At 68.3% G+C, this 53,929-nt stretch carries 58 protein-coding genes (2 of these 58 running past the window's edge); 30 read left to right on the top strand and 28 right to left on the bottom strand.

Translation table 11 applies throughout. From position 1 onward, the window contains the following. From rpoC to EIP85_RS13555, 3 genes are all read left to right on the top strand, one after another. Positions 1-1,190 carry the 3' end of a DNA-directed RNA polymerase subunit beta' gene (gene rpoC, locus EIP85_RS13565; RefSeq protein ID WP_127902726.1) on the top strand. The gene continues 3,052 nt to the left of window position 1, outside the view, so 1,190 of the gene's 4,242 nt are visible here — the last part of the coding sequence; its start codon lies off the left edge, out of view; the stop codon is at positions 1,188-1,190. Between the two features lie 198 nt (positions 1,191-1,388). Continuing rightward, on the top strand, positions 1,389-2,213 hold the full coding sequence (locus EIP85_RS13560) for a glycosyltransferase (RefSeq protein ID WP_164871731.1): 825 nt from the start codon (positions 1,389-1,391) through the stop codon (positions 2,211-2,213). A 29-nt stretch (positions 2,214-2,242) separates the two neighbouring features. Then, the gene (locus EIP85_RS13555; protein WP_127902724.1) at positions 2,243-3,112 is read left to right on the top strand and encodes a DMT family transporter; all 870 of its coding nucleotides are present in this window, start codon (positions 2,243-2,245) and stop codon (positions 3,110-3,112) included. Here the strand turns inward: EIP85_RS13555 and hemN are convergent. Continuing rightward, positions 3,109-4,464, bottom strand: coding sequence for an oxygen-independent coproporphyrinogen III oxidase (gene hemN, locus EIP85_RS13550; RefSeq protein ID WP_127902723.1), 1,356 nt, complete (start codon positions 4,462-4,464; stop codon positions 3,109-3,111). The two genes, EIP85_RS13555 and hemN, sit on opposite strands and share 4 nt — an antisense overlap. Before the next feature lie 63 nt (positions 4,465-4,527). Here hemN and fnrL point away from each other — a divergent pair, with 63 nt between their 5' ends. Continuing rightward, on the top strand, positions 4,528-5,274 hold the full coding sequence (gene fnrL, locus EIP85_RS13545; RefSeq protein ID WP_127902722.1) for a transcriptional regulator FnrL: 747 nt from the start codon (positions 4,528-4,530) through the stop codon (positions 5,272-5,274). Positions 5,275-5,323: 49 nt separating this feature from the next. Here the strand turns inward: fnrL and EIP85_RS13540 are convergent, their stop codons facing one another. Next, complete coding sequence (locus EIP85_RS13540) at positions 5,324-6,163, bottom strand: universal stress protein (protein ID WP_127902721.1); 840 nt, start codon at positions 6,161-6,163, stop codon at positions 5,324-5,326. Positions 6,164-6,357: 194 nt separating this feature from the next. Between EIP85_RS13540 and ccoN the strand changes: the two genes are divergently transcribed. The 4 genes from ccoN to ccoP are packed head-to-tail and all read left to right on the top strand — an operon-like array spanning position 6,358 to position 9,775. Then, entirely contained in the window at positions 6,358-7,956 is a 1,599-nt protein-coding gene (gene ccoN, locus EIP85_RS13535; protein WP_127902720.1) for a cytochrome-c oxidase, cbb3-type subunit I, read from the top strand. 13 nt (positions 7,957-7,969) lie between these two features. After that, positions 7,970-8,698 carry a cytochrome-c oxidase, cbb3-type subunit II gene (ccoO, locus tag EIP85_RS13530; RefSeq protein WP_127902719.1) on the top strand — a complete coding sequence of 243 codons (729 nt, stop codon included), beginning with the start codon at positions 7,970-7,972 and terminating at the stop codon, positions 8,696-8,698. A 9-nt stretch (positions 8,699-8,707) separates the two neighbouring features. Beyond that, complete coding sequence (locus EIP85_RS13525) at positions 8,708-8,890, top strand: cbb3-type cytochrome oxidase subunit 3 (protein ID WP_127902718.1); 183 nt, start codon at positions 8,708-8,710, stop codon at positions 8,888-8,890. Between the two features lie 12 nt (positions 8,891-8,902). Beyond that, positions 8,903-9,775: a cytochrome-c oxidase, cbb3-type subunit III gene (gene ccoP / locus EIP85_RS13520; protein ID WP_127902717.1), complete on the top strand. Its 873-nt coding sequence runs from the start codon at positions 8,903-8,905 to the stop codon at positions 9,773-9,775. 133 nt (positions 9,776-9,908) lie between these two features. Here the strand turns inward: ccoP and moaB are convergent, their stop codons facing one another. After that, positions 9,909-10,448, bottom strand: coding sequence for a molybdenum cofactor biosynthesis protein B (moaB, locus tag EIP85_RS13515; protein WP_127902716.1), 540 nt, complete (start codon positions 10,446-10,448; stop codon positions 9,909-9,911). After that, on the bottom strand, positions 10,445-11,284 hold the full coding sequence (locus tag EIP85_RS13510) for a uracil-DNA glycosylase (RefSeq protein WP_127902744.1): 840 nt from the start codon (positions 11,282-11,284) through the stop codon (positions 10,445-10,447). Before EIP85_RS13510 ends, moaB begins: the two co-directional genes overlap by 4 nt. Before the next feature lie 119 nt (positions 11,285-11,403). Between EIP85_RS13510 and EIP85_RS13505 the strand changes: the two genes are divergently transcribed. Genes EIP85_RS13505 through EIP85_RS13485 form a run of 5 tightly spaced genes read left to right on the top strand, consistent with a single transcriptional unit; the run spans position 11,404 to position 15,258 of the window. Further along, positions 11,404-12,366 (top strand): aspartate carbamoyltransferase catalytic subunit, encoded by a 963-nt coding sequence (locus tag EIP85_RS13505; RefSeq protein WP_127902715.1) that lies wholly within the window; start codon positions 11,404-11,406, stop codon positions 12,364-12,366. Further along, a complete protein-coding gene (locus EIP85_RS13500) occupies positions 12,363-12,887 on the top strand; it encodes a hypothetical protein (protein WP_127902714.1) in 525 nt (174 codons plus the stop codon). The genes EIP85_RS13505 and EIP85_RS13500 overlap by 4 nt, the downstream gene beginning before the upstream one ends. Next, positions 12,884-14,182, top strand: coding sequence for a dihydroorotase (pyrC, locus tag EIP85_RS13495; RefSeq protein ID WP_127902713.1), 1,299 nt, complete (start codon positions 12,884-12,886; stop codon positions 14,180-14,182). The genes EIP85_RS13500 and pyrC overlap by 4 nt, the downstream gene beginning before the upstream one ends. Next, entirely contained in the window at positions 14,175-14,786 is a 612-nt protein-coding gene (plsY, locus tag EIP85_RS13490) for a glycerol-3-phosphate 1-O-acyltransferase PlsY (RefSeq protein ID WP_127902712.1), read from the top strand. The genes pyrC and plsY overlap by 8 nt, the downstream gene beginning before the upstream one ends. 10 nt (positions 14,787-14,796) lie before the next feature. Next, entirely contained in the window at positions 14,797-15,258 is a 462-nt protein-coding gene (locus tag EIP85_RS13485) for a DUF805 domain-containing protein (protein WP_127902711.1), read from the top strand. Between the two features lie 5 nt (positions 15,259-15,263). Here EIP85_RS13485 and EIP85_RS13480 read toward each other — a convergent pair whose 3' ends face one another. The 3 genes from EIP85_RS13480 to EIP85_RS13470 form a co-directional block, all read right to left on the bottom strand. Further along, entirely contained in the window at positions 15,264-16,637 is a 1,374-nt protein-coding gene (locus tag EIP85_RS13480; protein WP_127902710.1) for a glutamate--cysteine ligase, read from the bottom strand. 123 nt (positions 16,638-16,760) lie between these two features. Further along, the gene (locus EIP85_RS13475; RefSeq protein ID WP_127902709.1) at positions 16,761-17,303 is read right to left on the bottom strand and encodes a hypothetical protein; all 543 of its coding nucleotides are present in this window, start codon (positions 17,301-17,303) and stop codon (positions 16,761-16,763) included. Between the two features lie 5 nt (positions 17,304-17,308). Beyond that, entirely contained in the window at positions 17,309-18,037 is a 729-nt protein-coding gene (locus EIP85_RS13470) for a 16S rRNA (uracil(1498)-N(3))-methyltransferase (protein WP_127902708.1), read from the bottom strand. 12 nt (positions 18,038-18,049) lie between these two features. Here EIP85_RS13470 and ubiA point away from each other — a divergent pair, with 12 nt between their 5' ends. The 3 genes from ubiA (at position 18,050) to EIP85_RS13455 (ending at position 21,552) form a co-directional block, all read left to right on the top strand. Next, positions 18,050-19,030: a 4-hydroxybenzoate octaprenyltransferase gene (gene ubiA, locus EIP85_RS13465; RefSeq protein ID WP_241560015.1), complete on the top strand. Its 981-nt coding sequence runs from the start codon at positions 18,050-18,052 to the stop codon at positions 19,028-19,030. Between the two features lie 157 nt (positions 19,031-19,187). Then, a complete protein-coding gene (locus EIP85_RS13460; RefSeq protein ID WP_127902706.1) occupies positions 19,188-21,212 on the top strand; it encodes an OmpA family protein in 2,025 nt (674 codons plus the stop codon). 13 nt (positions 21,213-21,225) lie between these two features. Next, on the top strand, positions 21,226-21,552 hold the full coding sequence (locus tag EIP85_RS13455; protein ID WP_127902705.1) for a hypothetical protein: 327 nt from the start codon (positions 21,226-21,228) through the stop codon (positions 21,550-21,552). Positions 21,553-21,676: 124 nt separating this feature from the next. Here EIP85_RS13455 and EIP85_RS13450 read toward each other — a convergent pair whose 3' ends face one another. The 12 genes from EIP85_RS13450 to EIP85_RS13400 form a co-directional block, all read right to left on the bottom strand. Continuing rightward, positions 21,677-22,084: a c-type cytochrome gene (locus EIP85_RS13450; protein ID WP_127902704.1), complete on the bottom strand. Its 408-nt coding sequence runs from the start codon at positions 22,082-22,084 to the stop codon at positions 21,677-21,679. Between the two features lie 121 nt (positions 22,085-22,205). Continuing rightward, positions 22,206-22,544 carry a cupredoxin domain-containing protein gene (locus EIP85_RS13445; RefSeq protein ID WP_127902703.1) on the bottom strand — a complete coding sequence of 113 codons (339 nt, stop codon included), beginning with the start codon at positions 22,542-22,544 and terminating at the stop codon, positions 22,206-22,208. 82 nt (positions 22,545-22,626) lie between these two features. Further along, positions 22,627-23,064, bottom strand: coding sequence for a molybdenum cofactor biosynthesis protein MoaE (locus EIP85_RS13440; RefSeq protein WP_127902702.1), 438 nt, complete (start codon positions 23,062-23,064; stop codon positions 22,627-22,629). Position 23,065: 1 nt separating this feature from the next. After that, positions 23,066-23,314 (bottom strand): molybdopterin converting factor subunit 1, encoded by a 249-nt coding sequence (gene moaD / locus EIP85_RS13435; RefSeq protein ID WP_127902701.1) that lies wholly within the window; start codon positions 23,312-23,314, stop codon positions 23,066-23,068. Then, positions 23,311-23,916: a CDP-diacylglycerol--glycerol-3-phosphate 3-phosphatidyltransferase gene (gene pgsA, locus EIP85_RS13430; RefSeq protein ID WP_127902700.1), complete on the bottom strand. Its 606-nt coding sequence runs from the start codon at positions 23,914-23,916 to the stop codon at positions 23,311-23,313. Before pgsA ends, moaD begins: the two co-directional genes overlap by 4 nt. A gap of 88 nt (positions 23,917-24,004) precedes the next feature. Next, complete coding sequence (locus EIP85_RS13425; RefSeq protein ID WP_127902699.1) at positions 24,005-24,400, bottom strand: hypothetical protein; 396 nt, start codon at positions 24,398-24,400, stop codon at positions 24,005-24,007. A gap of 198 nt (positions 24,401-24,598) precedes the next feature. Beyond that, entirely contained in the window at positions 24,599-24,952 is a 354-nt protein-coding gene (locus EIP85_RS13420) for a hypothetical protein (RefSeq protein ID WP_127902698.1), read from the bottom strand. After that, positions 24,949-26,091 (bottom strand): outer membrane protein assembly factor BamB family protein, encoded by a 1,143-nt coding sequence (locus EIP85_RS13415; protein WP_127902697.1) that lies wholly within the window; start codon positions 26,089-26,091, stop codon positions 24,949-24,951. Before EIP85_RS13415 ends, EIP85_RS13420 begins: the two co-directional genes overlap by 4 nt. A 104-nt stretch (positions 26,092-26,195) precedes the next feature. Further along, complete coding sequence (gene uvrC, locus EIP85_RS13410; RefSeq protein WP_127902696.1) at positions 26,196-28,070, bottom strand: excinuclease ABC subunit UvrC; 1,875 nt, start codon at positions 28,068-28,070, stop codon at positions 26,196-26,198. 302 nt (positions 28,071-28,372) lie between these two features. Continuing rightward, positions 28,373-29,170 carry an SDR family oxidoreductase gene (locus EIP85_RS13405; RefSeq protein WP_127902695.1) on the bottom strand — a complete coding sequence of 266 codons (798 nt, stop codon included), beginning with the start codon at positions 29,168-29,170 and terminating at the stop codon, positions 28,373-28,375. Then, the gene (locus tag EIP85_RS22800; RefSeq protein WP_164871730.1) at positions 29,167-29,337 is read right to left on the bottom strand and encodes a hypothetical protein; all 171 of its coding nucleotides are present in this window, start codon (positions 29,335-29,337) and stop codon (positions 29,167-29,169) included. The genes EIP85_RS13405 and EIP85_RS22800 overlap by 4 nt, the downstream gene beginning before the upstream one ends. 3 nt (positions 29,338-29,340) lie before the next feature. Further along, entirely contained in the window at positions 29,341-30,138 is a 798-nt protein-coding gene (locus EIP85_RS13400) for a S49 family peptidase (protein ID WP_127902694.1), read from the bottom strand. 160 nt (positions 30,139-30,298) lie between these two features. Here EIP85_RS13400 and EIP85_RS13395 point away from each other — a divergent pair, with 160 nt between their 5' ends. From EIP85_RS13395 to EIP85_RS13385, 3 genes are all read left to right on the top strand, one after another. Then, entirely contained in the window at positions 30,299-31,813 is a 1,515-nt protein-coding gene (locus tag EIP85_RS13395; RefSeq protein WP_127902693.1) for a malonate--CoA ligase, read from the top strand. A 223-nt stretch (positions 31,814-32,036) separates the two neighbouring features. Then, positions 32,037-33,302 carry a diaminopimelate decarboxylase gene (gene lysA, locus EIP85_RS13390; protein ID WP_127902692.1) on the top strand — a complete coding sequence of 422 codons (1,266 nt, stop codon included), beginning with the start codon at positions 32,037-32,039 and terminating at the stop codon, positions 33,300-33,302. A gap of 30 nt (positions 33,303-33,332) precedes the next feature. After that, positions 33,333-35,894, top strand: a complete 2,562-nt coding sequence (locus tag EIP85_RS13385) for a TIGR02302 family protein (protein WP_127902691.1) — start codon at positions 33,333-33,335, stop codon at positions 35,892-35,894. Positions 35,895-35,934: 40 nt separating this feature from the next. Here EIP85_RS13385 and EIP85_RS13380 read toward each other — a convergent pair whose 3' ends face one another. Further along, the gene (locus tag EIP85_RS13380; protein WP_127902690.1) at positions 35,935-37,038 is read right to left on the bottom strand and encodes a zinc-ribbon domain-containing protein; all 1,104 of its coding nucleotides are present in this window, start codon (positions 37,036-37,038) and stop codon (positions 35,935-35,937) included. Positions 37,039-37,213: 175 nt separating this feature from the next. Here EIP85_RS13380 and EIP85_RS13375 point away from each other — a divergent pair, with 175 nt between their 5' ends. From EIP85_RS13375 to EIP85_RS13365, 3 genes are read left to right on the top strand one after another with little or no spacing between them, the layout of a single operon-like run. Continuing rightward, positions 37,214-37,885 (top strand): cell division ATP-binding protein FtsE, encoded by a 672-nt coding sequence (locus tag EIP85_RS13375; RefSeq protein WP_127902689.1) that lies wholly within the window; start codon positions 37,214-37,216, stop codon positions 37,883-37,885. Next, complete coding sequence (locus EIP85_RS13370) at positions 37,882-38,784, top strand: cell division protein FtsX (RefSeq protein WP_127902688.1); 903 nt, start codon at positions 37,882-37,884, stop codon at positions 38,782-38,784. The genes EIP85_RS13375 and EIP85_RS13370 overlap by 4 nt, the downstream gene beginning before the upstream one ends. Further along, a complete protein-coding gene (locus EIP85_RS13365; RefSeq protein ID WP_127902687.1) occupies positions 38,784-39,512 on the top strand; it encodes a lysophospholipid acyltransferase family protein in 729 nt (242 codons plus the stop codon). Before EIP85_RS13370 ends, EIP85_RS13365 begins: the two co-directional genes overlap by 1 nt. Positions 39,513-39,591: 79 nt before the next feature. Here the strand turns inward: EIP85_RS13365 and EIP85_RS13360 are convergent, their stop codons facing one another. Beyond that, positions 39,592-40,047, bottom strand: a complete 456-nt coding sequence (locus EIP85_RS13360; RefSeq protein ID WP_127902686.1) for a cupredoxin domain-containing protein — start codon at positions 40,045-40,047, stop codon at positions 39,592-39,594. Between the two features lie 225 nt (positions 40,048-40,272). Here EIP85_RS13360 and EIP85_RS13355 point away from each other — a divergent pair, with 225 nt between their 5' ends. Next, positions 40,273-40,878, top strand: a complete 606-nt coding sequence (locus tag EIP85_RS13355) for a pyridoxamine 5'-phosphate oxidase family protein (RefSeq protein WP_127902685.1) — start codon at positions 40,273-40,275, stop codon at positions 40,876-40,878. Between the two features lie 30 nt (positions 40,879-40,908). On the opposite strand, the gene EIP85_RS13350 is transcribed toward EIP85_RS13355, so the two are convergent. Together EIP85_RS13350 and EIP85_RS13345 are read right to left on the bottom strand one after the other, a co-directional pair. Continuing rightward, entirely contained in the window at positions 40,909-41,868 is a 960-nt protein-coding gene (locus EIP85_RS13350) for an acetyl-CoA carboxylase carboxyltransferase subunit alpha (RefSeq protein ID WP_127902684.1), read from the bottom strand. 386 nt (positions 41,869-42,254) lie between these two features. After that, on the bottom strand, positions 42,255-43,214 hold the full coding sequence (locus EIP85_RS13345; protein WP_127902683.1) for an L-malyl-CoA/beta-methylmalyl-CoA lyase: 960 nt from the start codon (positions 43,212-43,214) through the stop codon (positions 42,255-42,257). Between the two features lie 349 nt (positions 43,215-43,563). Here EIP85_RS13345 and dgcN point away from each other — a divergent pair, with 349 nt between their 5' ends. The 4 genes from dgcN to EIP85_RS13325 all read left to right on the top strand — a co-directional run bounded on the left by dgcN (position 43,564) and on the right by EIP85_RS13325 (position 47,230). Next, on the top strand, positions 43,564-44,565 hold the full coding sequence (gene dgcN / locus EIP85_RS13340) for an N-acetyltransferase DgcN (RefSeq protein ID WP_127902682.1): 1,002 nt from the start codon (positions 43,564-43,566) through the stop codon (positions 44,563-44,565). Between the two features lie 76 nt (positions 44,566-44,641). After that, positions 44,642-45,604 (top strand): N-acetyl-D-Glu racemase DgcA, encoded by a 963-nt coding sequence (dgcA, locus tag EIP85_RS13335; protein WP_127902681.1) that lies wholly within the window; start codon positions 44,642-44,644, stop codon positions 45,602-45,604. 37 nt (positions 45,605-45,641) lie between these two features. Continuing rightward, positions 45,642-46,364, top strand: coding sequence for a hypothetical protein (locus tag EIP85_RS13330; RefSeq protein WP_127902680.1), 723 nt, complete (start codon positions 45,642-45,644; stop codon positions 46,362-46,364). Positions 46,365-46,369: 5 nt separating this feature from the next. Further along, positions 46,370-47,230 carry a D-amino-acid transaminase gene (locus EIP85_RS13325; RefSeq protein ID WP_127902679.1) on the top strand — a complete coding sequence of 287 codons (861 nt, stop codon included), beginning with the start codon at positions 46,370-46,372 and terminating at the stop codon, positions 47,228-47,230. 42 nt (positions 47,231-47,272) lie between these two features. On the opposite strand, the gene EIP85_RS13320 is transcribed toward EIP85_RS13325, so the two are convergent. Further along, positions 47,273-48,124: a class I SAM-dependent methyltransferase gene (locus EIP85_RS13320; RefSeq protein WP_127902678.1), complete on the bottom strand. Its 852-nt coding sequence runs from the start codon at positions 48,122-48,124 to the stop codon at positions 47,273-47,275. 133 nt (positions 48,125-48,257) lie between these two features. Next, positions 48,258-49,469, bottom strand: coding sequence for an MFS transporter (locus tag EIP85_RS13315; protein ID WP_127902677.1), 1,212 nt, complete (start codon positions 49,467-49,469; stop codon positions 48,258-48,260). A gap of 93 nt (positions 49,470-49,562) precedes the next feature. Here EIP85_RS13315 and EIP85_RS13310 point away from each other — a divergent pair, with 93 nt between their 5' ends. Further along, positions 49,563-50,339, top strand: coding sequence for an AraC family transcriptional regulator (locus EIP85_RS13310; protein WP_127902676.1), 777 nt, complete (start codon positions 49,563-49,565; stop codon positions 50,337-50,339). 22 nt (positions 50,340-50,361) lie between these two features. On the opposite strand, the gene trhA is transcribed toward EIP85_RS13310, so the two are convergent. The 3 genes from trhA to EIP85_RS13295 form a co-directional block, all read right to left on the bottom strand. Continuing rightward, positions 50,362-51,024, bottom strand: coding sequence for a PAQR family membrane homeostasis protein TrhA (trhA, locus tag EIP85_RS13305; RefSeq protein ID WP_127902675.1), 663 nt, complete (start codon positions 51,022-51,024; stop codon positions 50,362-50,364). 62 nt (positions 51,025-51,086) lie between these two features. Beyond that, a complete protein-coding gene (locus EIP85_RS13300) occupies positions 51,087-51,707 on the bottom strand; it encodes a class I SAM-dependent methyltransferase (RefSeq protein WP_241560008.1) in 621 nt (206 codons plus the stop codon). Positions 51,708-51,756: 49 nt separating this feature from the next. Then, on the bottom strand, positions 51,757-52,317 hold the full coding sequence (locus EIP85_RS13295; RefSeq protein WP_127902674.1) for a DNA-3-methyladenine glycosylase I: 561 nt from the start codon (positions 52,315-52,317) through the stop codon (positions 51,757-51,759). Positions 52,318-52,454: 137 nt separating this feature from the next. Between EIP85_RS13295 and EIP85_RS13290 the strand changes: the two genes are divergently transcribed. Further along, positions 52,455-53,288 (top strand): EAL domain-containing protein, encoded by an 834-nt coding sequence (locus EIP85_RS13290; RefSeq protein ID WP_241560007.1) that lies wholly within the window; start codon positions 52,455-52,457, stop codon positions 53,286-53,288. A gap of 311 nt (positions 53,289-53,599) precedes the next feature. Next, positions 53,600-53,929: the 5' portion of an acetyl-CoA C-acetyltransferase gene (locus tag EIP85_RS13285; RefSeq protein ID WP_127902673.1), read on the top strand. It continues 846 nt past the right edge of the window; 330 of the gene's 1,176 nt are visible here — the first part of the coding sequence; it begins with the start codon at positions 53,600-53,602; its stop codon lies off the right edge, out of view.

The raw sequence follows: 53,929 nt of genomic DNA, 5'->3' as shown, positions 1-53,929 counted from the left end.
CCTATACCCTGCCGATCATCGCCGAGAAGGCGGGTGTGGCGCGGTTCGTCGACCTCGTCTCGGGCATCTCGGTGCGCGAGGAGACCGACGAAGCCACCGGCATGACGCAGAAGATCGTCTCCGACTGGCGGTCGGCGCCGAAGGGCAACGACCTGAAGCCGGAAGTGATCGTCATGGATCCGGCGACTGGCGAGCCGGTGCGGAACGAGGCCGGTGCGCCGATTTCCTACCCGATGTCGGTCGACGCGATTCTGTCGCTCGAAGACGGGCAGGAGCTGAAGGCGGGCGACGTCGTGGCCCGGATCCCGCGCGAAGGCGCCAAGACGAAGGACATCACCGGCGGTCTGCCGCGGGTGGCGGAACTCTTCGAGGCGCGGCGGCCGAAGGACCACGCGATCATCGCCGAGCACGACGGCTACGTGCGGTTCGGCAAGGACTACAAGAACAAGCGGCGGATCATCATTGAGCCGACCGATGAAACCTTGCAGCCTGTCGAATACATGGTGCCGAAGGGCAAGCATATCCCGGTGGTCGATGGCGACTTCGTCCAGAAGGGCGACTACGTCATGGACGGCAATCCGGCGCCGCACGACATCCTGCGGATCATGGGGGTCGAGGCGCTTGCCAACTACATGATCGACGAGGTGCAGGACGTCTACCGGCTGCAGGGCGTGAAGATCAACGACAAGCATATCGAAGTGATCGTCCGCCAGATGCTGCAGAAGTGGGAGATCCTCGACAGCGGCGAGACCACGCTGCTGAAGGGCGAGCATGTCGACCGGGACGAGCTGGAGGCGGTGAATGCCAAGGCCGAGGCGCAGGGTCTGCGCACGGCGGCGGCTGAGCCGATCCTGCTCGGGATCACCAAGGCGAGCCTGCAGACGCGGTCGTTCATCTCGGCGGCCTCGTTCCAGGAGACGACGCGCGTGCTGACCGAAGCCTCGGTCATGGGCAAGCGCGACAAGCTCGTCGGCCTGAAGGAGAACGTCATCGTCGGCCGGCTGATCCCGGCCGGGACCGGTGGCGCCACCGCCCGGGTGCGTCGCATCGCCAGCGAGCGCGACCAGAAGGTGATCGAGGCGCGCCGCGCCGAGGCCGAGGCCGCCGCCGCTCTGGAAGCGCCGGAGCCGCAGGTCTTCGGAGAGGAGACCGATCTGGGCCTGGTCGATACCCCGGAAAGCCGGGACTGAGACCTTCCTGACTGACAATAAGGGGGCCCTCGCGAAAGCGGGGGCCCTTTTTCGTTGAGGGTGGACCGACGCCCGTTCCCCGGCCCTCTGCCTCGTTGGGTGGTGGGGCAGCGGGAGTATTTTTGCCAGGAAAAAACGGAGGCGGGGTGTGGGCGAGCGTGGTAGCCTGCCCGACGTAACGAGGGAATGCGTGTGTCGATGGCTGAGTATTCAAACCGGATCGTCGGGCTGGTCCGGTTTTCCTATGCCGGCCTCTCGGGCTTCGGCAGCGGGCCGGACGACCCGCAGGCGCGCGCGGCCCAGCTTTTCGATCCTGCGCGGCTTGCCCGGCGGTTCCAGCTTTTCGAGGCGCTGACCCTGCCCTCGCTTCTGGCGCAGGAGGATGCGGGGTTCGAGACCGTTTTCCTGACCTCCGATGCCTTGCCGGCGGAGGCGCGGGCAAGGCTGGAGGCCGGGGCCGCGCAGCTGCCGGGCGCGCGCGTGCTGGCGCTTCCGCCGATGCATCACTACCCGGCGACGCAGGCGGCTTTCGATACGGTCATTGGACGCGGTGAAAGCCATCTGGTGAGCTTCCGGCTGGACGACGACGACGCCATCGACCGCGGCTATGTCGCCCGGCTCAGGCGGCAGGCGGAGGGGCTGCAAAGGGTGGCGGATCCGGGACGGCCTTTCGTCATCGGGTGCAACCGCGGGTTCTTCCTGGAGATCGGGGCAGAGGCGAACCGGCTTTACGACGTGGTGGAGAAGCTGCCACTGGGGATAGGCCTGGCCATGGTGGCGCCGGTGGCGGGGCGCGAGAACATCTTCCGGCGGAACCACCGGCTGCTGCCGCAGTTCTTCACCACCTTCACCGATGCCGAGACCCCGGCCTTCCTGCGCACCGTCCATACCGACAACGACAGCGCACCACATGCCAGCGGGGTGAAGGAGAAGATGGGCCCCGAAGCCATCGCCCGCGCCGTCGCGGCGCATTTTCCCTTCACCGCGGAAGAGCTTCTGGCGCTTCGCCCCGCCTGCTGCTAGCTCTGCCCGGCAGGCGGGAGGGGACGGCCATGGGCGACAATGCGCGCGGCGCAATCTACATGTGCCTATCCATGGCCGCCTTTACGCTGAACGACAGCTTCATGAAGGCCGTGACGGAGCATCTGCCGACCTTCGAGGCGGCGGCACTGCGGGGGCCGCCGGTCATCCTGGCTCTGGCGCTGATCGCCTGGCAGCGCGGCACCCTGAAGCTGACCATGGCGCGCGGCGACGCGGTGACGGTGACGCTGCGCTGCCTGGGCGAGATCCTGAGCACAGCGACCTTCCTTTACGCGCTGAAGCACATGCCGCTTGCCAATATCTCGGCCGTCATGCAGTCGCTGCCGCTTGCGGTGACGCTGGCAGCGGCACTGTTTCTGGGCGAGCCGATCGGCTGGCGCCGGGCTGGCGCGATCCTGGTGGGCTTCGCGGGCGTGATGCTGATCATCCGGCCCGGCACCGCGGGGTTCGACCGCTGGTCGCTGCTGGCGCTTGGTGCCGTGGCCTCGGTCGTGTTGCGCGACATCGCCTCGCGCCGGGTGTCGCGGGCGGTGCCCTCGATCGTCGTCGCGGTCTATTCGGCGACGGCGGTGACGCTTTTCTCGGCGCTGGCCGCGCCCTATGCCGGCGGCTGGCCTCCGGTGAGCGGGGCGGATGTGCTGGCACTTCTGGCCGCCTCCGCCTGCCTCGTGGTGGGCTATATCGCGGCGGTCAGCGCGATGCGGGTGGGCGAAGTCGGCTTCGTGGCGCCGTTCCGCTACACCTCGCTCGTCTGGGCCATCGCGCTCGGCTGGCTCGTCTTCGACCAGTGGCCGGGACCGCTGACGCTGGTGGGCGCGGCGGTGGTGATCGCCACCGGCCTTTTCACGCTGTTCCGCGAACGGCGAGTTCGGCGGGCCTAGATCGCGCTGGAATGGCCGGCCTTCGACAGATCGTAGGCATCGAAGCTGCGCGCGATCATCCGGGTAAGCGGGCGGGCGCGCTGAGGGATGGCGAGGCCGTCGGGGGTGATCTCCAGCATCCCGGGAAAGGCGGCCAGTGCCCGGTCGTACATCGCGGCGAGTGCTTCGGGCGTGGCGCCGTAGTCGCGGATGATTTCGGCACTTGAGACGCGGAAATCGCACATGAGCGCCTCGATGATGCGGCCGCGGATGCGGTCCTCGGCGGTGAAGGCATGGCCGCGCGCGGTGGAGAAGCGGCCCTCGCGGATCGCTTTCACATGGTCCGAGGTGCGTGGCGCGTTCTGGGCATAGCCCTGCGGGAAGCGCGCGATGGCGGAGGCGCCTAGGGCGACCAATACCTCGGCCGTGTCGTCGGTATAGCCCTGGAAATTGCGCCGGAGCCGGCCGGTGGCGTGGGCGATGGCCAGCCCGTCCTCGGGCCGGGCGAAATGGTCGATCCCGATCTCGCGGTAGCCGTCCCAGAGGAAGAGCTTTCGGGCGGTCTCGAAGAGCGCCAGCCGCTCCTCCGGCCGGGGCAGGGTGTCGGACGGGATCATCACCTGCCGCCGCGCGATCCAGGGCACGTGGGCATAGCCGTAGAGCGCCACCCGGTCGGGCGAGAGCGACAAAAGCTTCTGCACCGAATCCGCCAGCCGTTCCGGCGTCTGGTGCGGCAGGCCGTAGAGGATGTCGGCGTTGAGGCTGGTGACGCCGCGGGCGCGGATCTCATCGATCACGTCGCGGGTCAGATCGTAGCTCTGTTCGCGGCCGATGGTCTTCTGGATCTCGGGGTCGAAATCCTGCACGCCGACAGAGGCGCGGTTCATCCCGGCCGCCCGCAGCGCGTCGAGGCGCGGCGCGTCGATCTCGCCGGGGTCGATCTCCACCGAGAACTCGCCGGCGGGGGCGAGGGGAATCGCTTCCAGGGTCGCGCCCGCGATCTCTTCGATCAGGGCGGCGGGCATCAGCGTGGGCGTGCCGCCGCCCCAGTGCAGCCGCGACAAGGTGACGCCGGGGGCGAGGCGGTCCTTCAGCAGCGCGATCTCGGCCTTGAGGGTCTGCGCATAGGCGATCACCGGGTCGTCGGACGCGGTGCCCTGCGTGCGGCAGGCACAGAACCAGCAAAGCCTTCTGCAAAAGGGCACATGCATGTAAAGGGAGATCCGGCTACCCGCGGGGATAGCCGAAATCCACTCCCCGTAAAGCGCGGCATCCACGTTGCCCGCGAAGTGCGGTGCGGTCGGATAGCTCGTGTATCGGGGGACGCGGGCATCGAAGAGCCCGAATTGGACAAGTTGCGGTTCAGTGTTCATTTCCGTAGGTTGTAGGTGCTGGGTTTGGGGCTGCTATGATGCAGATCAAAGTGGATCGTCCGCATGGATCTCAATGATACTCGTTTCAACCCGCAGAATTGCGGGAGCTGCCCGATTCGGCACAGGGCCGTCTGTGCGCGCTGCGACGGGGACGAACTCGATCTGCTCGAAACGATGAAGTTCTACCGGAGCTTCGAGGCCGGGCAGACGGTGATCTGGTCCGGCGACCGGATGGATTTCGTCGCCTCGGTCGTGACTGGCATCGCCACGCTGACGCAGACGATGGAGGATGGGCGTCGCCAGATGGTAGGCCTGCTGCTGCCGTCGGACTTCGTCGGCCGGCCGGGGCGCGATTCGGCCCCCTACGACGTGACCGCGACGACCGACCTGGTCATGTGCTGCTTCCGCCGCAAGCCGTTCGAGGAGATGATGGTGCGGACGCCGCACGTCGGCCAGCGGCTGCTGGAGATGACGCTGGACGAGTTGGACGCGGCGCGGGAATGGATGCTGCTGCTGGGCCGAAAGACCGCGCGCGAGAAGATCGCGAGCCTGATGGCGATCATCGGCCGGCGCGACGCGGCGCTGCGGCTCAAGGGCGGCAAGGCGCCCCTGGTCTTCGACCTACCGCTGACGCGCGAGGCGATGGCCGATTACCTAGGCCTGACGCTTGAGACGGTCAGCCGGCAGATCTCGGCGCTGCGCCGCGACGGGGTGATCGAGTTGGAAGGCAAGCGGCATGTGCTGGTGCCGGATCTCGACCGGCTGCTGGAAGAGGCGGGCGACGATACAGACGGCGGCCTCGTGGTCTGAGGCCTCGCCGCGCCGGCCGGCCCCGGCAGGGGCCGACCAGAGCTTACCATCAATGGGCCATGAACACCGGCACGTCGGTCTGTTCCAGCATCGCACGGGTCGCCCCGCCGAGGATCGCCTCGCGGAAGCGGGAATGGCCGTAGGCGCCCATCACGAGCAGGTCCGCCTCCTGGTCGTGGACGTGACGCAGGAGCACCTCTGAAACCTTGGGCAGGGTCTTGGCCAGAACCGAGACCTCCGTCCGCACGCCGTGACGGGCGAGCATCTGGCTGAGCGGACCGCCGGGGTCGGAGCGTTCCGGGCCGTGGCGCGACGGATCGACCACGGCAATGTTCACGCTGTCGGCGGAGCGGAGCAGCGGCAGCGCCTGGCGCACCGCGTTCAAGGCTTCGCTCGACTCGTTCCAGGCCACGACGACGCGCGAGCCGATCCGGGCGCCGAGGCCCCCCTCCGGCAGCACGAGCACCGGGGTCTGGCCCTCGAAGATCGCCGCCTCGATGATCGCCTCGTCTTCCTGACTGCGGTGTTCGCCGAAGGGCTTGGGCAGGATCACCATGTCGTTGAACCGGGCGCGCACGGCGACGAGGCCGTTCAGCCCGCCGAGCTGCGCCACCGCCGCCTCGGAGGACCAGCGGATGTCCTCGCGCCCCAGCACCTCCTGCACTTTCGCGTCCAGCTTGCGGGCGTCTTCCTCGGCGCGTTCGAGCATCTCCTGCTGCAGCACGATCGCGGCGCCGGCGTAGTAATACCCGGCCTGGGTGCGGTCGATGCCGAGGCATAGCACCTCCAGATGGGCATCCTCGTGGCGGGCCAGCTCGACGGCGGCCGAAAGGGTTGCCTCCATCGCCTCCGCATTCGTGAGCACGGTCATCAGCGATTTGTAGGCCATCAACGCTCTCCCGGTTTGGTGTGACAAACTGACCTTATGTGCTGAAACAAAAGGACGCTTTGACCGAGATCAACCCTCTGTTCACGCGATCTTGACATGGATCAAGGCATGCCGACCGGTCCCTTTGCACAAGCAGGAGGATCACGGGATCGCGAGTGTGGCGATTCATTTCGTGAACAGACGAGGGACACAGAATGTGGGAATACCTGAAACTGATCGCGCTTGGCGTGATCGCGCTCTGCGCCGCGATCGCCGCCAATTTCGCGCGTGACTTCGGCTACGAGGTTCACGCCCTGCTCATCATGGTCGTGGCGGCCGGCGTCTTCGTCTGGCAGATCCGCCGGACGGACGAGCCGAAACCGATCCCGACGAACGAGTACATGGACGACGTCATCCGCGCCGGCGTGATCGCAACCATGTTCTGGGGTATCGTCGGATTTCTCGCGGGCGTGTTCATCGCGAGCCAGCTTGCCTTTCCCTCGCTGAACTTCACATGGGCCGACGGTTACATGAACTTCGGCCGGCTCAGGCCGGTGCATACCTCGGCGGTGATCTTCGCCTTCGGTGGCAACGCGCTGATCGCCACCTCGTTCTATGTCGTGCAGCGCACGTCGGCCGCACGGCTCTGGGGCGGCAATACCGCCTGGTTCGTGTTCTGGGGCTACAACCTCTTCATCGTGCTGGCGGCCTCCGGCTACGTCATGGGCATCACCCAGGCCAAGGAATACGCCGAGCCGGAATGGTACATGGACCTCTGGCTGACGATCGTCTGGCTGGCCTATCTCGCAGTGTTCCTCGGCACGATCATCAAGCGCAAGGAACCCCACATCTACGTCGCGAACTGGTTTTACCTGAGTTTCATCGTGACGATCGCGATGCTGCACGTCTTCAACAACCTGTCGCTGCCGGTCTCCATCTTCGGATCGAAGTCCGTGCAGGTCTTCTCCGGTGTTCAGGACGCGATGGTGCAGTGGTGGTACGGCCATAACGCGGTGGGCTTCTTCCTGACCGCGGGCTTCCTGGGCATGATGTATTACTTCGTGCCGAAGCAGGCGGAACGGCCGGTCTACAGCTACAAGCTGTCGATCATCCACTTCTGGGCGCTGATCTTCCTCTACATCTGGGCCGGTCCGCACCACCTGCATTACACGGCGCTGCCGGACTGGGCTTCGACCCTCGGGATGGTGTTCTCGATCATGCTCTGGATGCCCAGCTGGGGCGGCATGATCAACGGGCTGATGACGCTTTCGGGCGCCTGGGACAAGCTGCGCACCGACCCGATCATGCGGATGATGGTCGTCTCCATCGGATTTTACGGCATGTCGACCTTCGAAGGCCCGATGATGTCGATCAAGACCGTGAACGCGCTGTCGCACTACACCGACTGGACGATCGGCCACGTCCATTCCGGCGCCCTCGGCTGGAACGGGATGATCACCTTCGGCGCTCTCTATTTCCTCACGCCGCGGCTGTGGAACAAGGAACGGCTCTATTCGCTGCGCCTCGTCTCCTGGCACTTCTGGCTCGCCACCATCGGGATCGTGCTCTACGCCGCCTCGATGTGGGTGTCGGGCATCATGGAAGGCCTGATGTGGCGCGAGGTCGATGCCCAGGGCTACCTGGTGAACTCCTTTGCCGACACGGTCGCCGCGCGTTTCCCGATGCTGGTGACCCGTGCCGTGGGCGGGGGGATGTACCTGACCGGCGGGTTCATCATGGCCTACAACCTTTGGAAGACCGTGACGTCGTCGCCTGAGAAGGCGGCGAGCCCCGCGGCCGTTCCGGCCGAGTGAGGGGGCAACGCACATGGCATTCCTGGACAAACACAAGAAGATCGAGACGAACGCCACGCTTCTGCTGATCCTCGCCTTCCTCGTGGTGACGATCGGCGGGCTGGTGGAGATCGTCCCGCTCTTCTACCTCAACAACACGATCGAGAAGGTGACGGGCGTGAGGCCCTACACCCCGCTCGAGCTGACCGGCCGGATGATCTACATCCGCGAGGGCTGCTTCTACTGTCACAGCCAGATGATCCGGCCGATGCGGGACGAGGTGGAGCGTTACGGCCATTACAGCCTCGCCGCGGAATCGATGTACGACCATCCGTTCCAGTGGGGATCCGAGCGGCAGGGGCCGGACCTCGCCCGCGTCGGCGGGCGCTATTCCGACCACTGGCACGTCGACCACCTGACCAACCCGCAATCGGTGGTGCCGGAATCGATCATGCCGAAGTTCGGCTTCCTGTCGAATACGATGATCGACGGCAAGTACGTGGCCGACCTGATGCGCACGAACAAGGAGGTGGGCGTGCCCTACACGGCCGACGAGATCGCCAACGCCCGCGCCGATTTCGAGGCGCAGGACGATCCCGCCGTCGACCCCTCCGGCCTGCAGAAGCGCTATGGCGCGAAGGTCAACGTGCGCAACTTCGACGGCAAGCCCGGGATCTCGGAGATGGACGCGCTGATCGCCTATCTGCAGGTCCTTGGAACCATGGTCGATTTCTCGACCTTCACGCCGGATCAGAGCCGGTAGGAGGCAGCGATGGAAAAGTTCGAAAGCATGCAGGCCTTTGCGCTCAGCTGGGCGCTGGTGTTCCTGTTCACCGTCTTCGTGGCGGCGGTCATCTGGGCCTTCTGGCCAAGCAACAAGCGCGGCCAGGACGAGGCGGCGCGGTCGATCTTCCGCAACGAGGATCGTCCCGCCAGCGACGCCCGCGGATCCTGAGGAGGCCGAAAGATGAGCAACGACAAGCATCACGGCCACGGCGCCGACGAGGTCGGAACCACCGGCCATTCCTGGGACGGGGTGGAGGAGCTGAACAACCCGCTGCCGAAATGGTGGCTTTACACCTTCTACGCCACCATCCTTTTCGCGGTCGTCTACACGATCCTCTACCCGGCATGGCCGCTGGTGCATCGGGCCACACCCGGCGTCCTCGGCTGGTCGAGCCGCGGGGCGGAGGCGCAGCAGATCGCGGCCTGGAACAAGCAGCTTGCACCGCTGCAGACCAAGCTTGACGCCACACCGCTCGACAAGGTCAAGGATGACGCGACACTGATGCAATACGCCAATTCGGCGGGTGCCGCGGTGTTCCGCACCAACTGCGTCCAGTGCCACGGCGCCGGCGCGGCGGGCAATCCGGGCTATCCGAACCTGCTGGATGACGACTGGCTTCATGGAGGCACGATCAACGCGATCTACACCACGATCCTGCACGGTGTCCGCAGCCCGACCGACCCCGACACGCGGCCTGCGCCGGAGATGCCGGCCTGGGGGGCGACGCTGAACCCGGAAGAGATCGCGAACGTCGTGCAATACGTGCTGCAGATCTCCGGCCAGAAGGCAGACGCCGCCAAGGCCACGGCCGGCGCCAAGGTCTTCGCCGCCAACTGCGCCGCCTGCCACGGCGCCGACGGCAAGGGCAACGTCGACATGGGCGCGCCGAACCTGACCGACGCGATCTGGCTTTACGGCGGCGACCAGGCGACGCTGACCAAGACGATTACCTACGGCCGGGCCGGGGTGATGCCCTCCTGGAACCACAAGTTGAGCGAGGCGGATATCCGCGCCGTCGCGCTTTACGTCCACGGTCTGGGAGGCGGCAAGTAAGCGGGATCCGGGAGGGCGACCTCCCGGCGACGGCCCGGCTCCCCCCCGAAAAGCTTGCGCTTCCCCAAACGGGGGGGCCGGTGCCGATCATGCATCCGCCGGGCAGACATCAGCCGGATCAACCGGCGCCGGGCTACTTCCGGCGCTTGTGTTCTTCGAGGCGGGGCAGGATCTCGACGAGGTTGCAGGGCCGGTGGCGGTAGTCGAGCTGGAATTTCAGGATCTCGTCCCAGGCGTCGCGGCAGGCGCCGGGGCTGCCGGGCAGCGCGAAGAGATATGTGCCCCCCGCAACCCCGCCCGTGGCGCGGGACTGCACGGCGGAGGTTCCGATCTTCTGCATCGAGACCAGCGTGAAGACAGTGCCAAAGGCCTCGATCTCCTTCTCGTAGACGTCGCGATGCGCCTCTACCGTCACGTCGCGGCCGGTCAGGCCGGTGCCGCCGGTCGAGATCACCACGTCGATCCCCGGATCGGCAATCCAGGCGCGGAGGCGTGCGGCGATGGCGGCGCGCTCGTCCTTCTCGATGGCGCGGGCGGCGAGGATATGGCCCGCTGCTTCCAGCCTCTCGACCAGTGTCGTGCCAGAGCGGTCGTCCGCCTCGCTCCGCGTGTCGGAGACGGTGAGGACAGCGATGCGGACGGGGATGAAATCCTTGGTTTCGTCGATGCTCATGCGAGTTCCCGAAGCTTGGCCTGAACGGCGAGGAGGTCGGCCCAGGCCTCGCGCTTGGCGGCGGGGTTGCGCAGCAGGTAGGCCGGGTGGGTCATCGGCAGCACGGGGCGGCCCATCACCTCGGCCCAGGTGCCGCGAAGGCGCAGGATTCCGCGCCGGCCCAGAAGCGCGCCGCAGGGGGTGTTGCCCATCAGGATCAGCACGTCGGGGGCCGCGAGCTCGATATGCCTTCTGGTGAAGGGCAGGAGCATCGAGAGTTCCTCCGGCGAGGGGTCACGGTTGCCGGGCGGGCGCCAGAACATGACGTTCGTGATATAGGCGGCGTGTTCGGCATCCGGTGCGTTACGGGACAGGCCGATGGCGCCGAGCATCCGGTCCAGCAACTGCCCGGCCCGGCCGACGAAGGGGCGGCCCTGCAGGTCCTCGTCGCGGCCCGGGGCCTCGCCGATGATCATCAGCCGGGCCTTGGGGTTGCCGTCTGAGACCACGGTGTTGCGCGCGCCGCGCTTCAGCTCGCAGAGGTCGAAGGCCGCGATTGCCTCGGCCAGCGCCTCGAGGGTTCCGGCGGCCCGGGCGGCGGCCTCGGCCACCTCGGCCGGGTCGGGGCCGGCGGCGGGCTGAGCCGGCACGAAGGCGGGGGACGCGGAGGCGGGCGCGGGCTGCGCCGGATCGGGCGCGTTGCGCGGGGCGGCCGGGGCGGCGGCCGCGGGCCGGGGCTCCGCCGCGGGCAGCTCGAAACGGTTGATTGGCGTCTCCGAGATCGCCTCGTCCGCGCCGAGCTCGATCTGCCAGGCGAGGGCGGCAAGGGCGGCGTGAGTCTCGGAATTCGGGTCCATGGCGGCGAAGGTAGTGCGGATCGCGGGCAAAGGGAATTGCGCTGAAGCACGCGCGCCCGCCGCCGCCCTTGCCCCGATCCGCGCCGCTTCCTATAAGCCTGCGAAACGACGGAGGGGCCATGACGTTCCGAGCGCGCCACCTGCTGGGCATCGAGCAGCTTCAGCCGGACGAGATCCGTACCCTTCTCGATCTTGCCGACAGCTATGTCGATCTGAACCGCCGCACCATCAAGCGCACCGATGCGCTGGCGGGGATGACCCAGATCAACATGTTCTTCGAGGCTTCGACGCGGACCCAGTCCTCCTTCGAGATCGCGGGCAAGCGGCTGGGCGCCGATGTGATGAACATGGCAGTCTCGCAGTCGAGCGTGAAGAAGGGCGAGACGCTGATCGACACGGCGCTGACGCTGAACGCGATGCACCCCGACCTGCTGGTGGTGCGCCACCAGAATTCCGGTGCGGTGGCGCTGTTGGCGGAGAAGGTGAACTGCGCCGTGCTGAACGCGGGCGACGGCAGGCACGAGCATCCGACGCAGGCGCTGCTGGACGCGCTGACGATCCGCAGGCGCAAGGGCCGGCTGCAGCGGCTGACCGTGGCGATCTGCGGCGACATCGCCCATTCGCGGGTGGCGCGGTCGAACCTGCTGCTGCTCGGCAAGATGGAGAACCGGATCCGCCTGATCGGCCCGCCGACGCTGATGCCCGCCGGCGTGGGCGAGTTCGGCTGCGAGATCTACGATGACATGAAGGCGGGCCTTGAAGGGGCGGACGTGGTGATGATGCTGCGCCTCCAGAAGGAGCGGATGGACGGCGGCTTCATCCCCTCGGAACGGGAATATTTCTACCGCTACGGCCTCGACGCGGAGAAGCTCGCCCATGCCAAGCCCGATGCGATCGTGATGCATCCCGGCCCGATGAACCGCGGCGTGGAGATCGACGGCACGCTTGCCGACGACATCAACCGCTCGGTCATCCAGGAGCAGGTGGAGATGGGCGTGGCGGTGCGGATGGCCGCGATGGACCTGCTGGCGCGCAACCTCAAAGCCGAGCGGGGGCGGGCAGCGGCGGGGGTGATGGTGTGACGGCGCCCGGCTGGGAAGGGGTTCTGGAGCCCGGCGAGCGGGTGCTCTGGCAGGGCCAGCCGGACGGGGCGCTGCATTTCGATGGTTTCGAGATCGGCCAGACCGTTTTCGGCGTGGCCTTCGCGGGTTTCGCGCTGTTCTTCCTCTGGCAGGGCATGGGGGCCGTCGCGGACGGGCCGCAGGGGATCCTCTTTCCGCTGGTGGCGCTGGTCTTCCTCGTGGTCGGGGCGAACCTGGCCGGGGGGCGCTATTTCCTCGACTGCTGGAAGCGGCGGAACACGCATTACAGCCTGACGACGCGGCGGGCCTTCATCGCCACGAACCTGCTGGGCTGGCGGCGCCTTCGGGAGTGGCGGATCGACGCCTCGACGAAGGTCGACCTCGTGCCCGGGCCCTGGCCGAGCCTCGGCTTCACCGGCTCGCGCACGGCACCGGGGGCGGCGCGGGCGAGCTTCGATTATCTGGAAGACGCGCGGGCGGTGCAGGCGCTGATGCGGAGTGTGCAGGCGGGGACGGCATGACGGCAGAGAACGACACGATCACCTTCATCAACGCCCGGCTGATCGATCCGGAAACGGGCGAGGAGCGGCCGGGCGGTCTGACCATCTCCGGCGGCCTGATCGCCGCGGTGGGCGAGGTGGCCGAGGATGGCCGCGTCATCGACTGCAGCGGCAAATGCCTTGCGCCCGGGATCGTCGATCTGGGCGTGAAAGTCGGCGAGCCGGGCGAGCGGCACAAGGAGAGCTTCCGCTCCGCCGGCCTTGCCGCCGCAGCCGGGGGCGTCACCACGATCATCACGCGCCCCGATACCCTGCCCGCGATCGACAACCCCGAAAGCCTTGAATTCGTCACCCGCAGGGCGGCCGGGGCTTCGCCCGTCAACATCCGCCACATGGCGGCGCTGACCAAGGGTCGCGAGGGGCGGGAGATGACCGAGATCGGCTTCCTTCTCGATGCCGGGGCGGTGGCCTTCACCGACTGCGACCATGTCGTGGCCGATACCAAGGTGCTGTCGCGCTGCCTGAGCTACGCCCGCAGCCTCGGCGCGCTGGTGATCGGGCATGCCCAGGATCCGGGGCTTTCGAAGGGCGCCGCCGTGACCTCGGGCAAGTTCGCCTCGCTCCGCGGCCTGCCGGGCGTCAGCCCGATGGCTGAGCGGATGGGCTTCGACCGCGACATGGCGATGGTCGAGATGACCGGCGCGCGCTACCACTTCGACCAGGTCACCTGTGCGCGGACGCTTCCGGCGCTGGAGCGGGCGAAGGCGAACGGCTTTGACGTGACGGCGGGCGTTTCGATCCACCATGTCACGCTGAACGAGTTCGACGTCGGCGATTACCGCACCTTCTTCAAGCTGACCCCGCCACTGCGGTCCGAGGACGACCGCAAGGCGGTGGCGGAGGCGCTGGCCTCCGGCCTGATCGACATCCTCTGCTCGATGCACACGCCGCAGGACGAGGAATCCAAGCGCCTGCCCTACGAGGAGGCCGCCGCCGGCGCCGTGGCGCTGCAGACGCTGCTGCCGGCCGCGATGCGGCTTTATCACGACGGCACGATGGGGCTGGCGCAGCTGTTCCGGGCGATGAGCCTGAACCCCGCGAAGCGGCTGGGCCTGCCTGGCGGGCGACTGGCCGCGGGCGCGCCGGCGGATCTGGTGCTGTTCGATCCGGATGCGCCCTTCGTGCTGGACCGGTTCACGATGCTGGCGTCGAAGTCCAAGAACACACCGTTTGACGGCGCGCGGATGGAGGGTAAGGTGCTTGCAACCTACGTTGGTGGGCGGCAGGTCTTCGGGGCGGAGGTGCGCGATGCCTGATATCACCCATGGCTGGCAGGTCCTCGCGCTGGTCGCGGTGCTGGCCTACCTGCTGGGCGCGGTGCCCTTCGGGATGCTGATCAGCCGGGCGATGGGTCTTGGCGATCTGCGCAAGGTCGGTTCCGGCAACATCGGGGCGACGAATGTGCTGCGGACCGGCAGCAAGCCGGCGGCCGCGCTGACGCTGATCCTCGACGCAGGCAAGGGTGCGGCGGCGGTGCTGATCGCGCGCTACGCACTGGGCGAGGATGCCGCGCAGGTCGCGGGCCTTGCGGCCTTCGTCGGCCATATCTTCCCGGTCTACCTTGGCTTCAAGGGCGGCAAGGGGGTTGCGACCTTCCTCGGCGTCCTGCTCGCGCTGGCCTTCCCGGTCGGGCTTGCCGCCTGCGCGACCTGGCTGGTGGTGGCGCTGGTCGGGCGCATTTCCTCGCTCGCGGCCTTGATGGCGGCCGCCTTGAGCAGCGCCTGGGTGTTTCTTTTCAGCGACGGGCGGACGCTCACCCTCGTCGTTGTACTGACCGTGCTGATCTACATCCGCCATGCCGGGAACCTGCGCCGCCTGAAGGCGGGGACCGAACCGACGATCGGACAGAAAACCAGCTGAGGGGGACGACATGACCTTTCAGGATGCGATACGCAGCTGCTTCGCGCGCTACGTCGGGTTCCAGGGCCGCGCCGGACGGCCCGAGTTCTGGTGGTTCTTCCTGTTCTGCGTGATCGCGAAGGCGGTGGCTCGATGGATCGACCGTATCCTGTTCGGCGTGCCCTTCGCGGTGATGCGCGAGGGCGCATACCACCATCCCGGCCCGATGGGCTGGGGCGGGCATTACTGGTCGATCTACGCGCCGGGGGGCGGGCTCGCCTGGATCGTCGGGCTGGCGCTTTTCCTGCCGCAGCTCGCGGTGGCGGTGCGACGGCTGCATGACACCGGGCATTCCGGCTGGTGGCTTCTGCTGGCCATCATCCCGTTCCTGGGCTGGCTGGTGCTGTTGATCTTCTTCATCCAGGCCAGCGGGCCGGCCAATGCCCATGGCGCCGGCCCGGACGGCCCGGCATCGCCGGGCGCGTCCGCTTAAGCCGATCAGTAGCTGTAGTCGGCGTAGATCCGGCTCAGGTCGCCGTTCCAGTCGCCGTTATAATGGGCCAGAAGCTCGTCGGCCGGGCTGCGCCCGGTTTCCACGCTGTCCTTCAGCGCGTTGAGGAAATGCGTCTCGTCCGGCAGCAGGCCGCCCGCGCCGGGGCGCGCGCGGGCCTTCAGCCCAGCCTCGGCGATATTCACCACCTCGCGGGCGAGATCGAGCATCTTCACGCCATGCGTTTCCGCCTGCAGCGCATCGACGGAGGCGGCAGTGCGGAGCGCCTCGCGCGTCTCATTGTCCCAGTGCTTGACGAGGTCCCAGGCGGCGTCGAGCGCGGACTGGTCGTAGAGGAGGCCGACCCAGAGCGCCGGCAGCGCGCAGAGCCTGCGCCACGGTCCGCCGTCGGCACCGCGCATCTCCATGTATTTCTTGATCCGCGCCTCGGGGAAGATCGTGGTCAGATGGTCCGCCCAGTCCGAGAGCGTCGGCTTCTCGCCCGGCAGCGCCGGCAGTTCGCCCTTGAGGAAGTCGCGGAAGGACTGGCCGAGCGCGTTGATGTAGGTGCCGTCGCGGTAGACGAAGTACATCGGCACGTCGAGCGCATAGTCGACGTAGCGCTCGAACCCCATGCCGTCCTCGAAGACGAAGGGCAGCATGCCGGTGCGGCTGGCGTCGAGGTCGCGCCAGATCCGCGAGCGCCAGGACTTGTGGCCGTTGGGCTTGCCCTCAAAGAAGGGTGAGTTGGCGAAGAGCGCGGTGGCGACCGGCTGCAGCGACAGCGCGACGCGCAGCTTCTGCACCATGTCCGCCTCGGAGGCGAAATCGAGGTTCACCTGCACGGTGCAGGTTCGCCGCATCATCTGGGTGCCATGGGTGCCGACGGTCGGCATATAGGCATCCATCAGCTTGTAGCGGCCCTTCGGCATGAGCGGCATCTCGTCATGCGTCCAGACCGGCGCCGCACCAAGACCGATGAAGCGCGCGCCGATGCGGTCGGCGATGGTGCGGACCTCGCGCAGATGCTCGTTCACCTCGTCGCAGGTCTGGTGGATCGTCTCCAGCGCCGCGCCAGACAGTTCCAGCTGCCCACCGGGTTCCAGCGAGATGTTGGAGCCGTCGGGATAGGAGAGGCCGATGATGTTGCCGCCCTCGGTCACCGGGGCCCAGTCGAACTCGTCGCGCAGGCCTTCCAGCATGGCCTTGATGGAGCAGGGCCCGTCATAGGGCAGCGGTTCGAGCGTCGCGGCGACATAGCCGAATTTCTCATGCTCGGTGCCGATGCGCCAATCAGCCTTCGGCTTGCAGCCCGAGGCCAGGTATTCGGCCAGCTGGCCGTAATGCTCGATCGGCCCGCCGCCGGATTGGGGAATTGACATCTGGGCTCCGATCTCTGCTGCGCTGTCCGGCGCAAGACCTGTAGCGCGGGGCAGGGCAAGTCAAGAGGCGGGCCTGCGGATGAAGGGCCGCAGGTGTGCCGCGCCGCTGCGTCAGGGCGCGGTTCAGCTGCGGGCGCCGGGCCTGCGATGGCCGATCCGGGAGCCGGCGGGCCTGCGCCAGACGATGCGGGGCATCTCGGCCGGGCCCTCGATCGCGTCGAGGATCCGGGCGCTGTCGAGGCCGGGAAGGCCCGCGAAGGTGTCGAAGAGCGCCTCTGCCCCTTCGGCGGCGGTGGGGATGTAGAGCGTCGGCGCCTCGGACTGCGACAGCCGCCAGACGCGCCGCCCGTTCCGCGTCATCAGCGCGATCTCGGAGATCAGGGAGAGACCGGCGAAGCCGCCCTCGGTCGGGCCCATGTAGGTGATCTGGCCTTCCACCACCCGGACGATGCCGGGGTCGGAGACCTCGCGGCGGAATCGCATCCGGCGCAGGCCCAGCACGCCCAGAAGCGCGCCGAGACCGGCGGTCAGGATCCCGATCCCGGCGAACAGAAAGCCGCCCTGGGTGTAGATCCAGGCGCCGAGCGCGGTGATCCCGGCGGCGATGATCACCTCGCGCCAACGGTGCAGGGTGGCGACGGCCTCCGGGCGCAGGAAGCTGGACATCGGCCTCAGCCCTTCCAGTCGCCAAGCGCGGCCTGCCAGAGGGCAAGGGCGGCGACGGCGGCGGTATCGGCGCGCAGGATGCGCGGGCCAAGGCTGACGGGCGTGACGAAGGGGGCCGCGCGAAGCCGCGTGCGCTCGGCCTCGGAAAACCCGCCCTCGGGGCCGATGAGGATCGCCCAGGGGCCGGGAGCGAGGCCCGCCAGGGTCTCCGCCGGGCCGGCTAGCGCCTCGTCCGCCCAGAGGAGGCGGCGCCCCTCGGGCCAGTCATCGAGAAGGCGGGACAGGGGCGCGAGATCGGCCACCCCGGGCACGAAGGTGCCGCCGCATTGCTCCGCCGCCTCTACCGCATGGGCCTGCAGCCGGTCACGGCGGATGCGCTCGGAATTGGTGAAGTCGGTCTGCACGGGCTGAATCCGGGCGGCGCCGAGTTCGGCCGCCTTCTCGACGATGAAGTCGGTCCTTGCCTTCTTGATCGGCGCGAAGAGAAGCCAGAGGTCGGGCGGCGGCCGCAGGACGCGGGTCTGCTCGCGGCAGGCGAGGCTTCCGTCGCGCTTGCCGGCCTTGGCGACCTCGGCGCGCCACTCGCCGTCTTTCCCGTTGAAAACAAGAAGATCCGCCCCGACGCCGAGCCGCATCACGATGAAGAGATAATGCGCCTGTTCGGGCGTCAGCGGAACCGATTGCCCCGGCCCCAAAGGGTGCTCTACAAAGAGCCTGATTTTCGACCCCGACATGAGGCCGACCCTATGCCCGAGCCCGAGGGAATGCCAGAGCCGGAGAGCCAAGGCGGCGGCGTCGCCGACGCGGTGAGCGGCAACTGGGTGGACCAGCTGGCGCCCGACTGGGCGCGGCCCTATCTGCGGCTTTCGCGGGCCGACCGGCCGATCGGTACATGGCTTCTGCTGCTGCCGTGCTGGTGGGGCGTGATGCTGGCCGCAGCGGCCGATCCGATCGGGTTGCAGGGGCGCGACGTCTGGATCGCCATCGGTTGCGCCGCCGGCGCCTGGCTGATGCGGGGCGCGGGCTGCACCTGGAACGACATCACCGACCGCGACATCGACGCGCAGGTGGCGCGAACGCGATCCCGCCCGATCCCCTCGGGACAGGTGACGACCGCGCAGGCGATGGGCTGGATGGTGGCGCAGGCGCTGGTGGCCTTCCTGATCCTGCTGACCTTCAACCGCGCGGCGGTGCTGATGGGGGTGGCCTCGCTGGTGCTGGTGGCGATCTATCCATTCGCCAAGCGCTTCACCTGGTGGCCGCAGGTCTTCCTGGGCCTGGCCTTCAACTGGGGCGCGCTGCTGGCCTGGACGGCGCATACCGGCCGCATCGGGGGGCCGTCGATCACGCTCTACCTTGCCGGGATCGCCTGGACCTTGTTCTACGACACGATCTACGCCCATCAGGACAAGGAGGACGACGCGCTGATCGGGGTGAAATCCACCGCGCGGCTCTTCGGCTCGGACACGATCTGGTGGCTGCGGGTCTTCGCCGTTCTCGCCGTCCTTCTCATGAGTCTTGCGATGATCGCGGCGCTGACGCCGAAGATCTCGGCGCTGTCGATGACGCTGGCGCTGGTCGGGGCCTGGGGGCTTGGCTGGCACCTCGCCTGGCAGCTGACCCAGCTCGATATCGACAACCCCGTGACCTGCCTGAAGCTGTTCCGGGCCAACCGCGATGCCGGGCTGATCCCGGCGGCGGCGCTGCTGCTGGCGGCGCTGGTCTGACCGGCCGCCCGGCCCCCGGGATCGGCGGTCTGCCGCCTGCGCATGCCGGGGAATGGTAACACCTGCCGGAAGGGGCAGATTTCACGGCTCCTTAGATTGATCCCCGGCGACGGGCCGCTTAAGGAGGGTCAGCCGCCTACGGAGACGACCCCGGCCCATGCGCCACACACAGACCCTGATTGCCATCGCGGCCTTTGCCGCCGCCGGTGCCCTGAGCTATGCCGGCGCGCTCTGGTCGGCGAACGCGGTGGAGCGGCGCAGCCGTCAGATCGTGTCGCACCGGCTGTCGCTCGCCGGGCTGGAATGGGTCCGGGTGAGGACGAACGGGTTGCAGGTGATCCTCTCCGGCACGGCGCCCACCGAGGCCGCGCGGTTCCGCGCGCTGGCGGTGGCGGACGGGATGGTCGATTCGGCGCGGGTGCATGACCTGATGCGCACCCGCCCGGCGAAAAAGATCGCCCCGCCGCGCTTCTCGATCGAGCTTCTGCGCAACGAGGATGGCATTTCGCTGATCGGGCTGATTCCCACGGCCACCGGGCGCGCCACGGTCGCGTCCAAGGTGGCGGCGCTCCACGCCCCCGGTAAGGTCAGCGACCTTCTGGAGACCGCCGAGGCCCCCGTGCCGCCGGGCTGGGACGAGGCGCTGGCCTACGGGCTGGTGGCGCTGAAGGAGGTGCCGCGCTCGAAGATCTCGATCTCGGCGGGGGAGGTCACCGTCACCGGCATCTCGGACAGCGCGGCGCAGCAGAAAGCCTATGAGGCCGATCTGGCGCAGGCGGTGCCCAAGGGGCTGAAGGTCTCTGTCGACATCTCCGCGCCGCGGCCGGTCATCACGCCCTTCACGCTGCGCTTCGTGATCGACGGCGCCGGTGCCCGCTTCGATGCCTGCTCTGCCGATACCGAGAAGGCCCGTCACGAGATCGAGGCGGCGGCGCTGACCGCCGGGGTGAAGGGCAAGATACTCTGCACCGTCGGCATGGGCGTGCCCTCGCCGCATTGGGCCGAGGCCGCCGTACTGGGCATCGACGCGCTGAAGGATCTCGGCCGCGGGTCGATCACCTTCTCGGACGCCGACGTGACGCTGCTGGCCCCCGCCACCGTTCCACAAGCGAAATTCGACCGGGTGGTGGGCGATCTCGGCGCCAAGCTGCCCGATGTCTTCTCGCTCAACGCCAAGCTGGAGAAGCCGCAGAAGGCCACGAAGTCGGAAGGACCTGCCCGCTTCACCGCGACGCTTTTGCCCAGCGGCAAGATCTCGCTCCGCGGGCTGCTGCTGGACGACAGGATGCATGATGCCGTCGACAGCTACGCCAAGGCGCTGTTCGGGGCGAGCGACGTGCTGACGGCGACTCGGAATGACAAGAACCTGCCCGATGGCTGGCCGGAACGGGTGCTTGCCGGGCTTAAGGCGCTGGCGCTGCTGCATGACGGATCCGTTCTGGTCGAACCCAACCAGCTGACTGTCACCGGCACCTCTGGCGACAAGGGTGCGAAGGACGAGATTTCGCGCATCCTGTCGGAGAAGCTCGGGCCGGGGCAGGCCTTCACCATTCAGGTCGGCTACGACAAGCGCCTTGACGCGCAGGCCGCGGCGCCGTCGCAGGAAAGCTGTCTCGCCGCGATCCAGGCGGCTCTGAAGGCGCACAAGATCAACTTCAAGCCGGGATCGGACAGTTTCACCCCGGACGCGGCGCCGACGCTCGACAAGATTGCAGAGCAGATCCGCCGCTGCCCGAAGATGAAGCTGGAGATCGCGGGCTATACCGACAGCCAGGGCAAGCCGGCGATGAACCTGACGCTCAGCCAGTCGCGGGCGCGGGCGGTTCTGCAGGCCCTGGCCTCGCGCCGGGTGCTGATCGGCAACATCGTCGCCCGCGGCTATGGTGAGGCCCATCCGATCGCCGACAACAGTACGGCGGCCGGGCGCGAGGCGAACCGGCGGATCGAGATCACGCTTCAGTCGGACGCGCCCGATGCAAAGGGGGCGGCCGATCAGGCAGGCGGTGCGGCCACAGGCGGGACGCCCGCCACCGCGAACGCCGCCGCGTCCGCATCTGCCAAGTCCGCGCCCCAGGCCGGGTCACAGGCAGCAGCACAATCGGCCGCGCCTGCGAAGGGCGATGGTCTTGCCCCGTCCGATCTGACCGTTACGCCGAAGCCACGCCCCAAAAGCACGAATTGATCCGAGGAAGGCCATGGACAGAACCGAATTCATCGTCGTCACGGCCACGCTCCTGTTCATCGCCTTCGCGCTGGGCTGGTTCGCTTATTGGCTGCTGCACCGCTTCACCCGGGTCAGCCAGGCCGACATGGGCGAGCTTGACCAGATGGCGCGGTCGCTGCACGAGGCAGAGGAGGAGCGCGACCAGGCCGTCCTCTATATCCAGAGCCGCGAGGCGGAGCTGACCAACCAGCTCAGCCAGACCGAGGCGGAGTTGCGCGCCGCGATGGACGGATTGCGCGACGCGCGCCGCGAGGCCGAGGAGATGCGCGCCTATATCGAGCGAATGAACCAGGGCTGAGATCCCCGGTCCGGTCGGCCCCCCGGCGTCCCACGCCCGGGAGGCCTGCCGCTATCGTCCCTTTCCCCACCCGACCCCGCCGACTTCCAGTGCGCCGGTCCCCGGGCGGGAAAGCGCCGCACCGTCAGTTCTTGGTCTTCTGCGTTTTCAGGAAGGCGATGATGTCATTGACCTGCGCGACGGTCAGACGGTTTGCAACGTGACCCCAGCGCGGCATGATCGTGTCGAGGTTGCCACCTTCCTCGTCCTTGCCGTCCATGATCGCCCGGCGCATCAGCGTGTCGTCGTTGTGGTACATCTTCTCCAGCCCCGGCGACTGCAGGTCGGCGGACTCGGTGTCGCCCAGCTTGATCCCACCGGAGGCGTCGCGCTTGTGGCAGACGGCGCAATGGCCCATGAACAGCCGCTTGCCCGCGTCCACGTTGCTCGCCGCGCGGGCGGGGGCGGGTGCGAGGGTCGATGCGCAGAGCGCAAGGATGGCCAGCACGGGCAGAGCGCGCGCGGGCCGGAGGTCTCTCTGTCTTGAATGCATGACTTAGATCTCCTTTCGGTCCGCCGGGGTGGCGGGCGCAACCAACCTCTGCCGGTCGCGCGGAAAGGGCATTGACTCAGATCAGGAAAGGGAATCGTGGCGTAAGGCCGATGTCGCGGCGCTACTTCGCTACGATCTCGCCCTTGGCGGTCTTGTGACGGGTGTCGAGGAAGCCATAGCGCCCTGCCGGCAGCGCCATCTTCAGAACCAGCTTGTGGGCCGGCGGTATGGCCTTTACGAGCTGCAGCCGCGGGCTGTCGAACTCGGCCGTGCTCTTGCCCTTGTTCACCACGGTCAGGGTGAAGATCTTGCCGGCCGCGACATGCACCTCGGCCGGTGCGGCGTGGCCGTCTTTCAGCGTGACGGTCAGCGGGGACTCAGCAAGCGCGGGCAGCGCGGGAAGGGCGAAGGCGGCGGACAGAAAGAGGGCCGATGCGGCGGCCCGCAGGTAGTTGGTCATTGGGCGTCTCCTGTCGGCGCGTTGGCTCGCGCCGGTGCCGGACCTATCCGATCGCCTGGAACGCGTAAAGGGAAGGGCCGGATCACCAGCGGGTGAGCGCGGCCTCGTCCGCGTCCTTCGCCGCGACCCAGGAGGTCCCGTCCGCCCCGATCTCCTTCTTCCAGAAGGGGGCGCGCGATTTCAGGTAATCCATCAGAAACTCCGCCGCCGCGAAGGCCTCCGCCCGGTGGCGGGCGGCGGTGGCGACCATCATGATTCGCTCGCCGGGCGCGAGCGCGCCGTAGCGGTGGATGATCAGGCTGCCGGTCAGCTGCCAGCGCGCGGTCGCCTCCGCCTCGATCGCGGCGAGGGCGCGTTCGGTCATACCGGGGTAGTGCTCGATCTCCATGCGGCTCAGCTTGCCGCTGTCGTCGCGCACGACGCCCGTAAAGGTGACGACGGCGCCCACGTCCGGCCCGGTGCCGAAGCGTTCCAGCTCCGCACCCGGATCGAAGCTTTCGGACTGGACCCGGACCGCCATCTCAGCCCCCGGTCATCGGCGGGAAGAAGGCGACCTCCCGCACCCCGGCGAGGGGCGCGTCGAAATCGGAGAGCTCCTGGTCCAGCGCCACCCGCAGGCTCGCCAGATCCTCGAAGGCGGCGGCATAGCGGTCCTCGCGGGCGCGCAGTTCTTCCACAAGGGCCGCGACTGTGGTCGCGCCGGTGTCAAGCCGTTCCTTCGGCAGGCCGATGCGCTCGCGGACCCAGGCGAAGTAGAGAACGTCGATCATGACTTCACCTCGCTCTTCAGATGCGGCAGGGCCTTGACGAAATAGTCGATGCCGGTGACCAGCGTCAGGGCCGCCGCGATCCAGATCAGCACCAGGCCGACCTGGGTGGCGGAGCTGGCCGACCAGTGCTTGATTGCCAGCCCCTCGTCCTCGACATAGGACAGGCCGGTGCCGAGGAAAAGCGTGGCGATGGCGAGCATCTGAAGCGTGGTCTTCCACTTGGCGATCTTGGTGACCTTGAGATAGGCCGATTTGTCACCGAGGAACTCGCGCAGGCCCGAGACGAACACTTCGCGGAAGAGGATCACCGTCGCGGGCAGGATCAGCCACGGGTTCATGCCGGAATAGCCGGTGAGCACCACGAGGGCGATCACCACCATCGCCTTGTCGGCGATCGGGTCCAGCATGGCGCCGAACTTCGATTCCTGTCCCCAGCGGCGGGCAAGGTAGCCGTCGATCCAGTCCGTCACCGAGGCGACGACGAAGAGGCCGAGCGCGAACCAGTCGGCATAGGGCCGGGTGAAATAGAGAAACATCACCGGCACGCCGGGAGCGGCGAACAGGCGCAGGACCGTCAGCGTATTCGGGATCGTCCATCTCATGCCGGATACCTAGCCCATTCGCGGGCCGCTGGGAACGTCCGAAACAGCCGCAGGGCGGCACGGGCGGGTGCCGGCGGGGGCGACCCTGTCACGGCCGGATAGGTACCGGGGGATGGGTCAGCTGCAACTCGTAATGGCTGCCGTTGGAATGGGTGCTCGCAGAATGCTCGAGCACGCCCTCGAGGCGGAAGCGGTCGAAGTAGTTGAGGTGCTGCGCGCCCCTGCCATGCACGACAAGCGTGTCGGTGGCAGTGATGCCCTGGTTGGTGCCGCCCATCTGCGCGGTGTTGCCGAAGCGGTCGATGACATAGCCCTGTGTTACCAGCGTATCGCCAAGGTAATGCGCCGGGTCGTGGACGATCGACTTTATGGGAAGGTCGATCGGCCGGTGCGCCGAGGCGGTGGAGGCCATCGCGGCGGGCGCGGCAAGGCAGAAGGCGCAGGCCAGGGCGGCAGGCAGCGCGGTGCTGTGGGAACGGGACATCTGAACCTCCGATCTGCGCCCGGTCCGCGGGGTTCCGAGGGCGGAAGGGGCCGGAACGGCGCGGGCAGCCGGGCGGAAGCAGCGGCAGATTATGCGCGGAGCCGCGGCCTCGCCAGTAGGCCTGCGCGATCTTCGCAGGACTGTGATTCCATGTGCTTAGCCGATCCGACGAGACGGGCGCAGGCCCCATGACGGGCCTTACGACCCGACGCGGTGGGGCGGCGCCGTCAGCTTCAGGTGATAGGGATTGTGATTGGCGGCGCGCAGCCCGCCTTTCACGAACAGCCCGGTGAGGATGTATTTCCGCTTCGGCCGGATCGTCTCGATCCCCGTGCCGATGACGGGCAGGTCATGCGATGAGACACTGCCGCCCGGCTCGTCGGAGAAGAGGATATACCCCTTCTCGCGGCGCAGCAGATAGCCCTCCATCCGAACCACCTTCCCGCTGTAGCGGGTGGGATGCCAGGTCACCGTGCCGACGCGATGGAGTGGCAGGGCCAGCGCCGGCATGGCGGCGGCGAGGGCGATGAGCGTCAGGAGCGTGCGTTTCACTGGGTCACCTCCGGAATGATGTCGAGGCCGTCGGGGATGTGCAGGTAGCCCGGCTTGCTGCCGCGCACGCCCTTCACGCCGTATTGCCACAGGATGCGGTCGGTCTTCTTGTCGATCACGACGATCCTCTGGTTGAGGTCGTCCGTGGCGATGACGTTGCCGTTCGGCAGTTCCTCGGCCAGCGAAGGCCGGTCGAGCCCGCCGCCTTGGCGGGGGTGGTAGTCCCACAGCACGTGGCCCTGGCGGTCGACCTCGATGATCCGCCCCGGCCGGGTATAGCCCGCGACGATGATATGCCCGTCGATGGTCGGCTGCGGGTCGGAGGGATAGCTGATCGGCAGGGTGAACTGGACCACCGGCTTCCAGGCGGCGTTGAGCTCCATCAGCTTGTGGCCCTGGATCTCGCTGACCAAAACGTGCCCGTCCGGCAGCGGCCTGTCGCCATTAGGGGAGGCCAGCGTGCCGGGTCCGCCGGAGCAGTCCCGGGTGCGCCCGGCCTGGCGTATGATATGCTTGTCCGGCGTGATCTCGATGATGCGGCAGTTGCGGATGTCGGCGGTGATGATGTTGCCGTTGGGCAGCTGGTAGGCGTCGTCCGGGTAGTCGAGCTGACCGTGCCGCCAGCCTTGATGGCCGAGGTCGCCATAGGACCAGACGGGCTTGCCGCTGGCGATGTCGATCTTCTCGATCACCTGGCCATGTTCGAGGTTGGTGATGATGGTCTTGCCATTGTCGGCGAAGAAGGCGTCATCCGCCCCCTGGCCGCCGGGAACGCCGTGGAAGTGGTATTCCCAGAGAATCTGCTTCTGGGGGCTGACGAGCAGCAGCCGCTCGTTGCCGCGGTCGGCGATCAGAACGTCGTAGCCGCCGAGGGCCGCCGCGTCATGCGGCGTCGCCGCCGCGCGCTTGTCGAGCGTTGTGGGCGGCAGGGCCGGCAGAGAGGGCAGGGCGAGGGCGGGTGCCGACGAGGCCGTTGCCGGTGCCGGGACCTGGGCTGAGGCGACGACCAGCGGCGCAGTTGCAGCGGCACCTGAGGCACCTGACGCACCGGATGCACCGGCGGTATCGGCAAAGGCCGCGGCGGGCGCCATGGCGCAGAGGGCCAGGGCGGCAAAGGCGGCAGTAGTTGGGCGTCTCACGCGATCTCCCCTACGCAAGGTGTCAGCCACGGTAGGGGAGCCCGAGGAGCCGCGCCAGAGCTCCCGGCGACTATCCCAACAGATTGAAGATACTGACGTAACCGTCAGCTCCGTTCGTGGAAGAAGTCATAGACGGTCTGCGCCATCGCGGCCGAGATCCCGTCGACCGCCTTCAGGTCCTCCACGCCCGCGCGCGACACCGCCTTGGCCGATCCGAAATGCGCCAGAAGCGCCCGCTTGCGGGTGGCGCCGACACCGGGGATGTCGTCGAGCGGCGTGGCGCCCACGGCCTTCGCGCGCTTCTGGCGATGGGCGCCGATGGCCCAGCGGTGGGCCTCGTCGCGCAGGCGCTGGACGAAGTAGAGCACCGGGTCGTTGTGGCGCAGCGCGAAGGGGCGACGCCCGATGCGATGGAATTCCTCCTTGCCCGCGTCGCGGTCGATCCCCTTGGCGACGCCGATCATCGCCACGTCGGCCACGCCCAGCTCGCCGAGGATCTCGTGCACTGCGGAGACCTGGCCCGCACCGCCGTCGATCAGCAGGAGATCCGGCCAGGCCTCGGACTCGCGGTCCGGGTCTTCCTTGATCAGGCGCTGGAACCGGCGTGTGAGGACCTCCTTCATCATGCCGAAGTCGTCACCCGGGGTGATCTCCGTCCCCTTGATGTTGAACTTGCGGTACTGGCTTTTCAGGAACCCCTCGGGCCCCGCGACGATCATGCCGCCGACCGCATTCGTCCCCATGATGTGAGAGTTGTCGTAGACCTCGATCCGCTTCGGCGGCGCGGGCAGATCGAAGGCCTCGGCGAGACCGGAGAGAAGCCGCGCTTGGCTCGCGCTCTCGGCCATCTTCCGGGCAAGGCTTTCTCGGGCGTTGCGTGCGGCGTTCTCTACCAGCTCTGCCTTCTCGCCGCGCTGAGGCACGGCAAGTTCCACCTTGCGGCCGGCGCGATCGGACAGAAGCTGGACGGTCAGGTCCTCGTCCTCGATCGGGTGGGAGAGAAGGACCAGCTTCGGGGGCACCTTGTCGTCGTAGAACTGGGCAAGGAAGGCTTCGAGGATCTCTGCCTCCTCGGCGCCGGCGCCGGTCTTGGGGTAGAAGTCGCGGTTGCCCCAGGACTGGTTGGCACGGATGAAGAAGACCTGCACGCAGGCCTGGCCGCCCTCCAGGTGGATGGCGATCACATCGGCTTCCGAGACGCCCTGCGGGTTGATCCCCTGCGCGCTCTGCACCTGGGTCAGCGCCTTGATCCGGTCGCGCAGCGCCGCTGCACGCTCGAACTCCAGCTCTGCCGAGGCCTTCTCCATCTCCGCCGCCAGATGCGCCTGGACGGTGGTGGATTTGCCTTCGAGGAAGCGCTGCGCATCGTCGATCAGCGCGTCGTAGTCTGCCTCTGAGATCTTGCCGACGCACGGGGCCGAGCAGCGCTTGATCTGGTAGAGAAGGCACGGCCGCGTGCGGCTTTCGAACATCGCGTCCGAGCAGTTCCGGAGCAGAAACACCCGCTGCAGCTGGTTCAGCGTCCGGTTCACCGCGCCGGCGGAGGCGAAGGGGCCGTAGTAGCTGCCCTTCTCGCTGCGCTTTCCGCGGTGCTTCTTGATCTGCGGGAAGCGGTGTTCGCGCGAGATCAGGATGTTGGGGAAGCTCTTGTCGTCCCTCAGAAGCACGTTGTAGCGCGGCTTCAGCTGCTTGATGAGGTTCTGTTCAAGCAGAAGCGCCTCGGCCTCCGTCCGCGTGGTCAGGAACATCATCGAGGCGGTCTCGCGGATCATCCGGGCGATGCGGGCGGAATGTCCGGCGGGCCGCGCGTAGCTCGAGACCCGCGCCTTCAGGTTGCGCGCCTTGCCGACGTAGAGAACTTCGTTGCGCTCGTTCAGCATCCGGTAGACGCCGGGCGAGGCGTCCAGCGTCCTGAGGTAGGACTGGATCACTGCATGGCCCGTAGGGGCGGTTTCGGCCTTGGGCTGCGTCTCGGTCATCGTGCCTGCCTGATTCCCATCGGCTGCAATCTTATCGGTGTGAGGGCAAGGAAAAACCTGTCCCCGTTTTCTGTGGACAAGTCTGGTGGAAACTTTTCGTCAGCCCGAAATATCCCTGAATTATCGTTCGGTTCGTTGCTTTGCCTAAATTTTAATCGAACATGTAAGGCATTGATTTTACTGCAGATAAATTCGGGTCATGGGCAAGCAACTGAATCTCTTAGGAGAATCGTAACAGTTCGGTGAAGGTTCTGGCCCAAGTGGACAAGTCAAGGCCCCATGGCGGCACCGGATGCCGCAACCTAGGGTTCCAAGCCAAGTATATCAGGGGTTTGCCAGGCCAGATGCTGACCGCCATCGGTGCAGATCAACTGCCCGGTGACAGAGGCCGCATCAACCAGATAGCCGAGTGCCGCGCAGATATCCTCGGGGTTGGAGCCGCGCTTGAGGACGGTCGCGGCGCGCTGCCGGGCGAAGTGCTGTTCGCTCTGCCGCGCGCCGCGCAGCGTCGGCCCCGGGCCTATGGCGTTGACGCGCACGCGGGGGGCGAGCGCCTGGGCCGCCGTCCGGGTCAGCGCCCAGAGGCCCATCTTGGCCAGCGTGTAGGTCATGAACTCCGGCGTCAGTTTCTGCACCCGCTGGTCGAGCATGTTGACCACTGCGGCGCGGGCGCGTGGCTCGCCGTTCGCGTCCATCTCCGGCTCCGGCGCCTGGGCGGCGAAGGCCTGGATCAGCACGAAGGGCGCGCGCAGGTTCGATTCCATGTGCCTGTCCCAGCTTTCCCGGGTGGCGCTGGACAGGCTGTCGTATTCGAAGATCGAGGCGTTGTTGACGAGAAGCGTCAGCGGCCCGCCGAGCGCTTCCGTCGCGCGCGGCAGCAGCGCCTGCATCTCGGCCTCGACCACCAGGTCTGCCTGAAGCGCCGCGGCCTCGCGGCCAAGGGCGCGGATCTCGGCTACGACCTCCTCCGCCGCGGTCTCGGAGCCGGAGTAATGGACGGCCACGTCATAGCCGCGCCGCGCCATGTGAAGCGCCATCGCCCGGCCGAGCCTTCGGCCCGCGCCGGTAATCAGGGCACGTCCGGCGGGAGCGGCGCTCATGCCTTGCCCCCGCCGCAGGGGCAGGGGCCGCGACCGATCTTGTAGCGCCCGCATTTGGGGCATTTGCCCGCCGCGCCGCGCGGCTTTCTCGGCCCGCCGACGCGGAGCCGGCCGAACATCGCGAGCGCCAGGATGACGATGAGGAAGAGGCTGACGATCTTTACCATCGCTCAGAGCCCGTAGCGCGCCCAGAGCGCCCTGTCCTCGACCCCGGCGAGCGCGTCGCCAATTACCTCGGCCGTGAACCGGCGCAGGAGGCCGCGGCGTTGGCCGTAATGGGCCATGCGGACCTTCTCCCCATAAAGTTCCTTAAGCTTCGGCACGAGATGGGCGATGCCGTCGGCAAGGCCCTTTTCCACCGCTTGCCGCCCGACCCAGACATCGCCTGTGAAGAGGTCCTCGTCGGCCAGACGCCCGGCGCGGCGGGTCTTCACCTGGGCGATGAAGCTCTGGTGGATCGGCTCCTGCAGGGCCTTGAGGCGGGCCACGTCCTCCGGCTTTTCCGGCTGGAACGGGTCGAGGAAGCTTTTCGACTTGCCGGCGGTATGGACGCGCCGCTCCACCCCGTGGCGCGTCAGCAGGTCCGAGAAGCCGAAGCTTGCCGAAATCACGCCGATGGATCCGACGACGGAGCTTTCGTCGAGCCAGATGTGATCGGCGGCGGTGGCAAGCCAGTAGCCGCCGGAGGCCGCGACATCCTCGACGAAGGCATGGACCGGGATCGACTTCTCCGCCGCGAGCCGTCGGATGCGGCCGGCGATCAGCGCGGTCTGAACCGGCGCCCCGCCGGGCGAGTTGATGGCCAGCGCCACGGCGGAGGGCTTGCCTTTGCGGAACGCGCGCTCGATCACCGGGGCGAGGGCGGCGTCGCTGAGGCTGGCGCCGCGGCGGCTGGCGGCGATGACGCCGGCGAGGCGGATCACCGCGACGCGGGGCGGCCGCGATAGGAAGGGGATCGGCATGGTCATGGATCCGATGTAGAGCCTGGCTTGCCGCGGAACAAGCGGAAGCCGCAGGCGCCGGGCGAAGGCAGTCTAGCCCGTCCGCGCGCGGCGTTGCGCGGGCGGGCGGCTTGAGCGCGCGCGCGGCGCGTGCCAGAACATCGCCACAGGGGAAGGGGAGGACCAGATGGCCAACGTGCTTTACGATGCCTTGTTCGCGCCGATGGAGGGTAGCGACAGGCGCCTTCTGGTGCTGCCGGACGGGCGCGAGATCAGCGCCGGGGCGTTCTCGGCGATGGTGGCGCGCTTCTCGCATGCGCTGGTCGCGGCGGGCGTGGCCCCCGGGGACCGGGTCGCGGTGCAGGTGGCGAAATCGCCCGAGGCGCTGGCCGTCTATGCCGCGACGGTGGCGGCGGGCGGGATCTTCCTTCCGCTGAACACGGCTTACACGGCCGAGGAAGTCTCTTATTTCCTTGGCAATGCGACGCCAAAGCTGTTCCTGTGCGATGGCGCGAAGGAAGCGGCGCTGGCGCCCGTGGCCAAGTCCGCCGGGGCTGGGCTGCAAGTGCTGAGCGCCGATGGCTCGGGGAGTTTTCCGGAGGGCGCCGCTGGGTTCAGCGACCATTTCGAGCCAGTCGCGCGGAGCGGCGATGATCTGGCAGCCTTCCTCTATACCTCTGGCACGACGGGGCGGTCCAAGGGGGCGATGCTGACGCATTCGAACCTGCTGTCGAATGCAGAGGTTCTGGCGCAGGAATGGCGCTTCACGGACGCGGACGTGCTGCTGCACGCGCTGCCGATCTTTCACACGCACGGGCTGTTCGTGGCCTGCAACGTGGTGTGCCTGACCGGTGGCGCGATGATCTTCCTGCCGGGGTTCGACCGGGACGAGGTGATCCGGCTGCTGCCGCAGGCGACCAGCATGATGGGCGTGCCGACCTTCTACACGCGGCTTCTGGACGACCCGCGGTTCGACCGGCAACTGGTTGAACACATGAGGCTTTTCACCTCCGGCTCGGCGCCTCTGCTGGCCGAGACGCATGTCGAGTTCGAGGGGCGGACGGGGCACCGAATCCTCGAGCGCTACGGCATGACCGAGACCAACATGAACACCTCCAACCCCTATGAGGGCGAGCGGCGGGCGGGGACCGTTGGTTTCCCGCTGCCGGGGGTGGAACTGAAGATCGTCGATCCGTCGACCGGCGAGACCCTGCCGCGGGGCGAGGCGGGCATGATCGAGGTGCGGGGGCCGAACGTCTTCAAGGGCTACTGGCAGATGCCGGAGAAGACGCGGGAGGAGTTGCGCGAGGACGGGTTCTTCATCACCGGGGACATCGGCGTCATCGATGCCGAGGGTTATGTAAGCATCGTCGGGCGGGCGAAAGACCTTATTATTACAGGGGGTTACAACGTCTATCCCAAGGAGATCGAGCTGATCCTGGACGAGCAGGAGGGGGTGCTGGAATCGGCGGTGATCGGCGTGCCGCATCCGGACTTCGGCGAGGCCGTTTTCGGCGTGCTGGTGGCACGTGCGGGGGAGACGCCGGATCCGCAGGCGATCATGGCGGGGCTGGCCGGGCGGCTGGCAAAATTCAAGCAGCCCAAGGGCTTGGCCGTGGTGGCGGAGCTGCCAAGGAACACCATGGGGAAGGTCCAGAAGAACCTTCTTCGCGACCAGTTCAAGGGCCGCTTCGCGAAGTGAGGGGCCGGTGCCAACATGGCACCGTTTCCGCACCGATTTCGCACCGTTAAAGCACCTTATTCCGGGACGGTGGGGAAGGGGGCCGTTAAGGGCCCGCCGAGTGCCAGGGAGGGTCAGGGCCCGCTGCTACGGTCCGGGCCGACGCGCCGGGACGGCCGCGCCCCTGTGCCCGCGCCCCCCAACGCGATTGAAAAGCCTCCGGCTTCTGGTATGAGCCGGATTCATGGATCATTTTCTTTACAGGGGCGGTGCGCTCCATGCCGAGGATGTGCCGGTGGCCGAGATCGCGGCCAGCGTGGGCACGCCGTTCTACCTTTACTCCGCGGCGACGCTGGAGCGGCATTACCGCGTCTTCACCGAGGCGCTGAGCCCGCTACCGCATCTCGTCTGCTTCGCCATCAAGGCGCTGTCGAACACGGCCGTTCTCAAGCTCCTTGGCGATCTCGGCGCGGGGATGGACGTGGTCTCGGAAGGGGAATACCTGCGCGCCCGGGCCGCGGGCGTTCCGGGCGAGCGGATCGTCTTCTCCGGCGTTGGCAAGACCCGGGGCGAGATGCGCACCGCGCTGGAAGGCGGCATCCGGCAGTTCAACGTGGAAAGCGAGCCGGAGCTTCTGGCGCTGAGCGAGGTGGCGAGCGCTATGGGCGTCACCGCCCCGATCACCGTGCGGGTGAACCCCGACGTCGACGCCAAGACGCATGCCAAGATCGCGACCGGCAAGAAGGAAAACAAGTTCGGGATCCCGATCACACGCGCGTCGGAGGTCTACGCCCAGGCCGCCCGCCTGCCGGGGATCGAGGTGGTGGGGATCGACGTTCACATCGGATCGCAGATCACCGACCTCGACCCCTACGAGCAGGCCTTCCTGCGCGTCGCCGATCTGACCCGTCAGCTGCGCGCCGAGGGCCATGACATCCGCCGGCTGGACCTCGGCGGCGGGCTGGGCATCCCCTATACCCGCGGCAACGAGGCGCCGCCGCTTCCGGCCGAATACGGCGCCGTCATCAAGCGCACGGTCGGCGATCTCGGCTGCGAGGTGGAGATCGAGCCGGGCCGCCTGATCGCCGGAAATGCCGGCCTTCTGGTCAGTTCCGTCATCTACGTGAAATCCGGGGAGGAAAGGGACTTCCTGATCCTCGACGCGGCGATGAACGATCTTGTCCGCCCCTCGATGTACGACGCCCACCACGACATCGTGCCGGTGGTGGAGCCAGAAGCCGGGGTCGAGATGCTGCCCTATGACGTGGTGGGCCCGGTCTGCGAGACCGGCGACACCTTCGCCCGCGCCCGCCCGCTGCCGCCGCTGGCCGCGGGCGATCTCGTCGCGTTCCGGTCGGCCGGGGCCTATGGCGCGGTCATGGCGTCGGAGTACAATTCCCGCCCATTGGTGCCGGAAGTGCTGGTGAAGGGCGATCACGCGGCTGTAATTCGTGCTAGACCGTCCTATATCGAGATGTTGAACCGCGATGTGATCCCGGATTGGCTTTAGGGCCGGCGCTGGCCCGGCCGGAAAGGCGCGATGAGTGAGCGACCCCCGTTGGTGGAGGATACGCTCGCAGGGCTGGGCTGGCCGCTGCGGCTGACTCGGCTGGGGCTGATCGCGGAACGGATCACGCGGAGCTTCTGGCCGGTCTGGTCGATCCTGCTCGCCGCCATCGCCATTGACGCCTTCGACCTGCAGGATGCGCTGCCGCTGGAAGTGGCCTGGACCGGGCTGATGCTGATCCTCGCCGGGCTCCTGTGGGGCCTGTGGTCCGGGATCCGCCGCTTCCGCTGGCCGTCGCGGGAAGAGGCGCTCGACCGGCTCGACGCCACGCTTCCGGGCCGTCCCCTGGCCACGCTGCGCGACACCCAGGCGATCGGTGCGGGCGACGAAGGGTCCACCGGCGTCTGGCAGGCGCATCTGGCGCGGATGGCGGCGCGGGCCGCGGGCGCGCGCGCTGTCCTGCCGGACCTGCGGCTTTCCCGGCAGGACCCGTTCGCCCTGCGCTACATGGCGCTTCTCGTGTTCCTGCTCGCAGTCGGCTTCGGATCGATCTGGCGGATCGGCAGCACCGGCCCGCTGCCGGGCGCGGGCGCCGCGCTGGCGGCCGGCCCGTCGTGGGAGGGCTGGGTGCAGCCGCCCACCTATACCGGCAAGCCCACGCTCTACCTCAACGATATCCAGGCCAAGACCCTCGACGTGCCGCAGGGATCGAAGATCACGCTCAGGCTCTATGGCAAGGTCGGCGCGCTGACGGTGGCGGAGACAGTCTCTGGCCGCACCGGAGAGGCTGGTAGCGCCTCGGCCGCGGATCAGGCCTTCGATGTCACCCGCTCCGGCACGCTTTCGATCGACGGGGCAGGCGGGCGGTCGTGGCAGATCCATCTGGTGCCCGACACCCCGCCGCAGGTCGCCATCCTGCGCCCGCCGGAGCGCAAGGCAAGCGGCGAGATGCAGCTCGCCTTCCATGCGAAGGACGATTACGGCGTGCGAAGCGGCACGGCGACGATCACGCTCGACCTTGCCAAGGTGGATCGCCGCTACGGCCTTGCCACCGCGCCGGAGCCGAGAAAGCCGATCGTGCTTGACCTGCCGATGCCCGTCACCGGCAAGCGCAGCGATTTCCAAGGGCTTCTGGTCGACGACCTGCAGAAGAGCGCCTGGGCCAACCTGCCGGTGAAGATCACGCTTTCGGTGAAGGATGACGCGGGGCAGGTGGGCCAGTCGAAGGTGATGGAGACGGTCCTGCCGGGCCGGCGCTTCTTCGACCCGCTTGCGGCCGCTGTGATCGAGATGCGGCGGGACCTCCTCTGGTCCAAGGCCAATGCCGAGCGCGCGGACGAGATCCTGCGCGCGGTCACGTGGAAGCCGGAGGGCTTCATCAAGAACGAGAAGGCCTATCTTCTGCTCCGCGTCACCATGAAACGGCTTGAGGCGGGGATAAAGACGGGGCTGACCGCGAAGGCGCGCGACGACGTGGCAGAGGCGCTGTGGCAGGTCGCGGTGGAGCTGGAGAAGGGCACGCTTTCGGATGCGCTTGACCGGCTGCACCAGGCGCAGGACCGGCTGTCGCAGGCGATCCGCCGGGGCGCGAGCAAGGACGAGATCGCCAAGCTGATGCAGGACCTGAACCAGGCGCTGCAGAACTACGTCGCCCGGCTGGCCGAGCAGCAGCAGAACGGCCAGGACCGGCAGACCGCGCAGAACCAGCAGGGCCAGATGATCACCGGCGACCAGATGCAGCAGCTTCTCGACCGGCTGCAGCAGCTGATGGAGCAGGGCAAGATGGCCGAGGCGCAGCAGCTTCTCGACCGGCTGCGCCAGCTGACCGAGAACATGCAGGTGGCGCAGGGCCAGGGCGGTATGCAGATCCCCGGCGGCAAGGCGATGAAGGGGCTGACGGATACGTTGCGCCAGCAGCAGCAGCTGTCCGACAACACCTTTCAGGACCTGCAGCGCCGGTTCGAGAAGCAGGGCCAGCAGGGCTTTGGCGAACCCGGCCAGACCCAGGGCCAGCAGGGTCAGGGCCAGGGGCAGCAGCAGGGGCAGCAACAGGGCCAGCAGCCCGGGCAGGGGCAGCAGGGCCAGGGCGGCCAGAGCCTCGCCGACCGGCAGGGCCAGCTTCAGCGCGAGCTGCAGCGCCAGGCGCAGGGCATTCTGCCCGGTGACGGCACGCAGGCCGGCAAGGATGCGCGGGACGCGCTGGGCCGCGCCGGGCGGGCGATGAGCCAGGCCGAGCAGGCCCTGCGCCAGGGCGACAACGCCCGGGCGCTGGACCAGCAGGCGCAGGCGATGGACGCGCTGCGCCAGGGGCTCCATTCCATGGACCAGGCGATGCGGGGCGGCGACAAGGGCCGCTCCACCGCGCAGAACGGCCAGCAGCCGCAGCCGGGCGGGCAGAACGGGCAGATGTCGGACCCGCTGGGCCGCCAGGTCGGCGAGAACGGCGCGCTGGGCACCAGCCGGAACATGCTTCTGGGCGAGGATGTCTACCGCCGCGCCCGCCAGCTTCTGGACGAGCTGCGCAAGCGGTCCGGCGACACGTCGCGGCCTAGCTTCGAACGCGATTACATCAAGCGGCTGCTGAACCTGTTCTGAGCCCCGGCCCCGCGCGCGCCCGGAGAGGCGGCGCGGCGGTTCAGTGGTTCATCTGCGCCACGGCGGAGAGCAGCTGCCGGTTCAGCCAGAGGCGCCCGCTGTCGATCAGGCCGACGTAACCGTTGAGATAGGGGCCTGCCGCCGGCACCCGTGCCGCGATCGCAGGGGCGAGGACATAGGCGATCAGCCCCAGCACCACGATCAGCAGAACCAGCCGGAAACCGACGCGGAAGCCCCGCATGCCGTCGCGCTGCGCCGGCGGCGGGGCGACGGCCACCGCCGCCGCACCGTGGACGCTGCCGGCCGCGGTGAGGGTGGAGTTGATCTGCTCGATGTCCGGCAGAAGGTCGCGCCGCGCGCCGGCGGCGGCGTGGCCTTGATCGGCCTCTGCATCCCCGTCCGCGTCCGCGTGCGTCTCCTCGCCTTCGGCCTGGGCCTCTTCGGCGGCCTCGTCAGCCTCGTCGGCCGCGGGGGTCAGCGTGCGGCGGGTGGTGGGGATGACGGGTTCGTCTTCCTTGTCCTCGTCTTCATCCATCCAGGACGGGCGGGATGGCGAGACGGAAATCGGGGAGACCGGGGATGGAGCGGCCGAGGGCGGGGCCGCCGGCGTGCCACCCTCGGCGGCGCGGGCGGTGCGCTCGCGCTCGGCCTCTTCGCGCAGCACGGCCTGGATGTTTTCGTCCAGCGCCCGGCGCTGCGGTGCGGGGGTCAGCCGGGGCGAGATCAGATCCTCGAAATCGTCGTCTTCGTCCTCGTCCTCGAGAATGGGCGGCGGGCGCGGGCCGGAATGGGTGATGATCGTGGCCGGGGGAGCCTCGGGCGCCCTGGCGGGCGGCGCGGGGGTGGGCTGGGCCTCGCTGGGCGCGGCCTCTCCGAAGGGTTCGTCCTCGTAACCCTCGTCGTAATCCTCGTCGTAGGCGCTGCCGGGTCCGGCCTCCTCCGTCGCCTTGGCGATGCCTTCGGCACCGGCCGCGGCCGGGTTCGGGAGGCCCTCCGCCTCTTCGTCCGACGCATGTTCGAGATGCGGTGGCAGTTGGAACCAGGCATGACCGCAGTTCGAGCACTGCACGTCACGGCCACCGTCCGGGATCGCCCGCTCGTCCACCTCGTACTGCGCGTCGCAATTGGGACACGTGATGCGCATCAAGCCCTCGCTTCCGGCAGAGCACCATTAACCCCATCTGCCGTTCCCCATGTTGTAGCAAGCCGGGCGAGCAACTCCAAGCATTTGAAGACCAAAAGCGGGCTGCGTGACCTTCCGGCAATTGCAACCCGTCGCCCGCTCGGGCAAAACACCCGCGACGGAATCGGAGGGGCGCGTGATCGAATTCCAGCATGTCGCCTACAACTACGGCGGCGGCGAGCTTCTGACGGACATCAGCCTGAGGCTGCCGCCGGGCTCATTCCACTTTCTCACCGGGCCGTCCGGCGCGGGCAAATCGACCTTTCTGAAGCTCTGCTACGGCGAGCTTCACCCGACTGCCGGGCGAGTGACGGTGGACGGGGCGGACGTGGCCAAGCTCACGCGCGATGAGGTGGCGAAGGTGCGCCAGCGCATCGGCATGGTGCATCAGGACTGCCGTTTCCTGGACCATCTGCCGCTGGCAGAGAACATCGCCCTGCCGCTGACGGCCACCGGCCGCGAGGTGCCCCAGGCCGATATGGCCGAGTTGATGGGCTGGGTCGGGCTGAAGCCGCTTGCCGATCACCTGCCGCCCTCGCTTTCGGGCGGCGAGCGTCAGAGGGCGGCGCTGGCCCGCGCGGTGATCATGTCGCCCGACGTGATCCTTGCCGACGAGCCGACCGGCAACCTCGACTGGGAAATGTCGCTGAGGCTGCTGACGCTGCTGACGGAGCTGAACAAGATGGGCAAGACCGTGCTGATCGCCACGCATGACATGAACCTGATCCGCAGCGCCAAGTCGCAGGTCTCGGCCCGGGTGCTGCGCATCCGCGACCGCCGCGTGCAGCTTGCGGGGAGCGAGCTGTGAGGCCGTTCCGGGCAGTGGGCGAGCTTCTGCGCGGCGACAGCGGCGCAGACCGGATCGTGCCGCCCTCGGGATTTACCGTCCGCCTGACCAGCTTCACCTCTGCCGCCATGGCCTTTCTCGCCGTTTTCGCGCTGGCGCTGTCGCTGGCCTCGGGGCGGCTGGCCCACCGCTGGTCGGCCGCGCTGGCCGATACCGCGACGATCCGTGTCGCGGCCCCGGCCGGGCAGATGAAGACCCAGGTCGCCAAGGTGATGGAGATCCTGAAGCAGACGCCCGGCGTCACCTCCGCCCGGCCGCTGACCGATGCCGAGCAGAAGAAGCTGCTGGAGCCCTGGTTTGGCCCCGACCTGCCGCTTGACGCGCTGCCGGTGCCGCGGCTGATCGACCTGAGGGTGGCCGACAGCGGCTTCGACGCCGACGGGCTGAAGAACCGGCTGGCGGGCGCCGTGCCGGGCGCGGTGCTGGACGATCACACCCGCTGGCGCGCGCCGCTGGTCGCGGCGGCAGACCGGCTGCGGCTGCTCGGGCTGGTCTGCATCCTGCTGATCGCGGGGGCGACGGCGGCGATGATCACGCTTGCCGCCAATGCGGCGCTGGCTGCCAATGACCAGGTGATCGCCGTCCTGCGCTTGATCGGCGCGCGGGACGTCTATATCGCCCGTGCCTTCATCCGCCGCTTCACGCTGCGCGCGCTCGCCGGCGCGCTGATCGGCACGCTTGCCGGCACCGGCGCCATCGCGCTTCTGCCCGCCGCCAGCGCGGCCGGGGGGTTCCTGACCGGGCTCGGCTTCCAGGGGTTCGGCTGGCTCTGGCCGCTGGTGATCCCGCCGCTGGCCGCCATCGTGGCCTTCGGGGCGACCCGCTCTGCCGCCTTCGCCACGCTGCGGGGGCTGAGCTGATGGGGAACCCGCTGCGCTGGGTGATGTCGCTGCTGTTCATCGTGCAGATGTACGCAATGATGGTGCTGATGGCGGTGTTCTTCACCCCCTGGGCCATCGCCGACCGCCGCGGCGCCTTTGCGGGTGTCCACACCTATTGCCGCTGGGTGCGCTGGACCGCGCGCTGGATGGTGGGGCTGAGGACCGAGATCCGTGGCACGGTGCCCACGGGCGAGGCGCTCATCGCCTCCAAGCACCAGAGCTTTCTGGACATCATCATGATCTGCTCGGTCGCGCCCCGCCCGAAGTTCATCATGAAGCGAGAGCTGATCCGCGCCCCGATCCTGGGCTGGTACGCGCTGCGCATCGGCTGCGTGCCGGTCGACCGCGGACGCCGCGGCGCGGCCATCGCGCAGATGATGAACGGGGTGGCCAGGGGCCGGGACGAGGCCGGGCAGCTTATCATCTACCCCCAGGGCACCCGTGTCGCCCCGGGCGCCAAGCTCGGCTACAAGGTCGGCACCGGGCTTCTTTACGACCAGCTCGGACAGCCCTGCGTGCCGGCCGCGACCAACGTGGGCGTCTTCTGGCCGCGCCACGGCATCTACCGCAAACCCGGCCTCGCCGTGGTCGAATTCCTGCCCGAGATCCCACCCGGAATGGCGGTGGAACCCTTCATGGCGAAGCTGGAAGAGGTGGTGGAAGGGGCGTCGAACCGGCTGATGGCAGAGGCAGGGTTCACCGTCTGAACGCCCGCGCGGGCCTGCCGGTCATGGAGGGGGCGCGACCCCAGGAACGCCGCGCCCCTCGCTGGCGGATAGAACCGTCTCAGATCACCTTGACGTAACCGGCCATGTAGCCCTGGCGGTTCATCGAGTAGGTGTCGCAGGGCATCACGCAGTGCCACTTGAACTCGCCCGCCGCGGCCGGGGTGAAGGTGAAGGTGGTTGTCGTCGGGGTGACGCCATCGCTGCCGGTCTTGTCATGGCCGGCCTTGATCACGACGTTCAGATGCAGGCCCGGCGCGGTGAAGCTGTGCGGCGCGTCGTCGTAGTTGACGAAGACGAGCGTCACCTTCTGGCCAGCCTTCAGCACGAAGTCGGCCGGGAAGAAGGCGTCGTGGTGCTTCTTGTCGGTGCCCATCAGGCCCGCCTGGTCGGCGTAGACGTAGATGGTTTTGGTCGCCGTCGCGGTTTGGGCGTTGGCGGGAACGACGCCGGCCGTCAGGGCGAGGGTCGCAGCAAAGCCTGCCGCAAAAGCGGCATTGAGAGCGGTCTTGATCATGTCAGGTCTCCTGAGTTCCGTCGCATCCCGTTCGGGAGGCGCTTGAGATGCGAAGCATGTTCCTGCTTCGCGGATCGGAATACGCCCGCCTCGGCGGCCAAACGTTGCGATAGGTCAAAGTCCCGCTCGCGATATGATCACGCAAAATAACGTTTTTGTGTGGTCGATTTCCCAGGGCGGATACGGAGGTCAGGGTGAAAACCGGGCCGGGGCAGGGGAGAGGGAATGGAATATATCGAAACGGTGGAAGCGCTTGAAACGCTTTACGGCACGCCGGGCGAGGCCGCGCTGGCCAAGGTCGCGCGGCGGATGACGCCGCTTTACCGCGACTGGATCGCGCGGTCCCGGTTCTGCATCCTTTCGACCGTCGGGCCGGAAGGGACGGATGCGAGCCCGCGCGGCGACGATGGTCCGGTGGTGCGCGAGCTCGACCCCGGAACGCTGGCGCTGCCGGACTGGCAGGGAAACCAGCGAATCGACAGCCTGCGCAACATCCTGCGCGATCCGCGCGTGTCGCTGATGTTCTTCGTGCCCGGGTCGAACAACGTCATCCGCGTCAACGGCCGCGCCCGGCTGACCGCCGATGCCGCGCTTCGGGAAAGCTTCGCGCGCGCGGGCAAGCTGCCGCGCACCGTCGCGGTGATCGAGATCGCCGAGATCTACGCGCAATGCGCCCGCGCCCTGATGCGGGCGCGGTTCTGGACGGCGGGGGACGAGAGCACGGGACTGCCCTCGATGGGCGACCTGCTGCGGGAGATGACCGAGGGGCGTTTCGACGGCGCCGCCTATGACGCGGAATGGCCGGGCCGGGCGGCGCGCTCCTTGTGGTGAGCGCGCGCGCCGTCCAGCCATGCGCAACCGTCAGGCGGCGAGGCCCTTGGCTCCCATGTCGAGGAACTTCTGCCGCCGGTCGCGGATCAGCGCTTCGGGCTTCTTGGAGCCGAGCTCCTTCAGCATGGCGCCGATGGCGGTGCCCACGGCCTCGATCGCGTCCTTCGGCTTGCGCTGGGCGCCACCGAGCGGTTCTTTCACCACGCGGTCGATGACGCCGAGCTGCTGCAGGTCCTGCGCGGTCAGCCGCAGGGCCTCGGCCGCCTCCTGCATCTTGTTGGCGTCCTTCCACAGGATCGACGCGCAGCCTTCCGGCGAGATCACCGAATAGATCGAATGCTCCAGCATCGCGATACGGTTCGCCGTGGCGAAAGCCACCGCGCCGCCCGATCCGCCCTCGCCGATGACGACGGAGACCAGCGGCACGCCGATCTCGAGGCATTTCAGCGTGGCCCGGGCGATCGCCTCGGACTGGCCGCGTTCCTCCGCGCCCTTGCCGGGATAGGCGCCGGGGGTGTCGACGAGGGTGACGACCGGCAGCCGGAAGCGGTGGGCGAGGTCGAGAAGGCGGATCGCCTTTCGGTAGCCCTCGGGCCGGGCCATGCCGAAGTTGCGCTCGATCCGGCTCTTGGTGTCGTTGCCCTTCTCATGGCCGATGACGACCACCGGCGCGTCGTTGAACCGCGCGAGGCCGCCCATCACCGCGTGATCGTCGGCGAAGTTCCGGTCGCCGGCCAGCGGCGTGTATTCGGTGAACAGCGCATTGATGTAGTCGCTGCAATGCGGCCGGTCGGGATGGCGGGCGACAAGGCATTTTTGCCAGGGTGTCAGGCCCTTGTAGAGGTCCTTGAGCAACCCGTCCGCCTTGCGGTCGAGGGCTGCGGCCTCCTTTTCCACGTCCATTTCGGAATTGGAGCGGGCGAGCGCGCGCAGCTCTTCCGCCTTGCCCTCGATCTCGGCGAGCGGCTTTTCGAATTCGAGATAATGCATCTGGGGCTCCCGATCGCGTCGGCACTATATGGCCGGAGGCGCCGGCGATTGCAACTCGGCCCGGCCAAGCGCGCGGCCGCGCGACCTGGCAGGGCCGCAGGCGGCGATATCAACGGTGTAACCGGGGGCCAGACATAGCGACGCCCCGGGTCGACCCCGGGGCGCGCCCTCCTCCCTCGGTCCGGGCGGCCTCCTCTCCGACCCGGACGGGGATTCGCTTGCTGCGGCGCATTCGCGCAGCATCCCGGCAGTGTTGCACGGGATTTGGGCGATCTGTCAACAAAACGTTACACTTTGGAGCAGCATGCCGTGAACCCCTTTGTGGAGCTGGGCATACCGGCAATCGGCACCGGATTTTCCCCCGGATCTGCGGCCCCCGGGGGACTTCAGGCGGCACCGATCATCTCGGCCTGGCGCAGGATCACCTCCGCCTGACGGATCGAGGCAATGTCGACCAGCCGCCCCTTATAGACCGTCGCGCCTTCTCCCCGGGCCTTGGCGGCCTCCATCGCGGCGAGGATCTCCCGCGCCTCGGAGAGCTGGGCGGCGGAGGGGGAGAAGACCTCATTCGCCAGCGCCACCTGCTTGGGATGGATCGCCCATTTGCCCACCATCCCCAGCGTGGCGGAGCGGCGGGCCTGCGCCCGGAACCCCTCGTCATCGGAGAAGTCGCCATATGGCCCGTCGACCGGCAGCAGGCCATGCGTGCGGCAGGCGGCGACAATGGCGGCCTGCGCCCAGTGCCATGGGTCGGCCCAGTGCTTCGCGCCATCGTGGAGCATGTAGTAGTTTTCCTGCGTGCCGCCGATGCCGGTGGTCTGCATTCCCATGGAGGCCGCGAAATCGGCCGCCCCGAGGCTCATGGCCCGCAGCCGGGGGGAGGCGGCGGCGATCTCCTCCACATGGGCGATACCGGCGGCCGATTCGATGATGACCTCGAAGCCGATCGGTCTGGTCCGGCCCGTGGCGCGCTCTACCGCCGTCACCAGCGCGTCGACGGCATAGACATCGGCTGCGCAGCCGACCTTGGGGATCATGATCTGGTCCAGGCGGTCGCCGGCCTGTTCGAGCAGGTCGACCACGTCACGATACCACCAGGGGGTGTCGAGGCCATTGATCCGGACGGAGAGGCACATGCGGCCCCAATCGATCTCTCGCGTGGCGGCGATGACATTGGCGCGGGCGGCGGGCTTGTCATCGGGGGCGACGGAATCCTCGAGGTCGAGGTTCACCACATCGGCCGCGCTTGCCGCCATCTTCGCGAAGATCGCCGGGCGGGAGCCGGGGCCGAAGAGCTGGCAGCGGTTCGGCCGGTCGGGCGGCGCGGGCTGGGGGCGGAAGGACATGCGGTCTCCGTGAAACGATATGTCGTGTGATGTCGAAATTGGGTTATTAAATTGCTCAGTGGATCGCAAGCCTTTTCTGCACCGCAGCGTCACCCCCCCTTCGGCCTGTCACAGCGAGCGCCCACCCGCGTAAGCAACATCATGCACATGCCACCGATCGCAGATCCCTTGCGCGATTCACCCGGCCTGTGGTCGAACTCTCCGCCCTGCCGATCCTGCTTCGCATAATTCTTCGACGATACTGACCAATCATCGAACAATCTTCGCCTGGTCCCTCCCGCACGCGCGAACTCTCCAAAGACATTCGTCGCGCGATCGCCCATCCTGCGCCGAACGACGGAGATGCGCCATGATCGAGACCCCTTACCTGCTCTTCCTCGGGGACGCCCCCGACCAACTCGCCGCCAAGGTCGCCCAGGGCATCCGCGACTGGCGCCCGGAATACGCCGCCGGGCAGTACCGCATGGCGGGCTGCAAGGCCGACATGAAGCTGCCGGACATGGATCTGGCAGAGGCCCATGCCGCCGGCGCCCGCACCTTGGTGATCGGTGTCGCCAACCGCGGCGGCGTGATCTCGGACAGCTGGAAGGCCGTGCTGCACACCGCGCTGGAACAGGGCTTCGACATCGCCTCGGGCCTGCACAACCTGCTGCGCGACGAGCTTGACCTGGTCGAGACCGCGAAGGCCCACGGCCGCACCTTGCATGACGTGCGGGTGCCGTCGGTCAAATACCCGATCGCCAATGGCGTGAAGCGGACGGGCAAGCGCTGCCTTGCCGTGGGCACCGACTGCTCGGTCGGCAAGATGTATACGGCGCTGGCGATGGACAAGGAGATGCGCGAGCGCGGCTTGAAGTCGAGCTTCCGCGCCACCGGCCAGACCGGCATCCTCATCACCGGCGACGGCGTGCCGCTGGACGCGGTGATCGCCGATTTCATGGCCGGGTCCATCGAATACCTGACGCCGGACAACGACCCGGACCACTGGGACCTGATCGAGGGCCAGGGCAGCCTGTTTCATGTCTCCTATTCCGGCGTCACCATGGCGCTGGTCCATGGCGGGCAGCCCGACGCGCTGATCCTGTGCCACGAGCCGACGCGCGCCCATATGCGCGGCCTGCCGGGCTACAAGCTGCCCTCGCTCGAGGCGCTGCGGGACATGGCGCTGCAACTCGCCCGCGTGGCGAACCCGGCCTGCCAGGTGGTCGGCATCTCGGTCAACACCCAGCACCTGTCGGAGGAGGACGCCCGGGCGTACCTTGCCGAGACAGAGGCGCGGATGGGGCTTCCCGCCGTCGACCCGTTCCGGCATGGTGCCGGCAGGCTGGTCGACGCGCTGGCCGCAATCTGACCCTTTTCCCGGGCCCCGCGGCCCTCGGCCCCGCCGAGGCCAGCCGTCGGGCCCGGTGAGGCCCGAGGAGGCGCCGATGCTCACCGTCACCCGCGACACCTTCCGCCTGGCCCAGGTCTTCACCATCTCCCGCGGGTCGCGGACCGAGGCGAAGGTGCTGACCGTCCAGATCGCCCGCGACGGGATCACCGGCCGGGGCGAGTGCGTGCCCTACGCCCGCTACGGCGAAAGCCTCGATTCGGTCGCGGCCCAGATCGAGGGCCTGCCCGAGGGGATCTCGCGCCTGGAACTGCAGGAGGCGCTGCCGCCCGGCGCCGCGCGCAACGCCGTCGACTGCGCGCTGTGGGACTGGGAGGCGAAGCGCGCCGGCAAGCGGGTGTGGGAACTCGCCGGGCTGCCCGCGCCGAAGCCGCAGATCACCGCCTTCACGCTGTCGCTGGACGATCCGGACAACATGCGCGCGGAGGCGGCGAAGAACGCCCATCGCCCGCTTCTGAAGATCAAGCTCGGGACCGCCGATGACATCGCCCGCCTCGCCGCCGTCCGCGCCGGCGCCCCGGGCGCGCGCATCATCGTCGACGCGAACGAGGGCTGGACGACCGACATCTACGCAGATCTCGCCCCGCATCTGGAACGCCTCGGCGTGGCGCTGGTCGAACAGCCGTTGCCCGCCGGTGCCGACGAGGCACTGGCCGAGATCGCCCGCCCCGTCCCGATCTGTGCCGACGAAAGCTGCCATGACCGCGCGACGCTGGCCGATCTCGCCGGCAAGTACGACATGGTGAACATCAAGCTCGACAAGACCGGCGGGCTGACCGAGGCTCTGGCGCTGCGCGATCTCGCCCGCGCCCAGGGCTACGGCGTGATGGTCGGCTGCATGGTCGGATCCTCGCTGGCCATGGCCCCGGCGGTGCTGGCGGCGCAGGGCGCCGAGTATACCGACCTCGACGGGCCGCTCCTGCTGGCCGAGGACCGCGCGACCCCGCTGGAATACGACAGCGCCGGCGTACACCCCCCGAAGCGGGAGCTCTGGGGGTGACCCCAGGCGGCTGCACTTCCGCCCGGCCCAACGTCCGATGAGCCTTCTCGTCACCGTAGGGCAGCCCCGCGAGGGCGCGGCGGCTGCCCGTTTCGCGAAAGAGCTTGCCGGGATCAATCAGGCCCTCGACGAGGCCAAGCTCGACTGGCACCGCGAGCCGGAGGCCGAAGGCCAAGGCTGGCAGGCCACGCTGCCCGGCCCCGAGGCGCTCCATGCGCTGGGCGAGATCGCGGGGCTGATCTGGAAGGGTCGCCCGATCCCCGGGGACCGCCCCATCGACGGGCGCGACACGCCCACGGAGACGGCGCTTTTCGAGGCCATCCTGCCGCATGTCTTCGCCGCCCGACGGCCGCAGCGGCGCATCCTCTTCGGTCGCCGCCGCGTCATCGAGCCGCCGCCCTTCGCGCATCTGACCGTCCATTCCGACAGCGAGGGCGCCTATGTCCCAGCCGACTTCGCGCTGCCCCTGGTGCCGGTGAAGATGCCGAAGGGGACGGAGAGCTACTGGCCCCTCGGTTCCGCCCCCCGCCTCGCAGCCGAACTTGCGCGGATCGCCGAGGCGCTCGGCATCCCGGACGGGCTGACCCACGAGGACCCGGCGCTCGCCGATCTCGCGCCCCGCGCGGGATCCCTCTGGCAGGCGCAGCCGCTTGCGGTCTATAGCTGCCGCGTCCTGCAGGCAGCCTGCGTGAAATCGCTCGCCACAGGCGCCGCGATCTGTTTCGACACCCCCGGGGGCCCGGGCGAAAAGGAAGGATGACCGAGATGAGCCGCACCGTCTATGTCAACGGCGAGTACCTGCCCGAGGAAGAGGCCAAGGTCTCGATCTTCGACCGCGGCTTCCTGATGTCGGATGCCGTTTACGAGGTGACCTCGGTCCTCGGCGGCAAGCTTATCGATTTCGCCGGCCACGCCGCGCGCCTTGCCCGCAGCCTGGGCGAGCTCGACATGGCCTCGCCCTGCTCGGACGAGGAACTGCTGGCGATCCACCGCGAGCTTGTCACCCGGAATGGGATCACGGACGGGATGATCTACCTGCAGGTCACGCGCGGTAACCCGGGCGACCGCGACTTCGCCTTCCCGCCCGCCTCGGTGAAACCGACGCTGGTGCTCTTCACCCAGTCGAAGCCCGGCATGGCCGACAGCCCGATGGCGAAGGTGGGCATGAAGGTGATCTCGATCGAGGACATCCGCTGGGGCCGCCGCGACATCAAGACGGTGCAGCTCCTCTACCCCTCTATGGGCAAGATGATGGCCAAGAAGGCCGGGGCCGACGATGCCTGGCTGGTCGAGGACGGGTACGTCACCGAAGGCACTTCGAACAACGCCTATATCGTCAAGGGCAACAAGGTCATCACCCGCGACCTGTCGGACGACATCCTGCATGGCATCACCCGCGCCGCCGTCCTGCGCTTCGCCCGCGAGGCGCAGATGGAGGTCGAGGAGCGTGCATTCACCATCGACGAGGCGAAGGCGGCCGACGAGGCCTTTATCACCTCCGCCTCCACCTTCGTCATGCCGGTGGTGGAGATGGACGGCACGGCGATCGGCACCGGCAAGCCCGGACCCGTCGCCGCCCGGCTGCGCGAGATCTACCTCGACGAGATGCGCAAGGCCGCGATCTGAGGCGCGGCCTCGCGCTGGTGGTTCAGGCCGGGAGGCCGGGCCTCAGCCCTTGCGGGCGATGATCTGGACGGGGGCCACCAGGCCCGCCTCCAGCGCGGCGATCATGTTGGCGAGCTTCACCGGCGCATCGGGCCCCATCAACAGGTGCAGGCCCAGCGGCGGTGGTCCGGCCTCGGCCATCCGCGCCCTCATCTTTCGGAACATGGCCAGGGCCATCTCTGCCCGGTTCTCCTCTCCCTCGACGGTGAAGCCTGCTGCCTTCAGCGCCGTGCGGTAGCCCGCCGGGGAGGTCAGGAACGAGACCTGCGGGTTCCCCGCCCAGGGGACGGGGAAGGAGAGCTCGCCCGGCCCGCCGCGCATCACGTCATAGACCGCGAAGATCCCGCCGGGTTTCAGCGCCCGGGCCACGCCGGCGAAGACGCCCGCCTTGTCGGGGATGTTCATGCCGACATGCAGCATCACCGCCGCGTCGAAGCTTTCCGGCGCGAATGGCAGGGCGGTGGCGTTGGCGATCTGAAGATGGACCCGGTCGGCCATCCCCAGCTCTGCGGTCAGCGCCTGGCCGACGGCGATGAAATCGGGCGTCAGGTCCACGCCCTCGACCCGCGCGCCGCAGGCGGCGGCGAGGTGGCGCGCCGTCCCGCCGATGCCGCAGCCGACGTCGAGCACGAGCGCCCCGGGGGCAAGGCCCATCGCCTCCGCCAGCGCCTGGGTCGCCGGCCGCCCGCCCATGTGGAACTCGTCCACCGCGCCGAGTTTCTCCGCCGCGCTGCCCTCGGCGCCCTCCAGCCGGGCAAGACCCGCCCGGATCGCGTCTTCCAGCCCCGCCCGGGCATAATACGCGGCAATGGCCCCGTCCCGGGCGGCCCCGTCCTCGTCGATGGCGGCGTCCATGAAAACCTCCGTTTCACATGAACCTGCAGCCTCGCATTCCCGCCCCGGGGCCGTCCACTTCACAGTCTGTAGTTGAGGCGGGGCGGGCGGGTTCCGGCCAGCCCCGGCCCGGCTCATTGCGTGCCGGGGCCTCTTACGCCGGCGCCCTCTTTGCCGCGGGCCGGTCCAGATCCGGCAGGAACGCCGCCAGAAGCCCGATCGCCGGCAGGACCGAACAGATCTGGTAGACGAAATCGATCCCCTTCCAGTCCGCAACCACCCCAAGAAGCGCGGCCCCGAGCCCGCCGATCCCGAAGGCCAGGCCGAAGAACAGCCCCGAGACGGTGCCTACCCGCCCGGGCAGAAGCTCCTGCCCGTAAACGACGATGGAGGGGAAGGCGGAGGACAGGATCACCCCGATCACCCCGCTCAGCACCACCGTCGCGGGAAGGCCGACATGCGGCAGCGCCAGCGAGAAGGGCAGGGTGCCGAGGATCGAGCCCCAGATCACCGCCTTGCGCCCGATCCGGTCGCCCACCGGCCCGCCGATCATCGTGCCCACGGCCATCCCGGCGAGGAAGACGAACAGCGCCAGCTGGGCCTTGTGCTCTGCCAGCCCGAAGTGATGCATCAGGTAGAAGATGTAATAGCTGGTGATGCTGGCGATGTAGAAATACTTCGACATGATCAGCGCGAGGAGCAGCGCCATCACGCCCGCGATCTCGCGCCGCGACCGCGCCGGCGCCCCGGTCGTCCGTGCCGCCGGCCGCGACCGCAGGTGTTTCTGGTACCAGCGCCCCAGGCCGCTCATCACCACCACGCCCAGAAGCGCCGCGAGGGAGAACCACGCCAGGCTCTCCCGTCCCCGGGGCAGCACGAAGAAGGCCACCGCCAGCGGCCCGAGCGCGGTGCCGGAATTGCCGCCGATCTGGAAGATCGACTGCGCCAGCCCGTGCGACCCGCCCGAGGCCAGCCGCGCCAGCCGAGAAGTCTCCGGATGGAAGATCGACGACCCGATCCCGAGCAGAACCGCCCCCGCGAGCAGTGCCGAGTAGTGGCCGGCATAGGCCACCGTCAGCACCCCGGCGAGCGAGGAGGCCATCCCGAAGGGCAGCGAATAGGGCAGCGGGCGGCGGTCGGTATAGAATCCCACCAGCGGCTGAAGCAACGATCCGGTTACCTGGAATGTCATGGTTAGAAGCCCGATCTGCGCGAAGCTCAGGCTCAGCCCGCCCTTGAAGAGCGGGTAGGAGGCGAGAAACAGCGACTGCATCAGGTCGTTGAGGAAATGGCACAGGCTTGCCGCCGCCAGCGCGGTGAAGACCGGACCCGCCGGGGCGTTCCGGCCGTTTGCTTGACTGCTCATCTCTCGCTCTCCGACTGGGCGCTGCCCGATGGTCTACCCGGCTGGACGCAGGCCCGCTACCGGGATAGGGTCAAAGAGTTACGAGACTGGGCCATGCCGCTGCCGCCGCCGATCTATCCCGCGCTTCCCGAAAGCCCCCGCCCGGTCATCGCCCGGGCGAGCGACCTGCCCGGCGGTCATGTGATCGCCCCGCACCGGCACGATCGGGCGCAGCTTCTTTACGGCTCGACCGGGGTCGTGCTTGCCACCACGCCCGACGGAAGCTGGATGATGCCGCCGGAGCGCGGGCTATGGATCCCGGCGGAAACCGAGCATTCGGTGCAGACCTTCGGCAAGGTGCAGACCCACAGCCTTTATTTCGACCCTGCGATCCTGCCCGCGATGCCCGCCCGCTGCCGCGTCCTCGGCATCCCGCCGCTGATGCGCGCGCTTCTGGCCGAGGCGGTGGCGCTGCCGCGGGCCTATGACGAGGCCGGACGCGACGGCGCGCTGATGGCGCTGATCCTGGCCGAACTGCCCCGGCTGCCTGCGCTGCCGCTGTCCCTGCCGCTGCCGCGCACGGCGGCGCTGGCGCGGCGCTGCCGGGCCTTTCTTTCGCGCCCCGACCCGCATGACCGGATCGAGGACTGGGCGCGGGCGCTGGGCATGAGCCGCCGCACCTTCACCCGCGCCTTCAAGCGGGAAACCGGTCTGAGCTTCGTCGCCTGGCGGCAGCAGGCCTGCGTGATGGCGGCGCTGCCGCGGCTGGCGGCCGGCGACGCCGTGACCACCATCGCCATCGACCTCGGCTACGAGAACCCGGCCGCCTTCACAGCGATGTTCCGCCGCACGCTGGGCGCCAGCCCGCGCGAGTATCTCGGGCGGCGGTAGGCCGGGGCGCGGTCCGCCCCCGTCACGCCGGCGCCACCTGCACGACATGCACCGTCACCGCGGCGTAGAAGACGAGGCTCGCCGCCAGCACCAGCGCATGCCAGATCGTGTAATGGAACGGCAGCCGCTCGCAGAGGAAGAACACCACCCCCAGCGTGTAGAGCGCGCCGCCCGTCACGATCAGCGCGAGGACCGGCGCCGAAAGTGCCCCGAACACTCCGGCGCCGAAGATGATCCCGGCCCAGCCCATCCCGAGGTAGAGCGCCAGCGCCACCCAGCGCAGCCGCCTGGGCGAAGCGACCTTGAGCCCGATCCCGGCCAGCGCAGCGGTCCAGAGCCCGGCCAGCAGATAGCCGCCATGCCCGCCCGGACCCAGCGTGAACGGCATGTAGGTGGCCGCGATCTTGGCATAGATCGCCGAATGGTCGAGCCGACGTAGCAGGCCCCGCCACCGCCTCTGCCCGACGGTGTTGTAGAGCGCCGAGAACAGGATCATCGCGGCCAGCGTCGCGCCATAGACGGTCACGCCGAAAAGCAGCCAGCCCCGGGTGCCGAGCCCCACCGCCAGCGCGATCAGCGCCGGCACCGCGACCCCGACCGCGACAAGTCCGGCGGCATGGACAACCACGTCGCTCACGCGCTCGGCATGGCTGTAGCTCGATCTGGGTTTCAGGTGCTGGGCCATCCTGCACAGATAGGAAGCCCGCGGCCCGTCACCTATCGCCGGCGCGCGGAAATCCGCCCGGCTCAGCCCGGCTTGTGCGCCACCAGGCCGACGACGGCGGAGCGGCCGGCATGGCCCGGGCCTTCGTCCATCTCGACGACCTCCTCGGCCAGGTGGTCGATCTGCCAGTCGCCGAAGGCGTCGTGCAGCATCGCGGCGGTATAGAGGTTCTCGAGGACACGCGGCCCGCCGGTGCCATACTCCAGCTGCTTCGGGGTATAGCCCTGGATGATCAGCACGCCGCCGGGCTTCAGCGTCCGCCGCATGCCGGCCCATTTCAGCGGCCGCTCGGCGGGAGAAGAGAATTGCGTGAAGATCTCCACCACCGCGTCGAAGGCCGCTTCGGGATAGTCCCAGTGATGCACATCGACCTGCACGAATTCCGGTGTCACGCCGTAGCGTTCCGCCAGCCGCCGAGCCTTGGCCTGCGCGGCGGGCGAGAAATCGAGCGAGAGCACGTCATGCCCCTGCCGCGCCAGCCAGACGCCGTTGCGCCCCTCGCCATCGGCTACGGCCAGAACCCGGGACCGCGGCGGGATCGCCCCCGCCTGGGCCACAAGGAACGCGTTCGGCGCCTCGCCGAAGACATAGTCCTCGGTCGCGGCGAACCGCGACTGCCACATCTCGAACTGCTGATCCGTCACGGCACGTCTCCCGCCTTGCGAAGATTGGCCCAGCCCCGGCCCTGTCCTATCAGAGCGCCGCGACCCTGTCATGCGCCGGACAGGTCACGAGATGGTCGTTCACCATCCCCACCGCCTGCATGAAGGCATAGACAATCACCGGGCCGCAGAACTTGAACCCCTCCGCCTTCAAAGCCTTCGACATCCGCACCGAAAGGTCGGTCTGCGTCGGGATGTCGCCGCCCTGCCGCCGGGTCTGGATCGGCTTGCCGCCGACCATGGACCACAGGAAGGGGGAGAAGCCCTCCCGCGCCTCGATCCGTTCCCAGGCCCGGGCACCAGCGATCGCCGCCTCGATCTTGGCGCGGCTCCGCACGATGCCGGCATCGCCCAATAGCCGCTCCACATCCGCCTCCCCCCAGCGCGCGATGCGATGCGGGTCGAATCCTTCGAAGGCCGCGCGGAACGCATCGCGCTTGCGCAGGATGGTGATCCAGGCCAGCCCGGCCTGGAATCCGTCCAGCACCAGCTTTTCGTAAAGCGCGCGGCCGTCGTATTCCGGCACCCCCCATTCGTGGTCGTGGTAGTCGACGTAAAGCGGATCCGTCCCGCACCATGCGCAGCGTTCCATGCCGCCTCCTTGCCCGATCGATCTGGCCCCGGTGACTTGGCCCGGGTGATTTGCGCGAAATTAGAACAAAACGAGACCTTTCACCAGTTCTTTACCCCGCTGCCGGATGCTGAGCCCATCTGGATGGAGGGCCAGCGATGTCGGACGCAATGGGGCTTGATCTGCGCAAGCCGGGGCCGGAAAAACCCTCGGGCCTCTCCGCGGAGGAGCAGTCGCGCGAAACCCTGGCCCTGGTGCGCCGCGCGCTGGACCGGCGGCGCGTGATGCTGGCCTATCAACCCGTCGTGCAGGCCCGCGATCCGGCCCGCATCGGGTTCCACGAAGGGCTGATCCGCATCCTTGACGACGACGGCCGCGTTTTGCCCGCCCAGGCCTTCATCGGCGCGGTCGAAGCCACGGAAACCGGGCGCGTCATCGACTGCTGCGCGCTTGAACTGGGTCTGGGCGCGCTGGCGCGGGAACCGGCGCTGCGCCTGGCCATCAACATGTCTGCCCGCTCCATCGGTGACCCGCGCTGGAACCGCACCCTGGCCGAGGGGCTGGACCGGGACGCCACCATCGCCGAGCGGCTGATCCTCGAGATCACCGAGGCCTCCGCCATGCTGATGCCCGATGCCGTCTCTGATTTCATGGACGAGCTGAAGCGCTGCGGCATCACCTTCGCGCTTGACGATTTCGGTGCCGGCTACACGGCCTTCCGCTATTTCAAGGATTTCTACTTCGACATCCTGAAGATCGATGGCCAGTTCATCCGCAACATCCATGCCGATCCCGACAACCAGGTGCTGACCCGGGCGATGATCGGCATCGCCCGGCATTACGACATGTTCACCGTCGCCGAGTTCGTCGAGGACCGGCGCGACGCCGACTTCCTCGCCCGAAACGGAATCGACGGCCTGCAGGGCTACCTTTTCGGCATGCCGGCCACGCTGCCGCCGTGGAAGGCCGAAGAGCGCAGGCGCAGCGCCTGAGTGAGGCCGCCAGGACCTGCGCCGAAAGCCCAGACCCCGCGGCAGCGGCGCCTGGCCCGCCATCACCTTCGCGCGATCCCGTGGCCGGCAGCCGTCCTTTCGCCGCGGCGCAGCGGGCTCTCGCCCGCCGGGCGTTTGCGTCGCAGCCCGGCCCCCGGGTTGCGTCATTGCGTTCCAACTCGCATCGGAATAGGAAATATGCTGCATAGCAGCGCGAGGCCGCCGTCCGGCCCGGCTGCGCGGCCGAGGAGGGGCCGCGTCGCCGTTCCAGCCCGGGGCCCGCCCATCCGGTTAAGGGAGAGGACCCTGTCATGACTAATGTTGTTATCGTTTCGGCCGCCCGGACCGCCGTGGGCAGTTTCAACGGCGCCTTTGCCAATACCCCAGCGCACGAGCTGGGCGCCGCGGTTCTGTCCGAACTCTGCGCCCGCGCGGGCGTCGACAAGTCCGAGGTTTCCGAGACCATCCTCGGCCAGGTGCTGACCGCCGGCCAGGGCCAGAACCCGGCCCGCCAGGCCCATATCAACGCGGGCCTTCCGATCGAGAGCGCCGCCTGGTCGATCAACCAGGTCTGCGGCTCGGGCCTGCGCACCGTCGCGCTGGCCGCCCAGCACATCCAGCTTGGCGATGCCGCCATCGTC

The organism is Solirhodobacter olei (assembly GCF_004010155.1).
Classification (GTDB): Bacteria; Pseudomonadota; Alphaproteobacteria; order Rhodobacterales; family Rhodobacteraceae; genus Solirhodobacter; species Solirhodobacter olei.
Note: the sequence above shows the minus strand (reverse complement) of the source record. Positions and strands in the feature narration are given on the sequence as shown.

Bases quoted from the DNA above. Each gene is read 5' to 3' on its own strand.
- EIP85_RS13560 (WP_164871731.1), top strand. From the start codon at position 1,389: ATGGCTGAGTATTCAAACCGGATCGTCGGGCTGGTCCGGTTTTCCTAT.
- EIP85_RS13555 (WP_127902724.1), top strand. From the start codon at position 2,243: ATGGGCGACAATGCGCGCGGCGCAATCTACATGTGCCTATCCATGGCC.
- hemN (WP_127902723.1), bottom strand. From the start codon at position 4,464: ATGAACACTGAACCGCAACTTGTCCAATTCGGGCTCTTCGATGCCCGC.
- fnrL (WP_127902722.1), top strand. From the start codon at position 4,528: ATGGATCTCAATGATACTCGTTTCAACCCGCAGAATTGCGGGAGCTGC.
- EIP85_RS13540 (WP_127902721.1), bottom strand. From the start codon at position 6,163: ATGGCCTACAAATCGCTGATGACCGTGCTCACGAATGCGGAGGCGATG.
- ccoN (WP_127902720.1), top strand. From the start codon at position 6,358: ATGTGGGAATACCTGAAACTGATCGCGCTTGGCGTGATCGCGCTCTGC.
- ccoO (WP_127902719.1), top strand. From the start codon at position 7,970: ATGGCATTCCTGGACAAACACAAGAAGATCGAGACGAACGCCACGCTT.
- EIP85_RS13525 (WP_127902718.1), top strand. From the start codon at position 8,708: ATGGAAAAGTTCGAAAGCATGCAGGCCTTTGCGCTCAGCTGGGCGCTG.
- ccoP (WP_127902717.1), top strand. From the start codon at position 8,903: ATGAGCAACGACAAGCATCACGGCCACGGCGCCGACGAGGTCGGAACC.
- moaB (WP_127902716.1), bottom strand. From the start codon at position 10,448: ATGAGCATCGACGAAACCAAGGATTTCATCCCCGTCCGCATCGCTGTC.
- EIP85_RS13510 (WP_127902744.1), bottom strand. From the start codon at position 11,284: ATGGACCCGAATTCCGAGACTCACGCCGCCCTTGCCGCCCTCGCCTGG.
- EIP85_RS13505 (WP_127902715.1), top strand. From the start codon at position 11,404: ATGACGTTCCGAGCGCGCCACCTGCTGGGCATCGAGCAGCTTCAGCCG.
- pyrC (WP_127902713.1), top strand. From the start codon at position 12,884: ATGACGGCAGAGAACGACACGATCACCTTCATCAACGCCCGGCTGATC.
- plsY (WP_127902712.1), top strand. From the start codon at position 14,175: ATGCCTGATATCACCCATGGCTGGCAGGTCCTCGCGCTGGTCGCGGTG.
- EIP85_RS13485 (WP_127902711.1), top strand. From the start codon at position 14,797: ATGACCTTTCAGGATGCGATACGCAGCTGCTTCGCGCGCTACGTCGGG.
- EIP85_RS13480 (WP_127902710.1), bottom strand. From the start codon at position 16,637: ATGTCAATTCCCCAATCCGGCGGCGGGCCGATCGAGCATTACGGCCAG.
- EIP85_RS13475 (WP_127902709.1), bottom strand. From the start codon at position 17,303: ATGTCCAGCTTCCTGCGCCCGGAGGCCGTCGCCACCCTGCACCGTTGG.
- EIP85_RS13470 (WP_127902708.1), bottom strand. From the start codon at position 18,037: ATGTCGGGGTCGAAAATCAGGCTCTTTGTAGAGCACCCTTTGGGGCCG.
- ubiA (WP_241560015.1), top strand. From the start codon at position 18,050: ATGCCCGAGCCCGAGGGAATGCCAGAGCCGGAGAGCCAAGGCGGCGGC.
- EIP85_RS13460 (WP_127902706.1), top strand. From the start codon at position 19,188: ATGCGCCACACACAGACCCTGATTGCCATCGCGGCCTTTGCCGCCGCC.
- EIP85_RS13455 (WP_127902705.1), top strand. From the start codon at position 21,226: ATGGACAGAACCGAATTCATCGTCGTCACGGCCACGCTCCTGTTCATC.
- EIP85_RS13450 (WP_127902704.1), bottom strand. From the start codon at position 22,084: ATGCATTCAAGACAGAGAGACCTCCGGCCCGCGCGCGCTCTGCCCGTG.
- EIP85_RS13445 (WP_127902703.1), bottom strand. From the start codon at position 22,544: ATGACCAACTACCTGCGGGCCGCCGCATCGGCCCTCTTTCTGTCCGCC.
- EIP85_RS13440 (WP_127902702.1), bottom strand. From the start codon at position 23,064: ATGGCGGTCCGGGTCCAGTCCGAAAGCTTCGATCCGGGTGCGGAGCTG.
- moaD (WP_127902701.1), bottom strand. From the start codon at position 23,314: ATGATCGACGTTCTCTACTTCGCCTGGGTCCGCGAGCGCATCGGCCTG.
- pgsA (WP_127902700.1), bottom strand. From the start codon at position 23,916: ATGAGATGGACGATCCCGAATACGCTGACGGTCCTGCGCCTGTTCGCC.
- EIP85_RS13425 (WP_127902699.1), bottom strand. From the start codon at position 24,400: ATGTCCCGTTCCCACAGCACCGCGCTGCCTGCCGCCCTGGCCTGCGCC.
- uvrC (WP_127902696.1), bottom strand. From the start codon at position 28,070: ATGACCGAGACGCAGCCCAAGGCCGAAACCGCCCCTACGGGCCATGCA.
- EIP85_RS13405 (WP_127902695.1), bottom strand. From the start codon at position 29,170: ATGAGCGCCGCTCCCGCCGGACGTGCCCTGATTACCGGCGCGGGCCGA.
- EIP85_RS22800 (WP_164871730.1), bottom strand. From the start codon at position 29,337: ATGGTAAAGATCGTCAGCCTCTTCCTCATCGTCATCCTGGCGCTCGCG.
- EIP85_RS13400 (WP_127902694.1), bottom strand. From the start codon at position 30,138: ATGACCATGCCGATCCCCTTCCTATCGCGGCCGCCCCGCGTCGCGGTG.
- EIP85_RS13395 (WP_127902693.1), top strand. From the start codon at position 30,299: ATGGCCAACGTGCTTTACGATGCCTTGTTCGCGCCGATGGAGGGTAGC.
- lysA (WP_127902692.1), top strand. From the start codon at position 32,037: ATGGATCATTTTCTTTACAGGGGCGGTGCGCTCCATGCCGAGGATGTG.
- EIP85_RS13385 (WP_127902691.1), top strand. From the start codon at position 33,333: ATGAGTGAGCGACCCCCGTTGGTGGAGGATACGCTCGCAGGGCTGGGC.
- EIP85_RS13380 (WP_127902690.1), bottom strand. From the start codon at position 37,038: ATGCGCATCACGTGTCCCAATTGCGACGCGCAGTACGAGGTGGACGAG.
- EIP85_RS13365 (WP_127902687.1), top strand. From the start codon at position 38,784: ATGGGGAACCCGCTGCGCTGGGTGATGTCGCTGCTGTTCATCGTGCAG.
- EIP85_RS13360 (WP_127902686.1), bottom strand. From the start codon at position 40,047: ATGATCAAGACCGCTCTCAATGCCGCTTTTGCGGCAGGCTTTGCTGCG.
- EIP85_RS13355 (WP_127902685.1), top strand. From the start codon at position 40,273: ATGGAATATATCGAAACGGTGGAAGCGCTTGAAACGCTTTACGGCACG.
- EIP85_RS13350 (WP_127902684.1), bottom strand. From the start codon at position 41,868: ATGCATTATCTCGAATTCGAAAAGCCGCTCGCCGAGATCGAGGGCAAG.
- EIP85_RS13345 (WP_127902683.1), bottom strand. From the start codon at position 43,214: ATGTCCTTCCGCCCCCAGCCCGCGCCGCCCGACCGGCCGAACCGCTGC.
- dgcN (WP_127902682.1), top strand. From the start codon at position 43,564: ATGATCGAGACCCCTTACCTGCTCTTCCTCGGGGACGCCCCCGACCAA.
- dgcA (WP_127902681.1), top strand. From the start codon at position 44,642: ATGCTCACCGTCACCCGCGACACCTTCCGCCTGGCCCAGGTCTTCACC.
- EIP85_RS13330 (WP_127902680.1), top strand. From the start codon at position 45,642: ATGAGCCTTCTCGTCACCGTAGGGCAGCCCCGCGAGGGCGCGGCGGCT.
- EIP85_RS13325 (WP_127902679.1), top strand. From the start codon at position 46,370: ATGAGCCGCACCGTCTATGTCAACGGCGAGTACCTGCCCGAGGAAGAG.
- EIP85_RS13320 (WP_127902678.1), bottom strand. From the start codon at position 48,124: ATGGACGCCGCCATCGACGAGGACGGGGCCGCCCGGGACGGGGCCATT.
- EIP85_RS13315 (WP_127902677.1), bottom strand. From the start codon at position 49,469: ATGAGCAGTCAAGCAAACGGCCGGAACGCCCCGGCGGGTCCGGTCTTC.
- EIP85_RS13310 (WP_127902676.1), top strand. From the start codon at position 49,563: ATGCCGCTGCCGCCGCCGATCTATCCCGCGCTTCCCGAAAGCCCCCGC.
- trhA (WP_127902675.1), bottom strand. From the start codon at position 51,024: ATGGCCCAGCACCTGAAACCCAGATCGAGCTACAGCCATGCCGAGCGC.
- EIP85_RS13295 (WP_127902674.1), bottom strand. From the start codon at position 52,317: ATGGAACGCTGCGCATGGTGCGGGACGGATCCGCTTTACGTCGACTAC.
- EIP85_RS13290 (WP_241560007.1), top strand. From the start codon at position 52,455: ATGTCGGACGCAATGGGGCTTGATCTGCGCAAGCCGGGGCCGGAAAAA.